Genomic DNA, 55,746 nt, shown 5'->3' on the forward strand with positions numbered 1-55,746 from the left:
TGGCGTGGTTGAACGGATTGATGTGCTGCGAGAGCACCGCGTAGGAGTGGCGCGTGCCTTGCGTCAGTTGCGAGATGACGAGCGATATCCCGATCGAGCTCGCGACGTTGCGCATCAGGGTCAGCATCGAGGTGCCGTCGGTGCGCAGATGATGGGGCAGGGTCAGGAACGCAACGGTGGAAAGCGGCACGAACACCAGGCCAAAGCCAAAGCCCTGGACCACGCTGATGACCACGATCTCGGTCACGCCGGTCTGGTCGGTCCATCCGGTCATGTAGAACAGCGAGAGGCAGGTGATGCTGAGGCCGGAGACGATCAGCGTCCGCGCCTCGACATGGCGCATCAGGCGTCCGACCAGCATCATCGCCACGAACGTGCCGCAGCCGCGGCTGGCCAGCAGCAGCCCGGCGGTGATGATCGGATAGCCGATCACGTTCTGCAGGAACGGCGAGGCCAGCGCCATGGTCGAGAACAGCACCAGGCCCATCACCGCCATGAACACGCAGCCCCCGACGAAATTCCTGTCCTTGAACAGCGCGAACTGGATGAAGGGCCGGTCGGCCGTCAGCGAATGCGCCAGGAAATAGTAGAAGCCGACACCGGCGATGATGAACTCGGCGATGATCTCGTAGGAGTCCAGCCAGCCGAGCTGCTCGCCGCGGTCGAGCGCAAGCTGCAGCGCGCCGATGGCGATTCCCAGCGCGGCGAAGCCGAACCAGTCGAAGCGCAGGTTGATGTCCTTGCGGGTCTCGTCCATGAAGATGACAAGCCCGAGCACGGTGAAGATGCCGAACGGCAGATTGACGAAGAATACCCAGTGCCAGGAGTAGGTTTCGGTCAGCCAGGCGCCCAGCGAGGGGCCCATGATCGGTCCCATCATCACGCCCATGCCCCAGATCGCCATCGCCTTGGCGCGCTCGTGCAGCGCATAGGAGTCCAGCATCACCGCCTGCGACAGCGGCACCAGCGCCGCGCCGAACATGCCCTGCAGCAGGCGGAACAGCACCATCTGGCCGATGTCCTGCGCCAGCCCGCACAGCACCGAGGCGATGGTGAAACCGCCGGCACAGAGGATGAAGATGCGCTTGCGGCCGAAGCGGTTGGCGATCCAGCCGACTGGCGCGGTCATGATCGCGGCGGCGACGATATAGGACGTCAGCACCCAGTTGATCTGGTCCTGCGACGTCGACAGCGTGCCCTGCATGTAGGGCAGGGCGACGTTGGCGATGGTGGTGTCCAGCGCCTGCATGATGGTCGCGGTCATGGCGCAGATCGTCACCATGTTCCGGCGCAGGCCGGGAACGAAAGCCGATGCTGGGCCCGCCGTTGCCATCGCGGCCTATTCGCGTTCCGGGTTGGCCGCCGGCGCGAGGCCGAACAGCGCCGACAGCGACCGCCGGTGATTGGTGTCGATGGTGGCGTAGACGCTCATGCCGGCCTTCAGCTTGCGGACGAACTTGTCGTTGGTGTCGAAATAGATCCGCACCGGCACGCGCTGCACCACCTTGACGAAATTGCCGGACGCGTTCTGCGGCGGCAGGATCGCAAACTGCGCGCCGGTGCCGGGCGACAGCGAACCGACCGTGCCCTTGAACCGGTGGTTGGGAAAGGCGTCGACGTCGAGCGTGACGGATTGCCCGACGGCGACATAGGTAAAATCGGACTCCTTCGGGTTGGCGTCGACCCAGGGGTTCGAGGTGTCGATGATGCTGAAAACCGGGGTGCCGGCGGTGACGAAGCGGCCGAGCTGAATCTGCTCGACCTGGGTGGCGATGCCCGGCATCGGCGCCCGCATCACGGTATGGTCGAGGTTGCGCTCGGCCTGGTCGAGCGCCGCCTTGGCCTGAGCGTAGGGCGGGAACTCTCCGACCGGCAGCTCGGGATTGCCGAGCAGTTGCGCCTGGGCGGTGGCGATCTTCTGCCGCAGCAGCTGGTTCTGGGCGCTGGCGGTGACGAAATTGGCCGAGGCATTGTCGAGATCGAGCTGGGAGCCGACGTTACTCTTCACCAGCGCGCTTTTGCGCTCGACGTCGCGCCGCTTCAGTTCGATGCCCTGCTGCGACAGCTCGCTCATCTGGGCGTAGATCTTGAGGTCGGCGACGAGGTTGTCGTAGCTGACCCTGGCCTGTGCGAGGTTGGCCTTGGCGTGCGCGACGGCAAGGCGGAACGGGACCGGGTCGAATTCGAACAGCGCGTCGCCTTCCCTGACCTGCTGACCCTCCTTCACCACCACCCTCTCGATCTTGCCGGAGATGTCGGGCGTGATCAGGATCTTCTGCGCGCCGACATAGGCGTCATCGGTGGTCACGTAGCGGCCGCCATTGAGATAGAACGTCAATCCGGCGACCGCCGCGACCAGCGGCAGCACGACCAGCAGGAGGAAGCGACGGTAGCGGCGCATCCCGGCCATCAACCGCCGGCGCGGCTCCGCGGCGAGCTTCGGTCGCGAGGTCGGCGACGCCGGATTACCCTTCTGATCGGGCGGGAACCTGAGGACGGGATCAGCCATAGCGCTGCTCCTTTCGCGGAGGCTCGCCGGCCGGATTCTGGATCGCGTTGCGGACGTTTTCCTTGATCAGGTCGAGCTGGTCGAGCAGGCGGCGGGCATCAGCGGGGTTGATGCCGCCAAGCGCAGTGGCCGTCAGCTCGGAGCGCAGTCCCGCCAGCTTGCCCAGCAGCGGACGCGCGGCTTTGCGCAGATAAAGGCGGTTGACACGCCGGTCGGACTCGTCGCCGCGGCGCTCGATCCAGCCATTGCCGCAGAGCTTGTCGATCAGCCGCGTCAGCGTGATCGGCTGCATCTCCATCAGTTCGGCAAGTTCCGACTGCTTCAGGCCCTCGGTGCGCTCGATCTTGGCCAGCACCGCCCATTGCGCGCGGGTGATGCCGTAACGCGCCGCCTGCTTGTCGGCATAGGCGCGCACCAGGCGTTGCACTTCGCCGAGCGTAAACAGCAAGTTCATGTCCACGGTGCCGCGCATGCCCCACGCCTCCATAAGCAAGCGATATTATAAGCTAGCTTATGAATTTCCCCTCGCGCGTTTTGCGGTGACGTGACCCGCTTGCAGGGCATGGCTGGGGCCGCCGGTCCGGGCCGCTTTGGCTTCAGCCGCCACAATGCTACATTGCCTGGCAATGACCCTTTCCAGGCCGACATTCCCCGCGCCCGATCACGATCACGGCCGCTGTACCGCGGACGCGATCGCGCATGCCGAGCGGGTTTGCGCGCGCCGGGCGCAGAAATTCACCCCGATCCGGCGTCAGGTGCTGCAGGCGCTGCTGTCGAGCCACCGGCCGCTCGGCGCCTATGAGGTGATCGACGAACTGGCGAAGTCGATGCCGCGGCCGGCGCCGATCACGGTCTACCGCGCGCTCGATTTCCTGATGGAGAACGGCCTCGTCCACCGCATCGAGAGCCGCAACGCCTTCCTGGCCTGCGCGCATGACCATGACGAAACCTCGATGGTGGCGTTCCTGATCTGCGACCACTGCGGCTCGGTCGGCGAGATACCGGCCGCCCCCGTGGCGAAGAGCCTCAACGCGGCGGCGCGCGCGTCCGGATTCGTGCCGAAACTTTCCGTGGTCGAGATCGCCGGCACCTGCGCCCATTGTCAGGAATGACTCGCTTTACTCCGATGCCTCGCAATGACGGGGTGAGAGCTGGACGACCACAATAACAACGCCGCATTCCAGCCGCGCCCATGAGGAACAATGCCTGAGAAAATCTCTGCTTCCGCCGGGCGCGCGCTGACCCCCGGCGCCATCGCCTTGATGCTGATGCTGTGCCTGAGCTGGGGGTTCAACCAGATCGCGGTGAAGCTCGCGCTGCCCGAAGTTCCCCCGATGCTGCAGGCGCTGATCCGCTCTGCCGGCGCGCTGCCGGTGATGCTGATCGCCGGCTGGCTGCGCGGCGTGAGATTCTTCGAGCGCGACGGCTCGCTCGGCCCCGGACTGCTGGCGGGCACGTTGTTCGGGTTGGAGTTCGTGTTGATCTTCAGCGGACTGGTGTACACCTCGGCTTCGCGCGCCGCGGTCTTCCTCTACACCGCGCCGTTCTTCGTCGCGCTCGGCTCATATCAGTTCCTGGGCGAGCGCCTGAGCCTGCTGCAGTGGGGCGGGCTTGGCCTCAGCTTCGCCGGCGTTGCGCTCGCGATCGGGGTGCCGCAGCCGAATGTCGACGCCACGGTGTTGCTCGGCGATCTCTTGGTTGTCGGCGGCGGCGCACTGTGGGGGGCGACCACGGTGATTGCCAAGGGAACGCGCCTGCGCAACGCCGCGCCGGAGAAGGCGCTGGGCTACCAGGTCGCGGTCTCGATCCCGATCCTTGCCGGCGCCTCCCTGCTGTTTGGTGAGACCATCACCCAAATGCCCGGCGCGCTGTCGATCTCGCTATTGGCTTATCAGGCGTTCTGGGTGGTTGGATGCACCTTTGTGCTGTGGTTCGCACTGGTGAAGACCTATTCGCCGAGCAAGCTGTCGTCGTTCACCTTCATCACGCCGCTGTTCGGCGTCGTCGCCGCCTACTTCATCGTGAACGATACGCTGACCCTCACCTTCGGCGCCGCCGCGCTGCTGGTGATCGCAGGACTCTATCTGGTCAACAAGCCGGACCCGAAGGTCACGCCGGATCCGAACGTGCCGGCGTGATGTTTCCGTTGTCATTCCGGGGCGATGCGAAGCATCGAACCCGGAATCTCGAGATTCCCCAATGCGCAATTGCGCATCTGAGGTCTGCTCCTTCGGAGCATCCCGGAATGACGGCGCGGGTGGAGGGATGGATCGCTTCGCGGAGCTTGTCATCGGGCATTGGATCTCAATGACATCAAGAGAGCGCCTATCCCGTCTCGATCGGCAACGCGGTATCCTTGGCCCATTCGCCCATCGAGCCGTCATAGAGGGTGAGCTTGTCGTAGCCGAGCCGGTAGAGCAGGAACAGGTCGATCGTCGCCGAGATGCCGCCGCCGCAATAGGCGACCACGCGCTTGTCCCTAGTGATGCCCTGCGCCTTGAATTTTGCTTCCGCCTCGCCCAGCGGGATGAACGCCTTGGTTTGCGGATCGAGCAAGGTGGCCGCCGACACGTTGCAACTGCCGGGAACCCGGCCGGGCCGGCCATACCGGCTCGGCTCCAGGCCCCTATGGAATTGCGGGCCGAGCGCGTTGACGACAACGGCGCTGCGGTCGGCGGTGGCGGCAAGCGTTTCGTGCTTGTCGACAAAGAATCCCGATTTTGGCTTCGCTACAAACCTCGCGGGCTTGTATCCCTTCGCGGCTCCGGTTTCGAGTGCGCGGCCCTCCGCCTTCCATTTGTCGAGGCCGCCGTCGAGAACCGACAGGTTCTCGAAGCCGAGTGATTTGAGCATCCACCAGAACCGCGTCGCCCACATCGGGGTGCCGATGCTGTACAGCACCACCTCGCTGTCGGCAGACACGCCATGGCGGCCGAACGCGGCCTCGAGCCTGGCGACCTCGGGCATCATGAAGCGCAGTTCGGTATCGTCCGCGGAAAACTCGCCCTGCAGGTCGAGGAAATCCGCGCCCGGAATATGTCCGGCCTCGAACGTCTGCCGTCCGGGCACGGCGAGATAGGGCACGTCGCTGCCCGCAGGCGCGGGTTCAAGATAAGTGGTGCAGTCGAACAGACGAAGGTTCGGCCGGTCGAGGATGCCGGCGAGTTCCGCCGTTGTGATCAGCCCGTTTCGCTCCGGCATGCCCGCCTCCCATTATTTTGGCTGATGCTAGGGTGCGCGCTCCACAATGAAAAGTCAGGTGAAGATCAGGACATCCCCTTTCAATCCGGCGATTCCTGCCCAATATAGCTGGCGCACCGGGACGAGCCTGATTGGCCGGGCACGCCAACGACCTCGCTAAGTCTTTGAATAGAAGAAACAAAACTCTCAGAGTGACGGGACGCACCGAGCCCTCGCCGTCCCCTTGGTGAATGTCACCAAAACCTGATATTCGAGGCCCCATGAACAAGCACGAAAAACCGCCGCAAGACGACGTCGCCGGCCCGAGCGCCCGGCATCGAACCACCCAGGTCATGGTCGGCAACGTCGCCGTCGGCGGCGGCGCGCCGATCGTGGTGCAGTCGATGACCAACACCGACACCGCAGACATCGAGGGCACGATCGCCCAGGTCGCGGCGCTGTCGCGCGCCGGTTCGGAAATGGTGCGCATCACGGTGGATCGCGAGGAGGCGGCCGCCGCGGTGCCGCACATTCGCGACGGCCTGCGCAAGCTCGGCATCACCACGCCCTTGATCGGCGATTTCCACTATATCGGCCACAAGCTGCTCGCCGACTATCCGGCCTGCGCCGAGGCGCTCGACAAATACCGCATCAATCCCGGCAATGTCGGCTTCAAGAACAAGCGCGACACCCAGTTCGCCGACATCATCGAGATCGCCAACAAGAACGGCAAGCCGGTCCGCATCGGCGCCAATTGGGGCTCGCTCGATCAGGAACTGCTGACCAAGCTGATGGACGAGAACACGGCGTCAGCCAATCCGCGTGACGCCCGCGCGGTGACCCGCGAGGCGATGGTGCAGTCGGCATTGCTGTCGGCGGCCCGCGCCCAGGAACTCGGCATGCCCAAGAACAGGATGATCCTGTCGGCGAAGGTTTCCGCCGTGCAGGATCTGATCGCGGTCTATCAGACGCTCGCCTCCCGTTCGGATTACGCCATCCATCTCGGGCTTACAGAAGCCGGTATGGGCTCGAAGGGCATCGTGGCCTCGTCGGCCGCGCTCGGCATCCTGCTGCAGCAGGGCATCGGCGACACCATCCGGATTTCGCTGACGCCGGAGCCCGGCGGCGACCGCACGCTGGAAGTTCAGGTCGCGCAGGAATTGCTGCAGACCATGGGCTTCCGCACCTTCGTGCCGCTGGTGGCGGCATGCCCCGGCTGCGGCCGCACCACCTCGACCACGTTCCAGGAACTGGCGCGCTCGATCCAGGATTTCATCCGCGAGGAAATGCCCGCCTGGAAGACCAGATATCCCGGCGTCGAGGCGCTGAACGTCGCGGTCATGGGCTGCATCGTCAACGGTCCCGGCGAATCCAAGCACGCCAATATCGGCATCTCGCTGCCCGGCACCGGCGAAGCCCCGGCCGCGCCTGTTTTCGTCGACGGCAAAAAGTTCCGCACCCTGCGCGGGCCGAACATTTCCACGGAATTCAGGGCGCTGGTGATCGATTACATCGACCAGAAATATGGCGCCGGCGCCAAGGCGCCGGTCACGGCGGCGGAGTAGTATTCTTCGTCGTCCCCGCGCACGCGGGGACCCATAACCACAGGGATTTGTGGTTACGCTTGGCTGCAGCCACCGCTTTTCTCCGCCACCAACTCCTGTGGTCATGGGTCCCGGCTCGCGCTTCGCTTGGCCGGGACGACCAAGTGGAGAGATTGCGCTTCGCGCCATCCGGGCTACGATGCTTCCAACAAAAATCGTTGGGAGAACGCCCATGAGTTCGCTGTCCGGCAAGCAAGGCCCGCGCTATCGTCACCTCGCCGGCGAGGCCGAGCCCTATGAGACCATCGGGGTCGAAAAACTCACCCCGATCATCGGCGCGGAAATCTCCGGCGTCGATATCGGCAGGCTCGTCTCGGACGATTCCCGTTCCAACCGCCAGATCGACGAAATCCACCGCGCGCTCGCCGAGAACCTCGTGATCTTCTTCCGCGACCAGCACATCACGCCACAACAGCATCTCGCCTTCGGCCGCAAGTTCGGCGAACTGCACGTCCATCCCGCCGCACCGCACGAGGGCGACGATCCCGCGCTGATGAAGATCTACGCCGACAAGGACTCACCGCGCGCCAATGGCGAGGGCTGGCACAGCGACGTCTCCTGCGACCTTGAGCCGCCGATGGGGTCGATCCTCTACATCAGGCAGTGCCCGCCGCGCGGCGGCGACACGCTGTTCGCCAATATGTACGCGGCCTACGAGGCGCTGTCGGAGCGGATGAAAACCTATCTCGACGGGCTGACCGCGCTGCATGACGGCGAGCAGACCTACCGCGGCCTCTACGCCAATTACGGCGTCGCCGACCGGCCGGACTATCCGCGCGCCGAGCATCCGGTCGTGCGCACCCATCCGGTCACGGGAAAGAAGGCGCTCTACGTCAACCGCGGCTTCACCCGGTTCATATCAGGCATCCCCCGCGACGAGAGCGACGCCATGCTGGCCTATCTGTACCAGCACGCGGAGAATCCCCTGTTCCAGTGCCGTTTCCGCTGGAGCGAAAACGCCATTGCGTTCTGGGACAATCGCTGCGCCCAGCACCGCGCGATGTGGGACTACTGGCCGCACACGCGTGCGGGAACGCGGGTGACGGTGAAGGGCGAACGGCCGGTGTGAGCCCGCCTAAGACTTCCGCGCGATAAGCTCGACCGGTGCGATGCGACCGTTGGTTATGTTCTGGGTCATATTTTGCACCTTGTCCGGAGTGTTCCTGCCCATCAGGACATGAAGCCCAAGCGGCGGGGGACCACCTGCCGCCATGGTTCTGGCACGTAGTTGTTCAAAGAACTGCAGCGCAAAGTCGCGTCGGGTGTGTTCAGTAATCACAGCAAAACCGGCAGCTTCAAGCGCGCTGCGGTACTGTTCAGGTCTTGCCACGGCGCTTGACTCAGGCGTTGTCGCCCATGGCACAGGAAAAGTCAGCTCGCCGTCACCAGTTTTCATGACGTCGTAGATTCCGAAAAGCGAGCCCGGCCGCAACACGCGGCCCACCTCAAGGCAGAGCCCGGCCTTGTCTTCGATATTCATGCCGACATGCAGCATATAGGCGCCGTCAAAAGTGCCATCCGCAAACGGCATCGACAATGCGCTGCCCAGATGCAGCGAAATGCGGTCGGCGAGACCTACCCATTTGCAAATCTCCTGTCCGGTCTCGACGTATTCGGGGGTCAGGTCAATGCCATCGACACGGCAGCGGTACCGGCTAGCAACAAACCGCGCGGGTCCGCCAAGACCACATCCAACATCGAGAATATGCTTTTCGGGGGTGAGATAGAGTTGATCGAGAAAATGTTCGGAGGCCTGGCGGCCGCCGATATGAAACTCATCAACAGGAGCCAGATCATCGATGGTCACTGAATCGGTTGTCTTGCCAAGAGACTCGATCCCGCTGCGGATCGCCGCAGTCAATTTGCCATGCGTGTAGTGGGCAGAAATATCTTGCTGAGTCACCATTCAGGAGTTTCTCGGGCGTAAGGTTGCCCCGCAGGCTAACTCAGCAGCGTTCTGTCGTCTATAGTTCAACGCCGACGTGACAGGGATGCTCCCCGCGAGGCGGGCAACCGAGGTAGCCAACCGTTGACGCCTCGCTCCGCCTGCGCCAAGCTTGCGCAAAAGCAAAATAAGACTCCGAGGACGCCGCATGCTCCGCGCCGAAGACAACAAATTCCTGACCGAGAGCGGGGCCGGCACCGGCATGGGCGATTTGCTGCGCCGGTTCTGGATGCCGGTGCTGCTGTCGAAGGAATTGCCGGAGGCCGACGGGCCGCCGAAAAAGATCGTCGTCATGGGCGAGGAGCTGCTGGCCTTCCGCGACAGCCGCGGCGTGGTCGGCGTCATCGACCAGTACTGCCCGCACCGCGGCGCCAATCTCTGGCTCGGGCGGAACGAGGAGTGCGGAATCCGCTGCGTCTATCACGGCTGGAAGTTCGACACCTCGGGCGCCTGCGTCGACATGCCGACCTCCTATCCCGATCTCAACGCCAAGGACCTGATCCGCATCAAGTCCTATCCGGTGCGCGAATGGGGCGACATGATCTGGGCCTATATGGGCCCGGCCGATCAGGTGCCTGAATTGCCCGATCTGGAAATGGCGCTGGTGCCGGAATCGCACCGCTACGTCACCAAGAAGTGGCAGGACTGCAACTGGGTGCAGGCGCTGGAAGGCTCGATCGACACCGCGCATTTCACCTTCGCGCATCTTTCCTTTGAAAAGGAAGAGAACGAGATCCTCGACATCAAGAAGCATTTCGTCAATCCGCTGACGCGGGTCGCGACCGATCACATGCGATGGATCGCCGAGGATCCGCGGCCCGTCATCAAGGTCAGCCCGCATGAGGCGGGGCTCGTGGTCGCCGGCGGACGGCTCACCGGAACCGACAACATCTATTGGCGCATCGCCCAGTTCCTGATGCCGGTCCACGCCTATGCGCCGAGCTCGATGCCGGGCGAGAACATTTTCGGCCAGAGCTTCATTCCGGTCACCGATACCAGCTGCTGGATCTACACTTACGCCTGGAATCCGGAACGGCCGCTGACGCAGGCCGAGCGCGACGGCTACGACCGCGGCAACGGCGTGATGTCGGAAGTCGACGAGAATTACATTCCACTGCGCAACAAGGCGAACGACTATCTGATCGACCGCAAGCTGCAGAAAACCAGCAGCTACACCGGCATCAAGGGCGTGTCCGAGCAGGACGCCGCCGTACAGGACAGCCAGGGCCTGATCGCCGATCGCACCCGCGAGCATCTCGGCCCGACCGATCTCGGCATCATGCATTTCCGCAAGCTGATGCTGGATGCGGCCCGCGCGCTGCAGCAGGGCGAGGCGCCGGTGCACCTGAAGCATCAGGACCGCTACGCGGTGAGGTCAGGTGCCTGTGTCACCAGCAAGGCCAAGGATCTGACCGCGGTCATGATCGAGCGGTTCGGCGATCCCGCCGGCTTTGCCGGGCGGCCGGGCCGCAGCGTCGCGGCGGAGTGAGCCCGGCGCTCCCGCCTACAATGGCATAGTCCGGTACTCCCGATTGCTCAGGATGGCTTCCTCAAGGTCGAGGTCGCGCTCGATCCGCCGCCGCGTCTCGTCGGTGATCTTGCCGTCGCGCAACAGCGCGTGGATGAACTTCCGCTCCGCTCCGATCAATTCGCGGGTCAGCCGGGTTCCGCTCGCCGAGATTTCGTGCCCCGCCGGATCGAGCGAACCGGGAAGCTGACCGGTGCGGATCTCGTGCCGTTGGCGCAGCAGCTTGACGACTTCGTCGGAGAGTTGGCGGTCATCGGTGATGGCGTCGAGCGACTTCAGGGCCGCATCCAGCGCTTCGCGCCGCGCCGCGATCTCCGCCTCGTGTTCGGCGACGTATTCGTTGCGACCTTCGCCGGCCAGGCCGAGCCAGCGCACCACGGCAGGCAATCCAAGCCCCAGTCCGACCAGCGTGATGAAGATGACGCCGAAGGCGACGAACAGGATCATGTCGCGGTACGGAAAAGCTTCGCCGCCCGGCAGCGTCAACGGCAATGCCAGCGCCGCGGCCAGCGACACCGCGCCGCGTACGCCGGTGAAGGCGACCACGAATGTAATACGCCAGGAAGGCGCCGGATCGCGCTCCCGCACCCGCTTGCTGATCAGCCGCGGCAGATAGGTTGCGGGATAGACCCAGGCAAAGCGCGCGACGATGATGACGACGGCGACCAGTCCGGTAGCGAAAATAATTTCCTGGATCGGAAATGCCTTGGATTTTTCAAACAGCAGCCGTAGCTGGGATCCCGTCAGCAGGAACAACAGGCCTTCGACCAGAAAGATCACAAGGTCCCAGAAGAAGATTCCCTGCAGCCGGGTCGCCGCCGAGATCAGCAGCGGCCCGTTCCAGCCGATATAGAGCCCGCAGGCGACGGTTGCGATCACGCCCGAGCCACCGAGATGCTCGGGAATCCAGAAGGCGAAGTACGGGGTGAGCAGCGACAGCGTGATCTCGATCTGCGGGTCGCGCGTACGATGCCGGGCACGCAGGGAGAGCCAGCCGACGGCTACGCCGAACAGCAATTCGCCGACCACGATGACCGCGAAGGTCCCGGTGGCCTTCGGCAGCGAGAACAGTCCGGTTGAAATTGCCGCCACTGCAAACCGGTAGAGGATCAACGCGGTGGCGTCGTTGACGAGGCCCTCGCCCTCGAGCACCACGAGGATGCGGCGCGGCATGCCCAGCTTCCGGGCGATTGCCAGCGGCGCCACGACATCCGGCGGCGCGACGATGGCCCCCAGCAGGAAGCCCACCCCCCAGGGCAGACCGATCAGATAATGTGTCGCGGTGGCGACCGCAAACGCGGTGAAGATCACGCAGCCGACCGACAGCAGGATGATCGGCCGCAGGTTGAATTTGAATTCGCGCCAGCTCATGGCGACGCTGGCCGAATAGATCAGCGGCGGCAACACCACCAGCAGCACCAGGTCCGGCGGCAATTCCAGGGTCGGCATCCCTGGCACGAAGGCCAGCCCGATGCCGGTCAGCAGCAGCAGGATCGCCGGTGCGAGGTCGATCCGCCGCGCCAGCAGCGTGGCGCCGGCCAGCACCGCCAGCAGGATCAGAAAGATCTGGAACTGGGCTTCCACGGTGTCCCCGTATCGTGTCGGGCCAGTTTGCCCGCGTGAACGGGGCCGTCAATGCCGCATCAGGCTACTCCCGCAGGTCGTAGCGGTAGGATTTCGAGACGATTTTCCAGCCGTCGCTGAGCTTCATCGCCACCAGATAGTCGGTGAAATAGCGCGGCGGCAGCTGGCAGCGCACCTTGATGAAGGCCGTGGATTCGTCGGAGCGGTCGATCGTGACGATGAAATCCTCGCGCGGCTTGCCTTCCGCCTTGGCGGATGGCCGCTTGCGCACCCGATCGAGCCAGTCCGGCACGCTCAGCACCTGCAGCGCGCCCTTTTCCACCCAGCGCAGGTCAGCGGTCGGGTCGAACACCGCGCCGAGCTTGTCGGCGTCACCCTCATACAGGCCATCGAAGTAATTCTTGACCACGGCTTCCACGGTCGATCGGTCATGGCTCACGGCAGGTCCTCCCGGCGAGAAGAGATTGGTTCGATGCAGATTAAGCCACGGACTGCCTGATTGCGCCATGGGCTGCTGGTGATCGATGAGGGGGCGACGAGGCGGCGGCCGGCCGCGTTACGCCGCTTGGGATGCCGGCCGCTCCGCGAGGTACAGATCATGGTTAACCCGGCGTAAATCGTGACCGGGCATGGCTGAACCGGTGCGGCGCCGGTTCTGACCAAGGATCGAGGCCAGGGACAAAGCAACGGTGCGATCAACGGCGACGTGGTTCGTGACCTGCCTCACAAAGCCCGGCCGCGGCTTCTGGTAGTCAGGCTGGTGTGATAGAAAGCGCGAGGCCTGGGAAACGTCATGATGAAATCTGCATCGCTGAGACTGTTCCGATTGGCCCTGGCGGCCGCGGCCTCGCTGCTGGCCTGCGCCCCGGCCTTTGCCGAGAAGCGCGTGGCGCTGGTGCTGGGCAATTCCGCCTACCAGAACGTCGCGCCGCTCGCCAATCCCGGTAACGACAGCGCCAGGATCGCGGCGACGCTGAAGGAGGCCGGCTTCGATATCGTCGATTCCCGCCGCGATCTGCCGGCGGCCGAGACAAGGCGCGCGCTACGCGACTTCGCCGACCAGGCGCGCAATGCCGACATCGCCGTGGTCTATTATGCCGGCCACGGCATCGAGGTCGATGGCGCCAACTACCTGATTCCGGTCGATGCGCGGCTGGAGCGCGACACCGACATCTACGACGAAGCCTTCTCGCTCGACCGCATCCTGCTCGCGATCGAGCCGGCCAAGAAATTGCGCCTGGTGATCCTCGACGCCTGCCGGGACAATCCGTTTGCCAGGACCATGAAGCGGACCGTGGCCACCCGCGCGATCGGGCAAGGCCTCGCCAAGATCGAGCCGACCAGCCCGAACGTCCTGATCGCCTATTCGGCCAAGGCTGGTTCGACCGCCGCCGACGGCGACGGCAAGCACAGCCCGTTCACGGCGGCACTGGCCCAGCACCTGACCAAGCCCGGCCTCGATGTGCGCCGCGCCTTCGGCTTCGTGCGCGACGAAGTGCTGAAGACCACCGGTAACCGGCAGGAGCCCTTTGTGTACGGTTCGCTCGGCGGCGAAGACGTGCCGCTGGTGCCCGCTCCCCGGGCGGTGCCCGCGGTGGCGGCTTCCTCGCCGGCGTTGAGCCCACAGGCCGAAGCCCGCCGCGACTACGAACTGGCGTTGCAGGTCGGCAACAAGAGCGCGCTCAACGCGTTCCTGGTGCAGAACCCCGACGGCTTCTACGCCAGCCTGGCCAAGCTCCAGCTCGACAAGATCCTTGCCGAAGAAGCCCGCATCGCTGCGACCGAGAAGGCGCGGCAGGCCGAACAGGAGCGTGCGCGCCTTGCCGCCGAGGGCGCCCAGAAGGGCCAGCAGGTCAAGGCCGAGGCCGACGCGAAGGCGGCCGAGCAGGCGCGGCTTGCGGCTGAGAAGGCCAAGCAGGTCGCGCAGGACCAGGCGGCTGCGGGCGAACAGAAGCGCGCGGCCGCCGAAAGCGCTGCCGGAGACAAGCCGGTGAACCTTGCCGCCCTCGATGCCGGCCCGCCACAGGCCGACGTCACCAAGTCGGTGCAGGCCGAACTGCGCCGCGTCGGATGTCTCACCGCTGCCGCCGATGGCAGTTGGAACGCGGCCTCGCAGCGTTCGCTGACGCTGTTCAACCGCTACGCCGGAACCAGGCTCGACGCCAAGGTCGCCAGCATCGATGCGCTTGATGCGATCAAGCTGAAGACGTCGCGGGTCTGCCCGGTGGTCTGCGAGCATGGCTTCAAGGCCGATGGCGAGCGCTGCACCAGGATCAGCTGCGCCGCGGGCTCGTTCCTCAACGACGACAATGAATGCGAGAAGCGCCGCGCCGGCAAGCCGGTGGCCAAGCGCGACCGGCCGGAATCACGGCGCGCTAGCGAAGCAATGCGCGTTCCGGAATCAACACAGCGGGTTTATATCACGCGTTCTCAAACACCTGGTGGTCCAGGAATTGGGTCTAACGGCCGGCCGCTCACTGGCCAGGACCGTGCGACGGGTTGTCACTCCTACGGGGCCATCATGTCGGGCGTGTGCCCGTAGCGTAGGGCCGGCGAGCCGGCGTGCTTCCTGCGCGCCGTCTGCCGCCACTTGACGTCAGTTCTTGCGCTCCGCGACGAAGCGCGCGGTCGCCCGCAACACGTCGCCCTTGGCGCCGAACCCCGATAATGCTGAATCCGCCCGCGCCAGCAGGTCGCGCACGCGCTGCCTGGCGCCCTCGACGCCGAGCTGGGTAACGAAAGTGGTCTTGCCGAGTGCGGCGTCCTGGCCGGTCTGCTTGCCCAGCGCAGCGGCGTCGCCTTCGACGTCGAGCAGGTCGTCGGCGATCTGGAAGGCCTCGCCGAGCGCGCGGCCGTAATCGTCGAGCGCCTGATACTGCGCCGGCGTGGACTGCCCGAGGATGGCGCCGGCAATGCAGCCATAGCGCAACAGCGCGCCGGTCTTCATCTGCTGCAGCCGCGCCACGTCGACCGGCTCGCGGTCGCCGAACCGGCCTTCGCCGGCGAGGTCCAGCATCTGGCCGCCGACCATGCCGCCGATGCCCGAAGCGCGCGCCAGCGCGCGCGTCAGCCGCAGGCGCACATTGGCGTCGCTGTGGATCTCGTCACGGGTGACGATGTCGAACGCCAGCGTCAGCAACCCGTCGCCGGCCAGGATGGCGGTGGCGTCGTCGGTCTTCTTGTGCAGCGTGGGCCGGCCGCGACGCAGATCGCTGTTGTCCATCGCCGGCAGGTCGTCATGGATCAAGGAATAGCAATGGATGCATTCAAGGGCGGCACCGACCAGCAGGCCCGCCGCGCGCGGCACACCGAACACGGCCGAGCTTTCGACCACCAGAAAAGGGCGCAGCCGCTTGCCGCCGTTGAGGCTCGAATAACGCATGGCGTCCATCAGCCGCTTCGGCCGGGCGATCTCGTCGGGCAACAGCGTGTCCGACAGCAGCTTCGCCAGCAGCGCCTCGGTATCCTCGGCGGTCTGGTCCAGTCGTTTGGCAAAGTCGGCGGTCGTCATCAACAATGGCTCCGGGTCAATTCGGCCGGACAATCGTTGATGCCGCGGGCTTCGTCAATTCCATGACCGCGTTCACGACGCCCAAAAAGCGCTGGAAAAGCAGCGAAAGATCATGGGAGATGTCATGGGCATAAAGCCTGTTCGCAGGCCTTGATGCCGGCGTGGGCAGAACCGAAAGCCTTCAATTTGCGCATCGTTCGAATCTTGGGACTGATCCTGCTGGCGGTGCTGTTGCTGCCTTATGTCGTGACGCCGTTCTACCGAATCGGCCAACCGGTTTCGGCGTTGATGACCTGGCGCTGGCTCACGGCGGCGCCGGTGTCGCGTCAATGGATCGAGTTCGGAGCGATTTCGCCCTACCTGCCGCGCTCGGTGGTGGCGTCCGAGGACGCCAAATTCTGCAGCCATCGCGGCATCGATTGGGATGCGCTGCAGGAGGCGATGGACGACGCCGAAGACGGCGAAGTCGCCCGCGGCGGTTCGACCATCACCCAGCAGGTGGCCAAGAATCTGTTCCTGTGGCCGGGCCGCAGCGTGGTCCGCAAGGCGCTGGAACTGCCGCTGGCGATGTGGATCGATCTGGTGCTGCCCAAGCAGCGGATCCTGGAGATTTATCTCAACATTGCCGAACTCGGTCCGTCCGGGCAATTCGGGGCGGAAGCGGGATCGCTCCACGCGTTCGGCCGTTCGGCCGCGACGCTTTCCGCGCGCGAAGCCGCCTTGCTCGCAGCGATCCTGCCCAATCCGATCAAGCGCAGTGCCCGCAACCCCAGTCCCGGTGTGCGCCGTCTGGCCGGAACATACCTGGCGCGGGCCAATACGGCGGCCCTGCAACGCTGCTGGCACGAGAATCGACCGTTTTGAGCCATTTATGGCCCGGCAATCCGGCCAAAGCTCTTCCGCTTCGTAGGGATCAAGCGGCACGCTAGATTCTTGATTTGGCGCGTTTTCCTGGCGCGAAACCGGCCTCGCTTGGCGGGAAAACGCTCTAGCTTTACGCCATCCCATCCTCTATATACGCGGCCTTATCGGCATCGCAGCGCGCCTGACGCAGCGTTTCCGTTCCCGGACGATGCCCCCGACAACACCCTTAGAGGACCGTTATGGCCGTTCCCAGAAGAAAAACATCGCCCTCGCGGCGTGGCATGCGCCGATCGGCGGACGCGCTGAAGAAGCCGACCTATGCCGAGGACAAGGATTCCGGCGAACTGCGCCGGCCGCACCACCTCGACCTGAAGACCGGCATGTACAAGGGCCGACAGGTCCTGAAGAAAAAGGAATCCTGACCAGGACGGAAGTGGGGCCCCGCGATCGGCGGCGCCCTGCCTGAGGTTGGCCAACCAGTGGGCCAGCACAGCTCCCGGCGGAGAAGCGATGCTTCGCCCGGAATGTTCCAGTTCACCAACAAGGCGCCGATGCCATGGTCGGTTTTCCGCTGCTTCTGATTCCGCTCGCGATCTACAACATCATCGTCTTCCTGATGCCCGGCGTTTCCTTCACCGATCCGCTGGTGAGGCTGACATTGATGTCAGGCGCGATCTGGACGGTGACGCTGAGCGACGTGCTGCTCACCCTCGCTATCCTGCTGCTGCTCTCCGAAGTCGTCAAAGGCGCGCGCCCCGGCGCCAAATATCTCACCGACCACCTGCTCTCGCTGATCGTGTTTTCGGCGGCGGCAGCGGAGTTCGTGCTGTGGCGGGAGTTCGGCACCTCGACCTTCTTCCTGCTGACGGCGCTGGCGCTGGTGGATTTCTTGTCCGGCCTGGCGCTGCGGACCCGGCGTCGCTCCGTTGCGGCAGCGCCTTTGCCTGTGGCTCAGGGTCCCGGCAAGGTCGTGGCGCCGGCCGACGATCCGCCATTCGAGCCAGCCGCACCCCCGGCGCCGATGCCCGCGCCTTCCGCTCCGATAGCCTCGGTCACCGAACCCGGGCCGCTGGACTACCCCGAGCCGAAATCGGTTCATCCTGCCGCCACGCCCAATCCTGGCTCGCAGGAAGTCGCTTCGCCGGGACTGCAGCCGGGCTCAGGCTCGCCTTCCGCTCCGGATAGACCTCAACGCTAGATCGTTTGCCGCGTTCGGAAGCCGATGCCATAGAGGCGCGTCTGGCTGGCACCGTAGGCGGTCTGAGCATCGGCCGGCGAAGCTCGCCGCAGGTTGCGGGTCTGCGGCGCCTGTTCGGCGGTCGCGATCAGGTGGGCCAGGAAGCATGGGTCGGGCCGCGTCAAGGCTGGTCTCGGCGACCAGGGCGCCGACCGGGTCAGCGGCACCAGTTCGACACAAGCCGGCTCGTCGAGGCTGACGACCTCACCCTGGTGCGTCCGATCTGGTCCATCGAGAACTCGCATTGCACATCCTGACCGGCTGACCTGTCACATTCTGGGACGTTAATTCCCACTGCGACCTGGTCCTCGCAAGGCCCGTGCCGATGCGGTTCGGCCTGCAAAGCGGGGGCGGGACGCCCCCGAAACGTGGTTTCCGGATTGTTTATCAACTTTACCTAGTCTCTGATTCGAATGGGCCCGTATCCTCAGCGTGCGGGAATCACCCGCCGCTGTCCCGAATCGAGGCGACCTGATGTCCGCTGTCCCGCACCTCTCCAGCATCCTGGCTTCGGTCGGGCAGGCAGCCTTTGTCTGGGATCTGGCGACCGACACCATCGCCTGGAGCGACAATGCCGGCTCGATCTTCAGCGATATTCCGCGGGAAACGCTGGCAAGCGGCACCGGGTTTGCCAGCCTGATCGAGCCGAAGCGGTCAATTCGCTCGGACGCACTCAGCCAATCCGCTCCCCCCCGCGGCGGCGAGGGAGCCTTCTACCGCATCGAATATGGCGTGCGGATATCGACCTCCGTGCCCGTGATCTGGATCGAGGAAACCGGTTGCTGGTTTGCCGGAAGCGACGGCAAGCCGGCGCGTGCGCAAGGCATCGTTCGCGTCAACAATGAGCGCCACGCCCGCGACGAGCAACTGATGCGGCTGTCGCGGCACGATCCGCTCACCGGCGAACTCAACCGCACCCATTTGGTCGCGGCGCTGGCGGAAACCATCGAGGCGACCACGCGCGCGCGGTCGGTCTGCGCCTTCATGCTGATCGGAATCGACCATCTGGCGCGCGTCAACGACGCGTTCGGTTTCGACGTCGCGGACGCCGTGATCGCGGAAGTCGGAAAGCGTCTCCGGGCCCGGCTGCGCGGCGGGGACGTGCTCGGACGGTTCTCCGGCAACAAGTTCGGGCTGATACTGCGGAACTGCACCGTCGACGACACCAATGTTGCGGCCGAACGTTTCCTGACCGGCGTTCGCGACGAGGTGATTCCAACCAGTTCCGGGCCCGTCTCGGTCACGGTATCGATCGGCGCGATCAGCATGCCGCGCCACGCCCGCAGCGCCGATGAGGCAGTGAGCCGCGCCCAGGAAACGCTCGATGCCGCCAAGCGCCGCCGTGCGGGTTCGTTCTCGCTGTGGCGCCCGAATGCCGAGCGCGACGCCCAGCGCCGCGTCAACATCCGCGTAACCGACGAAATCGTCACCGCCCTGAACGAGCGGCGGATCGTCACGGCGTTTGAGCCGGTCGTCGATGCGCGCTCGCGGCAGCCGGCATTCTACGAGTGCCTGGTGCGAATGGTGCAGGAGGACGGCGAGGCGCTGCTGGCGCCGGACATCGTGCCGGTCGCCGAACGCCTCGGCTTGATCCGGCTGGTGGATCATCGCGTGCTCGAACTCGCGGTCGCCGAACTCGCGGCCTCGCCGAACGTGCGGCTGAGCCTGAACATTTCGCCCCACACCACGATGGATCCGGACTGGTTGACATCGGTCGAATCGCTGATGCAGTCGTATCCCGGCGTCGGCGAGCGGTTGATCGTCGAAATCACGGAAACGATTGCGATCCAGGATATCGACGAAATCAGGGACTTCATCGGCCGCCTCAAGGGTTTCGGGAGCCGGATCGCGATCGACGATTTCGGCGCCGGCTACACCTCGTTCCGGAACTTGCGCAAACTCGGCGTCGACATCGTCAAGATCGACGGCGCCATCGTGCAGAACATCGCCCGTTCCCAGGACGATCGGGCCTTCGTGCAGACGTTGATCGATCTGGCCCGCCGGCTGCACATCAAGACGGTGGCGGAATGGGTCCAGGACGAGGAAGCCGCCGCGATGCTGCGGGAATGGGGCTGCGACTACATTCAGGGCCGCCTCACAGGGCTCGCCTCGCCGCAGCGGCCGTGGAGCGCGGCGGCGGATACGGTACTGCCGGCGGCGGGCTGACCAGCCGGCATACCCAGGTCAAGATGCCACGCCGTCGGCCGCGGCAACCGCCTCCTTCTGCACCTGACCGTCAACCACGTGAATGCGGCGATGCATCTGTGCTGCGAGATTGAGATCGTGGGTGACCGCGACCACGGTCTTGCCGTCCAGCGCCACCAGGTCGCGGAGAATGCCGAACACCTGCGCGGTGGAAACCGAATCGAGGCTCCCGGTCGGCTCGTCCGCGAGAATGACGGGTGGGTCGTTGGCGAGCGCGCGGGCGACCGCCACCCGCTGCCGCTGCCCGCCTGACAACTGGTCAGGCGTCTTGCGGCGGTGATCGCCCAGTCCAAGCGATCCCAGCAACTCCTCGGCGCGGGCCGTGATCGCGCGCGGCGACAGCCGGCCCTGGGCGCGCATCGGCAACGCGACGTTCTCGGTGATGCTGAATTCCGGGAGCAGAAAGTGAAACTGAAACACGAAGCCGAGCCGGGCGAGCCGCACCTCGGCCCGCTCGTCCTCGGTCATGGCGGTGGTGGAGCGGCCATCGATCAGCACATCGCCGCTGGTCGGCAGGTCAAGCAGTCCCAGCAGATACAGCAGCGAGGACTTGCCCGAGCCGGACGGCCCGGTGATGGCGATGAACTCCCGCGGCATGATCGCGAGGTCGATATCCCGAACCAGCGTCACCGGCACCACCCCGGCGAGGGTCTTGGTCACGCGCCGCGCCTCGATCAGCGGCGCGCTCATGTGGCGCCCCGGATGATGTCGACGGGATGCAGGCGCGCCGCGGCGCGCGCCGGGAAGTAACCTGCAACCAGGCTGGAGAGCAGCGCGACCGCGGTCGCCAGCAGATAGTGCTTCACCGAATAGATCACCGGCAGGTGGTTGTAGTCGGAGAACGGCGTCTTGAATTCAAGCGAGGCAAGGCCGCGGGTCAAGAGATAGCCGAAGATCCATCCGAGCGCGGCCCCGACAAACCCGACCAGCAGCGCCTCAAGGATAAAGATCGCGCGGATGGTCTGGTCGCGGAACCCCAGCGACTTCAGGATCGCGATGTCGCGCGTCTTCTCATGGGTGATGGTGGAGATGATGTTGTAGGTGCCGAAGCTCGCGACCAGCAGGATGGCGCCGACGATGGTGTACATCAGCACATTCCGCAGCGTGATAGCGGAGAGCAGGTCCTCCTGGGCTTCCTGCCACGAGATCGAGCGATAGCCGGTCTGTTCGCCGATGCGCTCGCTGATCAGGCGCGCCCCCATTGGGTCGCGGGTGCGCACGCGGATTTCGTTGACGACGCCGGTCTGCTTTTCCAGCACCTGGGCGGTCTTCAGCAGCACATAGCCCGTGGTTTCGTCCGTCATCCGGAAACCGGAATGGAAGGTGCCGACCACCGTGGCGCTCATATTGACGCCTTCGGCCGAGGTGAGCGTAATGTGGGAATTGACGCGGGCGCCGATCTTGGCGGCCAGCCGGTCGCCGAGCAGAATCGCGTTGGAGGACCGGTAGAGCGAGTGCAGCGATCCCTGCCGCATGTGGTTCGGCAGGTTGGAGACATCGGCCTCGGTACGGGGATCGATGCCGATGATCGATATGGTGATGTTGCGGCCGGCGAACCGCAGCACCGCCTTTGACTGCACCGACGGCGTCAGCGTGCCGGGAACCCAGGTCTGCAGCGAGGCAATCGTGGCCATCGGATTCTTGATGCCGGGCCGCCGCACCTCCGGGGTCAGGCCGTGGAACTCGGCCGCCGCATAGCTGATGTCGGCGGGTTGCCGGTTCGGCTCGCGCAACTCGTCGGTCACGGAAATATGCGGCAGGGCGTCGACCAGGGTGCGAATAAAGTCGTCCTGCGAACCCTCCATCATCGCCGCCATCATGATGGAAAAGCCGACCCCGGTCATGACGCCGGCGATCGCCACGAGGGTCTGGCGCGCGCGGTAGCGGACGTGGGTCCAGGCGATGGTCGCGATCAGCTTCAAGGCGCCTTCGTCTCCACCGGCGCGGTCCGTACCCGGAACCCGTTCTTGATGTTGGCGGTCGCGGGCGAAGCGACCCATTCGCCCTCGCTCACGCCCTGCAGGATCTCCACGAAGCCGGTGCCGCGGATGCCGATCTCGACCTTGCGCAGCCGCGCATGGCCGTCTTCGACAGCGAACAGATTGTTGTTGACCACGGCGTTGGCGGGGACGAGAACGACGTCGGGTTTTTCGCGGCTGACGATGTTGGCCTCGACGCTCATGCCGACCCGCAGCGGCGTATCGTCAGGCAAGCCGATCCTGACGCGGAACGTCTTGGAGACGGGGTCGCCGGCGGGCGTGATCTGCTTGACGGCCCCCGGCAACACCTGGCCGGCAAACGCGTCGGTACGCAGCAATGCCTTCTGGCCGACCTTAACCCGGGGGATGTCCTCCTCATTGACGTCGGCGACCACCCATAGCGGCTTCTCAAGCCCGATGCGGTAGAGGATCGTGCCGGGTTCGACCATGTCCCCGACCTCGCCGTCCTCCTTCAGAACGGTCCCGTCCATCGGCGCCACCAGCTTGTAATACTCAAGCCGCTGCGCCTGGGCCGCAATCTGCGCCCTGACGCGCGCCAGGTCGCTTTCGGATTTCTGGAAGGCCTGGGAGGTCGCAACCCCGCGCGACAGCAATTGCGACTGGCGGTCGAACTCTCGCCGTTGGAACTCCTCCTGTGCATTCAGGTCGTTCAGCGTCGCCAGTGCTTCCTTGTCGTCCAGCCGCGCCAGAATATCGCCGCGCTTGACGGCCTTGCCCTCGCATCGGCAACGCTCGATGATCCGACCGCGAACCAGCGGCGTCGAACGCGACCATGTCTCGGGTTCGACCGATCCGGTTGCGTAAACGATCTCCGCGGCCGCGCCGCGCACCACGCGCGCTACCGTGATGGTCGGGCCCTGCAAGAGCCACCAGGTGAAGGCGAGCGCCGCAGCCGCGAACAGGACTGCGCTCGCCAGCTTCCAGGAAAGCTTGCGGCGATTCCTGGACGGCAGGTCGCTTGCGGCCGCCAGCGGCGGCGCGTTGGTTGAAAGGCGCATGTCCATCAAGGCAATGTTGCAGCGAGGCCGGTCTAGCTGCTTGATTCAGGTCAATCAGGCCAAGCCGGCTTGACGATCCCTTGACAACCTCTTGGCTCGAAATCGCAGAACAATCGACGGCGCGGCGCGCGCTCGCGCTACGCTTCCTTCTTCGGTTCTTTCGACATGCGCTCAAGGCGGTCCTGCATCACCTTCATCTGGCGGCGAAGGTCGTCGATGTTGTCGCCGTCAGCCGCGGGTTCCGGGATCTTCTCCGGTTCGGGTGCGCTGGATCCGGCGCGCGGCGGTACGAACGGCTTGAACATCGCGAAGGTCTGCTGAAACAATTCCATGTTGCGGCGGACGTGTTCTTCGAGCGGCGCAAACGGCGTACCGCTGAAGGTGTTGGTGAGCTGCGTGCGGAATTTTTCCTGCTCGCGCGTCAGCATGTCGATCGACTGCTCCAGATATTTCGGCACCACCATCTGCATGCTGTCGCCGTAGAAGCGGATCAGTTGGCGGAGAAAGGTGGTGGGCAGGAGATTCTGGCCGGCCTTGTTCTCCTGCTCGAAGATGATCTGGGCCAGCACCGAGCGGGTGATGTCGTCCCCGGTCTTGGCGTCATAGACCAGGAAATCTTCACCGTTCTTCACCATCGCCGCGAGATCCTCGAGCGTCACATAGGTGCTGGTGCCGGTATTATAGAGCCGCCGGTTTGCGTATTTCTTGATCGTGGTAGGTTGGTCTGACTTTGCCATGGCTCACACACCGACACCGAGAGCGGGGAACCCGGCGGCAACGCCGACGGGCAGACGAGCAGCGCATCGCAACAAAGTAAGCATTTTCAATCTGGTTCGGCTACCGTTTTGTGCAGCACGGTTAATGCCAAGGCATGGACGCTGCTGCGGAAACCCCGCCTGGTCAATTTGAATGCACCGCCGCAGGATTTCGGCTCCTGGCCGATTGACATGGGTCAATGAGGTTAACAGGATAAGGGGAGAGACAGGCACGCCATCCGGCCGCCCGCCGTCGAAGAACCGCAACCCTAGGAGATGTCCATGTCAGACGATGTCGTCATCGTCAGCGCCGCCCGCACCCCGGTCGGCAGCTTCAACGGCGCGTTCGCCACCACCCCGGCCCACGATCTCGGCGCCATCGCCATCAGGGCTGCGCTGGAGCGGGCGGGCATCGAGCCGGGCCGTGTTTCCGAAGTCATCATGGGCCAGATCCTGACCGCGGCGCAGGGCCAGAACCCGGCACGCCAGGCCTCGATCGCCGCCGGCATTCCCGTGGAAAGCCCGGCGTGGGGCGTCAACCAGCTCTGCGGTTCAGGCCTGCGCACGGTGGCGCTCGGCTATCAGGCGCTGCTCAACGGCGATTCCGAGATCGTCGTCGCCGGCGGCCAGGAATCCATGAGCATGGCGCCGCATGCCCAATATCTGCGCGGCGGCGTCAAGATGGGCGGCCTGGAACTGGTCGACACCATGATCAAGGACGGGCTGTGGGACGCCTTCAACGGCTACCACATGGGCAATACCGCCGAGAACGTCGCGCGGCAGTACCAGATCACCCGTGCGCAGCAGGACGAGTTCGCGGTCGGCTCGCAGAACAAGGCCGAGGCCGCCCAGAAGGCCGGCAAGTTCAAGGACGAGATCGCGCCCGTCACCATCAAGTCCCGCAAGGGCGACATCATTGTCAGCGACGACGAATATCCGCGCCACGGCGCCACCATCGACGCGATGGCCAAGTTGAAGCCGGCCTTCGAGAAGGACGGCACCGTGACCGCCGGCAGCGCCTCAGGCATCAATGACGGCGCCGCCGCCGTGGTGCTGATGACCGCACGGCAGGCCGCCAAGGAAGGCAAGAAGGTGCTCGGCCGTATCGTCTCCTGGGGCCAGGCTGGCGTCGATCCCAAAATCATGGGCACCGGGCCAATCCCGGCTTCCCGCGCCGCGCTGAAGAAGGCCGGCTGGAGCATCGGCGACCTCGACCTGATCGAGGCCAACGAGGCGTTCGCCGCGCAGGCCTGCGCGGTCAACAAGGATCTCGGCTGGGACACTGCCAAGGTCAACGTCAATGGTGGCGCCATCGCGATCGGCCATCCGGTCGGCGCATCAGGCGCGCGCGTGCTGGTGACGCTGCTGCACGAGATGCAGAAGCGCGACGCCAAGAAGGGCCTCGCCACGCTGTGCATCGGCGGCGGCATGGGCATCGCCATGTGCATCGCGCGCGACTGATAATGGGGCAAGCGACCGGTTGAATGATGAAAAGATCAACTGTCAGCCGCGGCTCGAATTGCTGAAGATGGAATGCCCGGTCTCGCGCCGGGCATTTTCATCTCGGCAGAGTTCCGGGCAACGCTCCAGACTCAAATTGAGATTAGTCAACAAGACCGCGACAATTCCGGCGTACAGGGAAACACCATCAGGGAGAACTTGATATGGCGCGTGTGGCATTGGTAACCGGCGGGACGAGAGGCATCGGCGCGGCGATCAGCAAATCGCTGAAGGCGGCGGGCTACAAGGTAGCGGCGAGCTATGCCGGCAACGACGCCGCCGCCGAGAAGTTCAAGTCCGAGACCGGCATCCCCGTCTATAAGTGGGACGTCAGCTCGTTCGACGCCTGCGCCGCCGGCGTCAAGCAGGTCGAGGCCGAGCTTGGGCCGGTCGATATCCTCGTCAACAATGCCGGCATCACCAAGGATGGCGCCTTCCACAAGATGACGCTCGAGCAGTGGAACGCCGTCATCAACACCAATCTCGGCTCGCTGTTCAACATGACGCGCCAGGTGATCGAGGGCATGCGCGCCCGCAAGTTCGGCCGCGTCATCAACATCTCCTCGATCAACGGCCAGAAGGGCCAGTTCGGCCAGGTCAACTACTCGGCGGCGAAGGCCGGCGACATCGGCTTTACCAAGGCGCTGGCGCTGGAAACCGCCAGGGGCGGCATCACCGTCAATGCGATCTGCCCGGGCTACATCAACACCGAAATGGTGCAGGCGGTGCCGAAGGACGTGCTGGAGAAGAGCATCCTGCCGCTGATCCCGGTCAACCGCCTCGGCGAGCCCGAGGAAATCGCCCGCGCCGTGGTGTTTCTGGCAGCCGACGAGGCCGGCGGCATCACCGGCTCGACGATGTCGATCAATGGCGGGCAATATATGGTGTGATGACGCTTCGTCATTGCGAGGAGCGCTAGCGACGAAGCAGTCCATCCGCGCTATTCAAGCAAGAAGATGGATTGCTTCACTTCGTTCGCATTGACGAAACCCATGTCCTCCCGCGCCGCCACCTTGATCGGACTGACCGCGATCCTGATGTGGTCGCTGCTGTCGGTCCTGACGGTTGCGACCGGGAAGATCCCCGCCTTCCAGCTCGCCGCGATGACGTTCGGGATCGGCGCGGCAGTGGCGTTCGCAAGCTTCCTGTTCCGGCCCTCTGCTTTCGGCGCCTTGAGGCAGCCGGGGATCGCCTGGGTCGTCGGCGTCGGCGGGCTGTTCGGTTATCACGCGCTGTATTTCCTCGCGCTGCGCTTTGCGCCTCCGGCCGAAGCCGGCCTGCTGAACTATCTCTGGCCGCTGCTGATCGTCCTGTTCTCGTCGCTGCTGCCGGGGGAACGGCTGGCGCCGCATCACATCATCGGCGCGCTGCTCGGGCTTGTCGGCACCGTGTTGCTGTTCGCCGGCGGCGGGGGCAGCGGGTTTGCCCCGGACCAGATCCCCGGACTGGCGGCGGCTTTCCTTGCTGCGTTCGTGTGGGCGGCCTATTCGGTGATGTCGCGCAAGCTGAAGGCGGTGCCGACCGATGCGGTGGCCGGGTTCTGCCTTGCGACCGCGCTGCTCGCCGCCCTCGTGCATGGCCTGGTCGAGACCACAGTCTGGCCGGACAAGATCGGCCAATGGCTGGCGATCATCGCGCTCGGCGTCGGTCCGGTCGGCGTCGCTTTCTTCGTCTGGGATATCGGCATGAAACGCGGCGACATCCGCGTTCTCGGCGCCGCGTCCTACGCGACGCCGCTGCTGTCGACGGCTTTTCTGATCATGGCCGGCTTTGCGCAACCGGCCGCGACGATTGCGGTCGCCGCGGTCCTGATCGCCGGTGGCGGCCTGATTGCGGCGAAGGACATGGTTTGGCGAAAAAGATTGTAGGATGGGTATCGCTACGCTCCACCCATCCTACGAAGAGGGCTTCCGATCCTTCGGTGCGAACTCGAACGCCGCAAACTGAAATCCGGGTGCAACCGTTCATCCGGCCAGCGTCCAGTCCCCGTTGCTCTCGGCGGCCTCGGGCGGCAGCGCCATCAGGACTTGTTCTTGCGTTCGCGCAACTCGGCGAACACGTCGGCCGCGCTTGCGCCCTTCATGTGCAGCTTGGCGGCGACCGACGGCTCGTCGGCGCGCAGGAAAACGTTGGCCTTCTTCTCCTCGCCGAGCAGCACCGGGATCGTCGGCTTGTTGTCCGCGCGCAGCCGCGCCACTTCGGCGGCGCGCGCCTGCAGCGCCGGATTGTCGGCGTCGACCGTCAGCGCGAACTTGACGTTGGAGGCGGTGTATTCATGGCCGCAGTAGAGTTTGAAGTCGTCCGGCAGCGCGCGCAGCTTCAGAAGCGAATCCCACATCATGGGGTAGGTGCCCTCGAACACCCGGCCGCAGCCGATCGAGAACAGGGTGTCGGCGGCGAACAGCGCCTTGTCGCCGTCGAACACGTAGGAGATGTGGTCGAGGGTGTGGCCCGGCGTTTCCAGCACCCGCGCCAGCAGGCTGCCGACCTTGACGACGTCGCCATTGATGGTCCGCAGGTCGACATTGGCGATGGCGGTGGACTTGTCGTGCGGGGCGACGACGCGGCAGTTGTATTTCTGCTTCAACTCGGCAACGCCGCCGACATGGTCGTGGTGGTGATGGGTGATCAGGATATCCGTCAGCGTCCAGCCTTCGCGTTCCAGCGCCTTGATGACAGGGGCCGCTTCCGGCGCGTCGATCGACGCGGTGGCCCTGGTCGCGGGGTCGTGGATCAAATAGCCGAAATTGTCGCTTAGGCAGGTGAAGGTACGAATTTCCGCGGCCATGATAACTCCGTGACTAATGCTTGCAGCCCCATTGGGCGACCAGAAATATGGCGTTAACGCTCCTGCGGCAATGCCGTTTTCAACGCGCCGCAGCCGAACGCCGTGTGGTAGATTGGGTTTATGACCATCGACGTCATCGATCTCAGGGACTTCTATTCGCGGCGCCTCGGCAGCGTGGCGCGGCAACTGATCAACCGCGGGATCCGGGCGCGATGGCCTGACGCGGCAGGCCAGCGCGTGCTCGGGCTCGGCTACCCGACGCCCTATCTTGGCCTGTTTCGCGAGGATTCCGAGCGCTGCATCGCCTTCATGCCGGCCGCGCAGGGCGTCTTGAAATGGCCGACCGCGCGCCCGGCGCTGGCAAGCCTGATCGACGAATTCTCCATGCCGCTACCGGACGCCGCGGTCGATCGCATTCTCATGGTTCATGCGCTCGAAATGTCGGACGATCCCGAGCAGTTGTTGCGCGAGGTGTGGCGCGTCCTGGCGCCCTCCGGCCGGCTGATCGCGGTGATCCCCAACAGGCGCGGCGTGTGGACGCGCACCGACAACACGCCGTTCGGTCACGGCCGGCCCTATTCGCGCGCGCAGATCACCCAATTGCTGCGGCGTACCTGGTTCACGCCGGCCTCGTGGGGCGAGGCGCTGTTCATGCCGCCGGTCGGAAACAGCTGGTTCCTGCGCTCGGCGGTGGCGTGGGAGCGCATGGGCGCCGCGCTTTCGCTGCCTTTTGCCGGCGTGCATATCGTTGAAGCGACCAAGCAGGTCTATCGCACCATCCCCGCGCACCGCGAACGCACGCGCCTGATTCCCGCGCTGCAGCCGGTGCTGGTGCCGTCATCGAGGCGGGGCTAAATCACCGGGAATGCAGGGCGGGCGCGAGCGCGCGCCGGCCGTTGTTCGCTGGCCAGTTGTGCCGGGGCGTCGGCCGGCACGCTTGGCCTTGCAGAGACGGGCGCTTACTCGTTGCCCGGATTGAAATCGTCGCTCGGTAGCACAGGCGCGCCCAAGCTGTCGGGGCGGGGGCCGTGCGGCCGGCGTCGGCGGCGCGGGAAGCGCTCGCCGCCACCGCCACCTTCATATCCGCCGGGAGCGCCATTCACCTGCGGCTGCGGTCCGGTGATGAAGGACGGCAAGCGGTCGACCCCGCCGGCATCGGCGATGACCGGCTGTGGCTGTGGCTGGGGTTGCGGCTGATACTGCGGCTGCGGACGATGCTCGCGGTCGCGGTGATGTTCGCGAGCTTGCTGGTCGCGTTGATAGGGCTGGTTGTCGCCGCGCGGTTCACGCGGGGCGTTGTCGCGGATCTGGGGCTGCTGCTGCTGTGGAACGAAGCCCGGCTCCTGGCCGAAATGCGAAAAGCTCTCGCCCTCGTCGTCGCCCTCGTCGGCCGCCGGCATCTCGTTGTCGGTGCGCGGCTGCGGCTGATTCTGCCGGAACTGCTCCTGGGCGGCAGCGATCAGACGGAAGTAATGCTCGGCATGCTGATAGTAATTCTCGGCCGCAACCGGATCGCCCGAGGACCGCGCGTCGCGCGCCAGCTGGACGTATTTTTCCGCCACGTGCGACGCGGTGCCGCGGATCTTGATGTCGGGCCCGTTGGATTCGAACACCCGGGTCATCGGGTTCTGACTGCGCCGGTTGTTGTTGCTGCTGTTGCTGCTGCTGTTATTCCGGTTACGCATTCGCTTGTTGTTCTGACCGTTTCTCATGTGTCGCCTTTATTCCAGCCCTGAAGTGATGCAGTTGCCGTCGTAGCCTCACCGGATCGGGCGCGCCGAGGCGCACCGAATCACGATGCCGTCTGGATTCGTGTCGTCGATTTTGCCGTAATCGCGTTCAGCAAAGACGCGTTCCCCAACCGGCGTCGCTCACCGCGCCGGACCATAATCATTCAACGTGCGAAAATCAGCTTAATCGCCTTGCGTGACGGTTTCGCATGTTTGTTTGTTGCGTAAGTCTTCAAGCGTAATGTCAGGCTTTCGCTCGCTTTGCGGTCGGAAGCAGCGTAGCTCTCTCAGCCATCGCGCTCAAACGGACCCGCGTTCAGGAACCTTTCACTCGGGGAGGGCTCTCGCTTTGAGAATTCCGGCCTTCGCCCGTAGCGTCTACGGGGCCAGCAACCCTGGACCGATGTTGTGACCGGAACGTAGTCGCTCCCGGGGCATATTCCAAGTGTTTTTTGCATTTGCATGGGGGCTTTATCAGGGCAATTTCCGCCCCGCCACGGCCCGCCAGATGCCCGCCAGGTCGGGCTTCGCAGTGTCGTGAAGCATTAACCCTGCTTTTGTCATCAATCCTTCAACATCGGCGCGCTGGCCCTGTCCGACCTCGACCACCAATACGCCGCCGGGCGCCAGCAGGCGGACTGCCTCCGGGGCGATCACGCGGTAGGCGTCCAGGCCGTCGCTGCCGCCGTCAAGCGCGCGGTGCGGGTCGTGATCCCGGACCTCGGTTGCAAGACCCGCGATATCCGCCGAACGGACATAGGGTGGGTTCGATACGATCAGATCGAAGCGACCTGCCAGCGCCGCGGCATAGTCGCAGGCGATAAACGAGGCGCGACCGGCCAGCCCGAGCCGGGCGGCGTTGGTTTTCGCCGTCCGCAGCGCCGCCGCGCTGATGTCAGTGCCGATTCCGACGGCCTGCCGCCGTTCAGACAGCAGCGCCAGCAGGATCGCGCCGGTGCCGGTGCCGATGTCGGCGATGCGCAGCGGGCGGTCCGGCGGCCGATCGGCGCGCCGCAATTCCAGGGCGAGTTCGACCACGGCCTCGGTGTCGGGCCGCGGGACGAGTGTTGCCGGGGACAGCCGTAACGGCAATCCCCAGAATTCCTTCTCGCCGAGAATGCGCGCGACCGGTTCGCCGGCAAGACGGCGACGCGCGAAACCCTCGAGGCACGCGGCTTCGTCCGGCGTGAGCTGGCGTTGGGCCGCCGAGATCATGCCGGTCAGGTCGAGCCCAAGCGCCGCTCCGGTCAGCAGCCGCGCGTCAAGCTCGGCGCAATCCGCGGCACCAGATCGCAATCTCGCGGCAAGCAAGCGTCGCGCCGCTTCGACGGTCAGGCCGGCGAGGTCATCGATACGGCGTCCGCTCACGCCGCCGCACCCTGCGCGGCAAGCTGCGCCGCCTGGTGCTCTGTCGTCAGCGCGTCGATCAGTTCGCCCAGCGCTTCGCCGGAGATCACCTGCGGCAGCTTGTAGAGCGTCAGGTTGATGCGGTGGTCGGTGACGCGGCCCTGCGGGAAATTGTAGGTACGGATGCGCTCGGAGCGGTCGCCGGAGCCGACCTTCTCCTTGCGTTCCGCGGAGCGCGCGGCGTCGACGCGCTGGCGTTCGGCGTCGTAGATTCGCGATCGCAGGATGTTCATCGCGGAAGCGCGGTTCTTGTGCTGCGAGCGGCTGTCCTGCATCATCACCACGATGCCGGTCGGGATATGGGTGATGCGAATTGCCGACTCGGTCTTGTTGACGTGCTGGCCGCCGGCGCCCTGCGCGCGCATGGTGTCGATCCGCAGGTCGTCGTTCTTGATGTCGACATCGACCTCCTCGACCTCAGGCAGCACGGCGACGGTGGCGGCGGATGTGTGGATTCGTCCCTGGGTTTCGGTGTCGGGCACGCGCTGCACGCGGTGAACGCCGGATTCGAATTTCAGCTTGGCGAAGGCGCCGCGCCCCTGCACCTCGGCGACGATTTCCTTGTAGCCGCCCATGGTGCCTTCGGAAGCCGAGATCACCTCGACCTTCCAGCCCTGCAGGGCCGCGAACCGCTCATACATCCGGAACAGGTCGCCGGCGAACAGCGAGGCCTCGTCGCCGCCGGTGCCGGCGCGGATTTCCAGCACCACGTTGCGGTCGTCCATGGCGTCCTTGGGCAAAAGCGCCACGCGTATCTCCTGCGTCAGCGCGGCGACGCGCTCCCGCAGCGCCGCCAGTTCGGCTTCGGCCATCGCCCGCATCTCGGGGTCGGCAGCGGAATCCGCCAGCAGCGATTCGGTGTCGGCAACCTCGGCCCGCGCCGCGCGATAGGTCTTCACGGCCTCGATCAGCGGATTGAGTTCGGCCAGTTCGCGGGTGATCTGGACGTATTTCTCGGAGTTCACCTGGCCCAGCAGTTCGGCCTCCAGCGAGGCGTGGTGGGCAAGCAGGATATCGAGTTTGGCTTCGGGTAACATGGCGTGGTTCTCGGGGTGGCGGATCTGGAGAGGCGGTTGTCGGCGCACGGCCTAGCTACAACGACAACCCTTCGGCTTCCGCGAATTCCGTCAACTTCTGCCGGATCGAAACGCTGCCGGCCGGTGCGTCGAGCAGCGGCATCAAGACCGCCTCGGCCTTCCTGGCGTCGAGGTCGAGAATCATGGCCTTGACCGGGCCATGGCCGGTGGCCGACAGCGACAGCGAGCGGTAGCCCAGCGCGATCAGCGCCAGCGCGCCGAGCGGCTTGGAGGCCATCTCGCCGCACAGCGACGCCGGCTTCTTCGCCGCATCGGCCTTGCGCACGATATCGCGCAGCGCCCGCAGGATCGGCGCCGACAGGGTGTCGAAGCGTTCGGAAACCTTGGCGTTGCCGCGATCGACCGCGAACAGGAACTGGAACAGGTCGTTCGACCCGACCGAGACGAAATCGACTCGCTTGAGGAGTTCGTCGAGCTGATACAGCAGCGCCGGCACTTCGATCATGGTGCCGACGGCGATGCGCTCCGGCAGCGCATGGCCGTGCTGGCGCAGATAGGTCAGTTCGCGTTCGACGATGGCCTTGGCCTGGTCGAACTCGGCGACGTCGGAAATCATCGGGAACATGATTCTCAGCGCGCGGCCGCCGCCGGCTCGCAGCAGCGCGCGGATCTGGCCGCGCAGCAAGCCCGGCCGGTCGAGCCCGAGCCGGATCGCGCGCCAACCGAGCGCCGGATTTTCCTCGATCACGGTTTCCATGTACGGCAACGCCTTGTCGCCGCCGATGTCCAGCGTCCGGAACGTGACCGGCTTGGCGCCCGCGGCGTCCAGCACCGTGCGATAGAGCGCGAGCTGGTCGGAGCTGCGCGGCAGGCTTTGACCCACCATGAACTGCAGTTCGGTGCGAAATAGCCCGATGCCGGCGCTGCCGGTGTCGTCGACATGCGGCAGGTCGATGACGAGACCGGCGTTGATCATCAGCTCGATCGGCTGGCCGTCGCGGGTCACGCAGGGCTTGTCGCGCAATGCTGCATATTGCGCCTGCCGCCGCGCGCGGACCCGCACCCGCTCCGCATAGGCCGATTCGATCTCGGCCGAGGGGCGGACATAGATCGAGCCCGAGGTGCCGTCGACGATGATGGCATCGCCGGGATCGGCGATGCCGACCGCGTTCGGCACCTCGCCGACCGCGGGAATGCCGAGGGCGCGCGCCACGATCGAGACGTGGGAGTTGGCGGTGCCTTCCTCCAGCACCAGCCCGCGCAGCCGCTTGCGGTCATAGTCGAGCAGGGCGGCGGGTCCCATCGCGCGCGCGATCAGGATGGCGTTTTCGGGAAGCTGCTCGCGCGACGGCGCGTGATCCTGTCCGACCAGCTGCCGCATCAGGCGGTGGCCGAGATCCTCAAGGTCGTGCAGGCGGTCGCGCAGATAGGGGTCGGTCGAACGCAGCATCCGCGCGCGGGTATCCGACTGCACGCGTTCGACCGCGGCTTCTGCGGTGAGGCCGGTGGCGACCGCCTCATGCAGCTTGTGCGACCAGCCATGGTCGTTGGCGAACATCCGGTAGGCTTCCAGCACCTCGCGATGCTCGCCGCCCTCGGCGACATCGCCGCGCTCCAGCATGCGGTCGAGATCGGCGCGCAGCTTGGCCAGCGCGGTGTCCAGCCGCCTGATTTCGGTCGGCAGGTCCTCGGCGATGTAGTTGGTGATGACGACCCGCGGCTCGTGCAGCACGACATGGCCGAGCGCGATGCCGTCGGAGAGGACCGCGCCGATCTTGTGCTGGGAATGCCCGGCCGCAGGTTCTGCGCCGGGCTGGGCCAGCGCCGCCAGCTCGCCGGAGGCGATCATTTCCGCCAGCACCATGGCGGTGGTCTGCAGCGCCTCGACCTCCTCCTCGACATAGGTGCGCTTGGCGCGGTTCTGCACCACCAGCACGCCCAGCGTGTTGCCGGCGCGCAGCACCGGCACGCCGAGGAACGAATGGTAGATTTCTTCGCCGGTTTCCGGGCGGAACGAAAACGCCGGGTGGCTTTGCGCGTCCGAGAGGTTGAGCGGGCTCGCCTCGCTGGCGACGAGGCCCACGAGGCCTTCATGCGCGTGCAGCACCGTTCGGTGCACGGCTTCGCGGTTCAGGCCCTCGGTGGCGTAGAGTTCGAGCGTATTGTCGACCCGCAGCACGTAGCAGGAGCAGACCTCGGCCACCATGTTGGCCGCGATCAGCACCACGATCTTGTCCAGGCGCTCCTGGGCCGAAACCTTCTCCGCCATGGTTTCGCGGAGCCGTCTCAACAAGACGCGGGGGCCTCCCGACGCGCTCCGCATAGGCAAAGAACCCTCCCCTGGGGAAGCCAGCCGGCCGGGTGGCCGGCGCTGGCGTGAAACGCACGAAAGCCAACAATCTTGTTCAGTCGGCGCCGCCTGCAGGCCGTGATTCCCGGCCGAATCAGGCTTCGGCATAACGGTGGCGCAGTTTGCGGCCGCCTGCCTCTCAGGCCGTATAGCCAATCGAGGCTTGCTTTGCCAAGCAAAACGCCTGCCAGAAGCAATAACGTCTGGCTGGCGGCGATGCTGCGCCAGCGAAGCGGATGATCCGGCGGAGAAACCGCCGTTCAGGCGATCCGACGAGGCATTTTAGAAGATCGTTCTACGTCTGGTCGAGCCCGTAGAGCGTGTGCAGCGTGCGTACCGCAAGTTCGGTATAGGCGGCGTCGATCAGCACCGAAAACTTGATCTCGGAGGTGGTAATGGCGCGAATGTTGATGTTGCGTTCGGACAACGCCTTGAACGCCATCGCTGCGACGCCGGCATGGCTGCGCATGCCGCTGCCGATCACCGAAACCTTCGCCACGTCGGTGGCGCTGTCCAGCCTGATGTAGCCGATCTTGGCCTTCGCGGCGGTAACGGTGTCGCGGGCGCGGGCGTAGTCGGCTGCCGGGACGGTGAAGGTGAGGTCGGTGGTCTTGCCGTCCTCGGAGACGTTCTGCACGATCATGTCGACATTGATGTTGGCATCCGCGAGCGGCCCGAAGATCGCGGCCGCGACCCCGGGCTTGTCGTCAATCTGCCGCACGGAAATCTGGGCTTCGTCCTTGGAGAAGGCGATGCCGGTGACGACGTGGCTTTCCATGATTTGCTCCTCGCTGCAGATCAGCGTTCCCGGCGGGGTGCCGTGCGGGTCGATATCCTCGGGCTTGTCGAAGCTGGAACGAACGAATACCGGAATATTGTGGACCATGCCGAGTTCCACTGACCGCACCTGCAGCACCTTGGCGCCCTGCGAGGCCAGTTCCACCATGTCCTCGAAGGCGATCTTGTCGAGCCGCCGCGCCTTGGGAACCACGCGGGGATCGGTGGTGTAGACGCCATCGACGTCGGTATAGATGTCGCAGCGGTCGGCGCGGATGGCGGCGGCGATCGCCACCGCCGAAGTGTCGGAACCGCCGCGCCCCAGCGTGGTGATTCGGTTGGTCTGCGGGTTGATGCCCTGGAAGCCGGCGATGACCGCTACCTCCTTGCGGTCTGCAAAGCGGTTGACGATCTCGGTGCCGTCGATCTCGAGAATGCGCGCCGAGGCGTGAGCGTCGGAGGTCCGGATCGGGATCTGCCAGCCCTGCCAGGAGCGGGCCTGGATCCCCATCGCCTGCAGCGCGATCGCCAACAGCCCCGACGTCACCTGCTCGCCGGACGCCACGACGGCGTCATATTCGCGGGCATCATGCATCGGCGAGGCGTCGCGGCACCACTCGACGAGTTCGTTGGTCTTGCCGGCCATGGCCGAAACCACCACGGCGACATCGTGCCCGGCATCGACCTCGCGCTTGACGTGGCGCGCGACGTTGCGGATGCGGTCGATATTGGCGACGGACGTGCCGCCGAATTTCATCACGAGGCGGCCCATGACGACGCGTGCATTCCCTGTGAGGATAAGTAGGGTGACCCGCACGGAAACTGGAGCGCGCGGGTCGAAAGCGGCGTATACATAGCGGCGCGGTCCGGGGCAAGCAACCGGCTTCGTTTTCGGTCCGAAAGGGCGTAGATGGCAGTGGTTACGGGTTAATCCAGGGCGGGCGTATGGGGCGTTACATCGAGGAAATCCTGCAGCCCGGCGAGAAGGTGCTGTATTCCACCAACGCCCACTGGATGTTCTATCTGCCGGCGATCGCAGCCTGGATCGTGGCGATCGCGTTTCTGGCGCTGTCGCGGACGATCGTCGGCGACGTCACCGTTCTTTTGAGCCTGGCCCTGGCGGGGCTGTCGGCGCTGTACGCGCTCTACAAGACGTTTACCGCCTGGTTCCACCGCTGGACCACCGAGACCGACGTCACCAACATGCGCGTCGTCCACAAGACCGGGTTCATCACCCGCCAGACCTTCGAGATGAGTCTGGACAAGGTCGAGAGCGTCGATGTCGACCAGAGCATTCCCGGCCGCATTCTCAACTACGGCAATGTGATCGTCCGGGGCGTTGGCGAACACGAGGAAAAGATAGAGAACATTTCCTCGCCGCTTGCCTTTCGCAACGCCATCACCGCCCGACCAGTCGGTAACTGAACATGGCCATGCAGCCAAACCTTTCGGACAATTCCGCCGCGGGCTCGACGGTCGATCCCGCCGAAGTCGCGAAATTCTCGAAACTGTCGGAAGAGTGGTGGGATCCCCGGGGCAAGATGGCCCCGCTCCACAGGATCAATCCGCTGCGGCTCGGCTATATCAGGGACGCCGCCTGCCGCAAGTTCGAGCGCAACGTCAAAAGCCTGAATTGCCTCGCCGGCTTGCGCATCCTCGACATCGGCTGCGGCGCCGGGCTGCTGTGCGAACCTTTCACCCGGCTTGGCGCGCAGGTGATCGGGATCGATCCGTCCGCGACCAATATCGCCGCCGCCAGGCTGCATGCCGAGAAGGGCCACCTGTCGATCGACTACCGCTGCGCCACGGTCGAGCAGATGGATACGCGCGAGCGTTTCGACATCGTGCTGGCGATGGAAGTGGTGGAGCATGTCACCGACGTCGGCGCGTTCCTCGCCCGCTCGGCGGCGATGCTCAAGCCCGGCGGAATCATGGTGGTGTCGACCCTGAACCGCAACTGGAAGAGCTTTGCGCTCGCGATCGTCGGCGCCGAATATGTGCTGCGCTGGCTGCCGCGCGGCACCCATCAATGGGACAAGTTCGTCACCCCCGACGAACTCGCGCGTCACCTCGCCGACAACAGGCTCGTCATCACCGATCAGGCCGGCGTGGTCTACAACCCGCTCGCCGACAAATGGAGCATCTCGTCCGACATGGACGTGAATTACATGGTGGTGGCGGAGCGGGCGTAGTTAATCCCGGCACCTCAGCTACATGACCGGGGTCGTCCCTGCGAACGCAGGGACCCATAACCACATGTGTTTATTGTATGGAAGTCGTCTAACAGCGGAATAAGATAGAGAAGCCGCGGCGTATGGGTCCCTGCGTTCGCAGGGACGACACCGCCTTTTTGTGGCGCACGTGCAATCCTGTCATGACGCCGGTTCTGTTGACCTAACGCATCGCGCCCGCCACGGTGCGGCAGCCTCCGCCCGGTACTCCCCATGCTCACCGTCGCCTCGCTCTGGATTCCCTTCACCATCATCGCCGCGCTCGGCCAGGTCGCGCGCAACGCGATGCAGCGCTCGCTGACGGGGCCGCTTGGGACCTGGGGCGCGACCAATATCCGCTTCCTGTTCGGCTTCCCGTTCTCGCTGGTGTTTTTCGCGGCCGTGATCTTCGCCACCGGCGATGCCGTGCCCTGGCCGCCGGCGGTGTTCTGGCCCTGGCTGCTGCTGGGGGCGCTGAGCCAGATCGCCGCCACCGCCTTGATGTTGCTGGCGATGAATGACCGTTCCTTTGTGGTCACGACCGCCTATATCAAGACCGAGGCGATCCAGGCCGCGATCTTCGGGTTCGTCTTTCTCGGCGACCACCTGACCTTGCTGAAAGTGGTCGCGATCGTGATTGCGACCATCGGCGTGGTCATCACCGCGCTCCGGCCCGGGGCTGTGAAGGGCTTTGCCGAGCTCAAGCCGACGCTCATCGGCCTCGTCGCCGGCGGCGCCTTTGCGCTGTCGGCGATCGGCTTTCGCGGCGCGATCATCACGGTGCCGGGCGTCTCGTTCGTCACCGCCGCCAGCTACACGCTGGTGTTCGGACTGTTCGTGCAGACGCTGGTGCTGACGATCTATTTGCTGCTCCGCGCGCCCGACGTGCTGGCGAAGATCCTGGGGCTATGGAAACCCTCGATGCTCGCCGGCTTCATGGGCGCATTCGCCTCGCAATTCTGGTTCCTGGCGTTCGCGCTGACGGCGGCCGCCAACGTGCGCACGCTGGCGCTGGTCGAGGTCCTGTTCGCGCAGGCGGTGTCCCATTACACGTTCAAGCAGCCGATGTCGGCGCGCGAGCTGTCGGGGATCGTCCTGATCGTGATCGGTGTGGCGATGCTGGTGGCGGTGTGATTGGTGGCCGTGTAAGCCACACCGTCATTCCGGGGCGATGCGAAAGCATCGAACTATGGTGCGCAATTGCGCACCTGAGAATCTCGAGATTCCCCGATGCGCAATTGCGCATCTGAGGTCTGGTCCTTCGGACCATCCCGGAATGACGCTACGCGTCAGTTCCGGTCGTCGGGCAGCACCGGCAGCGGCGAGACCTCGACGCCCTCGTCGATCAGCGCGCGCGCCTCGTCGGCGGAAGCCTCGCCGTAGATCGGCCGATGCTCGATATCGCCGTAATGCATCTTGCGCGCTTCGTTGGGAAAGCGTTCGCCGACATTGTCGGCGTTCTTGACGATGTGATCGCGCAATTCCTTCAGCTTGGCGCGCAGCTCGCGCTCCTGCGCCATCAACAGCGGTGTTGATTCTGACCCAGCCGTATGGGCGGGCGCCGCCGGCGCCGGAACGGCGGCTTCGCGGCCCTTCTGGCTGACGATCTGCGGCGCCATGATCGCCCGCTCGACCTTGGCCGAGCCGCACGCCGGACAGCTCACCAGCTTGCGCTTTTCCTGGCTTTCATAGGCCGCCGAGCTCTGGAACCAGCTCTCGAAGGCATGGCCGTTCTCGCAGCGCAGGTTGTAGCGGATCATGCCGAGCCCCGGACCAGATGCAGATGCTCGGGGCCGGTCTTGGCGTCGGCGATGCCGAAGCGCCGTCCGTGCTGCAGCGACGGCACGGCTTTCCGCGCGGCTTCAACTTTCGAAGGATCGATCTCGGCGAGGAACACGCCGGGTTCGACGCCGCCCTCGGCGAGAATCTCGCCCCAGGGCGCAATGATCAGCGAATGGCCGTAGGTCTCGCGCTTGTTCTCGTGCATGCCGGCCTGGGCGGCGGCGAACACGAAGCAGCCGTTCTCGATGGCGCGGGCGCGCAAGAGCGTGTGCCAATGCGCCTCGCCGGTCTTCTTCGTGAACGCCGACGGCACCGTGAGGAAGGATGCGCCGGCTTCGGCGAGCGCGCGGTAGAGCGCTGGAAACCGCAGGTCGTAGCAGATCGTCAGCCCGATCCGGCCCCACGGCAAATCCGAGATCACGGCGGTTTCGCCCGGCTGATAGTTGGCGGATTCGCGATAGCTCTCGCCGCCGGGCAGGTCGATGTCGAACATGTGGATCTTGTCGTAGCTGGCGAGCAGATTGCCGTCGGGCCCGATCAGGAACGAGCGGTTGACGGCGCGCTCCGGCGAGAAGCGCAGCGCCAGCGAGCCGATGTGGAGGTGGATTTTCAGTTCCGCCGCGAGCGCGCGGTAGGCCTTCAGCGAAAGATCGTCCTCCTCAGCGGCGAGGTGCTCGAACAGCGCCTTGCGGTTCAGCTGCATCATGTTGCTCACCTCGGGGGTGAGCACGTAGTCGGCGCCTTGCGCGGCGGCCTCGCGAATCAATTTCGTGCCTTGCTCGAGACTCGGCTCGGGCAACAGCCCGGTGCGCATCTGCACCATGGCCGCGGTAAAAATGGAGCCTTGGCTCATGAGGAGGCCTTTTCTCCCGCCAGCAAGGCGTCGAGTTTGCCGGCGCGGTCCAGCGCATAAAGCTCGTCGCATCCGCCAATGTGGGTTGCGCCGATGAAAATCTGCGGAAAGGTCGAACCGGCGCCGGCGCGGTCGTACATCTGCTCGCGATAGGCCGGGTCGGCGGCCACGTTCAATTCGGTGAACGCGGCGTTCTTGCGCGTCAGCAAGGATTTGGCGGCGGTGCAATAGCCGCAGCCCGGACGGGTGTAGATTTCGATGGCGGTCATGGCGCGCTCGGTTTGGAAGCCTTTGAATTATATGGGAGCCCGGTGGGTGTCCACAACCCGCGCAAACACCAGCACGTCGACCTGCGCGGCCCTGGCGCGCAGCAGAGCGCGGGCGCAGGCGTCCGTGGTGGCCCCTGAGGTTAACACATCGTCAATCAGGACGACGCGACGGCCGGCGACCTCGGCGCTGCGCTCAGGCGCGACTTTGAACGCGCCCTGGACGTTGCTGGCGCGCTGTGAGCGCGACAGCCCCACCTGTTGCTCGGTCGGGCGGACGCGCCGCAGCGCCTCGGAGGCCAGTTTGACCCCGGTTTGGCGCGAAATCACCCGCGCCAGCGCGCCGGACTGGTTGTAGCGGCGGCTCCAGCCGCGCCGCCAATGCAGGGGAACCGGCACCAGCACGTCGGCGCCTGCGAGCAATTCCTGGCCGGCGCGGGCCATCCAGCGGCCCATCGTCGGCGCGAGGTCGGTACGGTCCTGGTATTTCAGCGAATGAACCAGCGTGCGGGCGACATCGTCATAGCGCACCGCGGCGCGGGCGCGCTGGTAGGCCGGCGGATTGGCGATCGCTTCCATCGACAGCAATTCCGGCCCCGGGTCGTAGACAAAGGGAATGCCGAGCCGCGGGCAGAACGGCGGTGCGATGAACGACAATTTGGCCCAGCATGCCGCGCAGACGCCCTCGCCATCCACAGGCTCGCGGCAAGAAACGCACAGCGTCGGCAGCGCAATGTCGAGCGCCAGCCGCGGAATATGCGCGAATGCCGCCCGGCAGGCGCCGAGCGCGCCGCGCAGATGACGAAAGATCGAGCGTGGTGGCGAGGCCTCGGCGTCCATGTACGTGAAGCTAGCGCCGCACCTCGGCTCGCTCAAGCGCAGGATTGCCAGAGGCAGGGTGGTGGGCGTAACCAACCGGCATGGCTTCGACAGCGAATTCCACGCCTGCCCTGTTCGATCGCGCGCTTTTGCGCGCGCGTCAGGACCGGGCGCGGCGCGGCGCGCCGGCGAACTTTCTGCTTGATCGGGTCATCGAGGACATGATCGATCGGCTGCAGGCAGTAACGCGGGAATTTTCCGCCGCAGCGGATATCTGGACGCCGGGCGTGGCGCTGCAGGAAGCCTTGCGCGCGCGCTGCCAATCGATCCGCCATGTCGATGCCGAGGACCGCGAAGCACTGGCGCTGCCGCCGCAATCGCTCGATCTGGCGGTTTCCGCGCTCGCCTTTCAGTTCGTCAACGATCTGCCAGGCGTGCTGGCGCAGATCCGCCGGGCGCTCAAGCCCGACGGGCTGTTGCTGGCGGCGATGACAGGCGGCGACACGCTGGCCGAGCTCCGGCAATCCTTTGCCGCGGCCGAAGCCGAATGCGAGGGCGGGGCGTCGCCGCGGGTCGCGCCGTTCGCGGATCTGCGCGATATCGGCAGCCTGTTGCAGCGCGCCGGGCTGGCGCTGCCGGTCACCGACGTCGACCGCGTCGTGGTGCGCTACGACAGCGCGTTTTCTCTGATGCGGGATCTGCGGCGCATGGGCGCCACCAATGTCCTGGTCGAGCGACGGCGCACCCCGACCCGCCGCGCCACGCTGTTGCGGATGGCGCAGATTTACGCCGAACGGTTTTCCGATCCCGACGGCCGCCTCCGCGCGACCTTCGACATCATCTGGCTGTCCGGCTGGGCGCCGCATGAAAGCCAGCAGCAGCCGCTCAAGCCGGGCTCGGCGAAGGCGAGCCTGGAGGCGGCGGTGAAGGGGAAGAAGTGACCAGTTGTCATTGCCGGGCTTGACCCGGCAATCCATCCGCTTCGCAAGACTCTTTGAAGAATGATGGATGCCCGGTTCAGGTCCGGGCATGACGCCTGCGGACGTGGCGGCGTTCTACTTTGCATGGGGTTGTTTTCGCGATTTTGCGTCGGGGCCCCTGCGTGGACCGCCGGCCAGCCAAATTCACATCAGCAAATCAATCAGATGCGGGATCAGCGGGATGTCCGCTTCCGGCATCTTGTAGTCGCGCAGCCGGTTGGCGCGGACCCAGGCCAGTTGCTGGCCCTCGCGCGCGATCGCTGTGCCCTCCCAGCGCCGGCAGATGTAGAGCGGCATCAGCAGATGAAAGCCGTCATAGGCGTGGCTGGCAAAGGTCAGCGGCGCCAGGCACGGCTCGCTGACGTCGATGCCGAGTTCCTCATGCAGTTCGCGGATCAGGGTCTGCTCCGGCCGTTCGCCGGGCTCGACCTTGCCGCCGGGGAATTCCCACAGGCCGGCGAGCGCCTTGCCTTCCGGACGCTGCGCGATCAGCACGCGCTTGTCGGCGTCAACCAGCGCGCAGGCCACCACGAGGGTAAGCTTGACCTCAGCCATGCATCCCTGCCGGCGTTCTACCTGTCATTCCGGGGCAATGCGTCAGCATTGAACCCGGAATCTCGAGATTCCGGGCTCGGCGCTTCGCGCCGCCCCGGAATGACATCCAAGTAGCGATCACGACCGGTAGTCGCCGTTGATGGCGACATATTCCTTGGTGAGGTCGCAGGTCAGCACCCGGTCGCGGCCCTTGCCGAGGCCGAGCCCGATTCTGATCTGGATCTTCGGGCTCTTCATCACCTCGGAAACCTCGGCCTCGTTGTAGGACGGGTCGCGCGCGCCGCTCTTGGCGACGCGGATGCCGTTGAACGAGATCGAAAGCCTGTCGCGGTTGGCGGGTTCGCCGGCCTTGCCGACCGCCATCACCACGCGGCCCCAATTGGCGTCCTCGCCGGCGATCGCTGTCTTGACCAGCGGCGAGTTCGCCACTGACATCGCGATCCGGCGCGCCGAGGTCTTGGTGGTCGCGCCCTCGACGATGATCTCGACCAGCTTGCGCGCGCCTTCGCCGTCGCGGGCCACCTGTTCGGCGAGATCGGCCAGCACGTGCCGGAACGCTCGCGTAAAAGCCTTCAGCCTGACATCGCTGGCGCGCGTGATCTTTGGCGCGCCGTGCGCGGCGGCCGCGCCGGTCGCGAACGCCAGCAGCGTGTCCGACGTCGAGGTATCGCTGTCGATCGTGACGGCGTTGAAGGTGTCCTCGACGCCGCTTCTGAGCAGGGACTGCAAAACGGCCGGGGACAGTGGCGCGTCGGTGAACACGAACGACAGCATGGTCGCCATGTCGGGCGCGATCATGCCGGCGCCCTTGGCGATGCCGTTGATGGTGACGTCGGCCTTGCCGAGCCTGACGGTGGCGGTCGCGACCTTCGGGAAGGTGTCGGTGGTCATGATCGCCCGCGCCGCGTTCATCCAGTCGTCCGGCGCAGCACTTGCCGCCAGCGTCGCCAGCACGCCGTCGAACTTGGTGGCGTCGAGCGGCTCGCCGATCACGCCGGTCGACGCCAGATAGACCTCGTTGGGGGTGCAGCCGACCGCCTTGGCGGCGATCGCGGCCGTCAATGTCGTCGCCTGTCTTCCCGATTTTCCGGTAAAGGCGTTGGCGTTGCCGGAATTCACCACCAGCGCGCGGGCAAATCCTGCCTTGGAGGATCCGCCGCCAAGCCGGGCGCGGCACCATTCCACCGGGGCGGACGGGCATTTCGACCGGGTGAAGACCCCGGCGACCGTCGTCCCCTTGTCCATCACCGCGAGCAGCACGTCGGTACGCCCCTTGTAGCGGATGCCGGCGGCGGCGGTCGCCAGCCTGACGCCCGCAATCGCGGGCATCTCGGGGACATCGGTCGGGGCGAGGGGGGAGACGGCAGTGGACATACAGGGCTTCCGGCTTCGAGAGGGGAAGCGCTCTCTATCACCTTCACCGTCCGGGTGGGAGAGGGGTGATGTGTGCATGCCCCTCCCGCGTCGTCCCCGCGAACGCGGGGACCCATAACCACCGGCATACGTTGTTGTTCACGCTGCAGCTTCTTGCGGGCGCCACAACCAACATCGGTGGCTATGGGTCCCGGCGTTCGCCGGGACGACGATAGAGTCGATTTACTTCTTCGCCGGCGCCATCTTGGAATCCGCGGGCTTTGCCGGCTCCGGCTTGGTGTCGCTCTTGGCGGCTTCGGCCGGCTTGTCCATGCGCTCAACCTTGGCGGTTTCGCGCAGCTTCGCGACGTAGTCGGCCTGCGCCTTGCGCGTCACGTAGGTTTCGATCTGGGCCTTGACCTGCTCGAACTCCGGCGCCTTGCGGTTGCGCTTTTCCTCGACCTTGATGATGTGCCAGCCGAATTGCGACTTCACGGGGTCGGAGACCTTGTTGGGCTCCATCGCAAAGGCCACGGTGGAGAATTCCGGCACCATCTGCTCCTTGGTGAAGAAACCGAGATCGCCGCCATCGGAGGCGCCGGGATCCTTGGACTTCTTCTTGGCCAGTTCGGCGAAATCGGCGCCCTTCTTGACTTCTTCCGCGACCGCCTTGGCCTCATCCTCGGTCTCGACCAGGATATGCCGGGCGCGAACTTCCATTTCGCCGGTGATCTGCTTGGAAGCCTCCTCATAGACTTTCTTCATCGCCTCGTCGGTGGTCGCGGCCTTGCCTTCGGTGGCCAAGAGGCTGTCCATCAGGAGCCGGCTGCGGGTAAACGCCAGGCGCTTCTTGAAGTCCTCGGCGTTCTCGACCTTCTTGTCCTCGGCGGCCTTGGCGACGATCTTGAGGTCGATGAGGAACGACAGCACGCTCTCCTTCTTGGTCGCCGGGTCCATCTGGGCGAGGCTGGGGCCGAGTTCCTCCTCGGCGAGTGCTACGTCGCTCTGGCGGATCTCCGCGCCGTTGACCTTGGCGAGCACGGGGTTGTCCTGGGCGCGAACCGGCAGACCGGCGGCCAGAACCGCGGCCAGGCAGCCGACCGCGGCCAGGGAAGCCCGCGAGATGGCCGTACCGAAGCGCAGATTCGTTTCCGGGGACGGGGAGGTCATGCAAAATCCTTGTCTTGAAGAAGGGGAACGCCAAAGGCGCCGGGACACTCGCCCAATCACCGGGCCTTGGCAACGCGAAAAGTCTGTCAAAATGATGATTTCCTTGACCTATAACGCCACGTTGACAAGGCCGTGGGCCAGCCATATCTCTGCCGGATCGTTCAGCGGCAACCACGCTTATTTTGCTGCGGTTTTTTGCCGTTGAACCCTGGATCGCTTAATTCCCACTCATCAGGTCGACGACCCGGAAACCGGGTGTTGGCCGTCACGCGTCACGGTGAGTTGATAGGTAATTTGGGCGGACCACGTCACGGCTTGCAACGCAAGTCACCGCAAAGGCAGGATTTGGCATGATCGGCGCGCTCGCCCGCAAGTTTTTCGGCTCCTCCAACGACCGGCGGGTGAAGGGATACCAGTCCCGCGTCAACGCCATCAATGCGCTTGAGCCCGAGCTTGCGGCGCTGTCGGACGCAGCGCTGAAAGCCCGCACCGGCGAGTTCCGTGAGCAGCTCGCCGCCGGCAAGACCCTCGACGACATCCTGGTTCCGGCCTTCGCCACGGTGCGCGAAGCCGCCAAGCGCACCCTAGGCCAGCGCCATTTCGACGTCCAGCTGATCGGCGGCATGGTGCTGCACGAGGGCGATATCGCCGAGATGAAGACCGGCGAAGGCAAGACGCTGGTGGCGACGCTGGCGGTCTATCTCAATGCGCTGGCCGGCAAGGGCGTCCATGTCGTCACCGTCAACGACTATCTTGCCCGCCGCGACTCCGAATGGATGGGCCAGATCTACAATTTCCTCGGCCTGACCGTCGGCGTGATCGTCCATGGCCTCGACGATTCCGAGCGCCAGCAGGCCTATTCGCGCGACATCACCTACGGCACCAACAATGAATACGGCTTCGACTATCTGCGCGACAACATGAAGTACCGGCTGGAGGACATGGTCCAGCGCGGCCATTCCTACGCCATCGTCGACGAGGTCGACTCGATCCTGATCGACGAGGCGCGCACGCCCCTGATCATCTCCGGCCCGCTCGACGACCGCTCGGATTTCTACAACACCATCGACACCTTCTTCCCCCAGCTCGACAAGAAGGACTACGACGTCGACGAAAAGCAGCGCACGGTCACGCTGACCGAAGCCGGCATGGAGAAGCTCGAGAATCTGCTGCGCGACGCCGGCCAGCTCAAGGGCGAATCGCTCTACGACGTCGAGAACGTCTCTGTCGTTCACCACGTCAACCAGGCGCTGCGGGCGCATACGCTGTTCAACCGCGACAAGGACTACATCGTTCGCGACGGCGAGGTCATCATCATCGACGAGTTCACCGGCCGCATGATGCAGGGCCGCCGCTATTCCGAAGGCCTGCACCAGGCGCTGGAAGCCAAGGAGCATGTCCAGGTCCAGCCGGAGAACCAGACGCTGGCCTCGATCACGTTCCAGAACTACTTCCGGATGTATGAAAAGCTCGCCGGCATGACCGGCACGGCGCTGACCGAAGCCGACGAACTGTTCGACATCTACAAGCTCGAGGTGGTGGAAATCCCGACCAATGTGGCGGTCGCTCGGCTCGACGAGGACGACGAGGTCTACCGCACCCAGACCGAGAAATACGCCGCCATCCTGGCCGAGATCGAACGCGCCAACAAGCGGCTGCAGCCGGTGCTGGTCGGCACCGCCTCGATCGAAAAGTCGGAAGTGCTGGCCGAAGTCCTGAAGAAGAACGGCTACAAGCAGATTGATTTCGGCGCCGAATCCGGCATGGAGAAGCTCTACGCCGCGGCGCGCGCGGGCAAGCCGGCAAAATTGTTCGCGGTGCTGAACGCGCGCTTCCACGAACAGGAAGCCTATATCGTCGCCGAAGCCGGCGTCCCCGGCGCGATCACGATCGCCACCAACATGGCCGGCCGCGGCACCGACATCAAGCTCGGCGGCTCGCTGGACATGCGGATCCAGCAGGAAACCGCCGGTATCACCGACGAGGCAGAGAAGGCCGCCAAGATCGAACGCATCAAGGCCGACATCGAGCGCTTCCGTGAAATCGTGCTGAGAGCCGAGGACGTGGTCGAAGTCGAGCCCGCCAAGGGCAGCAAGCCGGCGAAGACCGTCACCAAGCCGGGCGGGCTCTACATCATCGGCTCGGAGCGGCACGAGTCCCGACGCATCGACAACCAGCTGCGCGGCCGTTCCGGCCGCCAAGGCGACCCCGGCCGCTCGAAATTCTTCCTGTCGCTGGAAGATGACCTGATGCGGATCTTCGGCTCCGACCGGCTCGACTCCATGCTGCAGCGGCTTGGCCTGAAAGAGGGCGAGGCCATCATCCATCCCTGGATCAACAAGGCGCTGGAGAAGGCGCAGCAGAAAGTCGAAGCCCGCAACTTCGACATCCGCAAGAACCTGCTCAAGTTCGATAACGTGCAGAACGACCAGCGCAAGGTGATCTTTGACCAGCGCATCGACCTGATGAAGGACGAAAGCGTCGCCGAGACGGTCGCCGACATGCGCCACGCCTTTGTCGATGATCTGGTGGCCAAGCACGTGCCCGAGCACGCCTATGCCGAGCAATGGGACGTCAGTGGCCTCCGGGACGAGTTGAAGCGCGTGCTCGACGTCGATCTGCCGGTCGACGAATGGGCCAAGGAAGAAGGCATCGCCGAAGAGGAGTTGCTGGCGCGGATCGAGAAGCATGTCGATGAACGGATGGCGGCCAAGGTCGGGCAATGGGGCCCCGACGTCATGCGTTATGTCGAAAAGACGATCCTGCTGCAGACGCTGGACCATCTCTGGCGCGAGCATCTGGTCATGCTCGACCACCTCCGCCAGGTGATCGGCCTGCGCGGCTACGGCCAGCGCGACCCCCTGCAGGAATATAAGTCGGAGGCGTTCGCCCTGTTCGAGGCGATGATCGCGAATCTGCGCGAGGCCGTGACGGCGCAGCTGATGCGCGTCGAGATCGTGCCGCCGGAAGATCAGCAGCCGGCGCTGCCGCCGATGGAGGCGCACAAGCTCGATCCCAACACCGGCGAAGACGAGATGGCGTTCGCCGCCGCCTCGCTGGCGCCCCAGGCCGCGGCCGCCGACCGCGATCCACGAAACCCCTCAAGCTGGGGCAAGGTCGGCCGCAACGAGGATTGCCCCTGCGGCTCCGGCAAGAAATACAAGCACTGCCACGGCAAGTACGCTTGATCTTTTGTTACCCTCCCGTCAGGCGGGAGGGAGAGTTTGACTTGGCGGAATGTCCGGCCTGACGGCCCGCAACTGTCGCGAAGGCATCTTGCCGGCGGCAAGCCTCGCGAAGTCTGCATCCCGGTCAACAGGTTGTTAGGAAGTTGCGGGCAAGGTGGCGGCGGCGCGTTGCGCGAGCCGGTCAGGACGCACTTGGAAGGCTCTCTTCAGAGAAACCATTCGAGGACAGCGTCGTGCAAGCCGTCACCAGCATTCCTGGCCGCTATTATCTGGCGATATTTGCGCTCGCCGCGGTAACGCTCTCCTACCAGATCCTGATCACGCGATTCTTCAGCGTGATGCTGTATTATCATTTTGCGTTCGCCGCCATCTCGCTGGCCATGCTGGGGCTGACGCGCGGGGCGATGGAGGTCTATGGCAAGCCCGAACGCTACGCCCCGGAACGGGTCGGCGTGGAGTTCGCCCGCCACGCGTCCTGGTTCGCGATTGGCAGCGTCGGCGCCATGCTCGTCTTTCTGTGCGTGCCGCTCGTGGTGCCGGCGGAGTACGTGCTGCTGGCCCTGGCGCTGGCAGCGCTGGCCTTCATCAGCCCCTTCACGGAAGGCGGGGTTTGCATCACGCTGTTGCTGACGCGCCTGCCCTATAGTGGTGGGTGGCTTTATGCGTCCGATCTGCTGGGGGCCGCGGTCGGATGCCTCGGCGTCATCTTCGTCCTGCTCGTGATCGATCCGGTGAGCGCCGCACTCTGGATCGGCGGCATCGCCGCCGGCGCCGGCTGGATGGTGGTGCGCGACAGTGGCGACGCGAGAGCCTTGCGTCTGAGCCGCACCGTCGCGCTGTCGCTGGCGGTCGTGGCCGCCGTGCATACCAGCCTCGCCCTGACCGGCAAGAGCCATCTCGGCGTGTTCTGGGCCAAAGGGGACAAGCAGACGGATACGTTGTTCGAACGCTGGAACACCTATTCGCGCATCAGGGTAAAGCCTTTCGGAGAAACCCAGCCGTTCGGATGGGGGCTTGCCCGTACGCCGAGCGTCAAGATCGACCAACATTATCTCGACATCGATGCGGACGCAGGGACGCCCATCACCAGGTTTGACGGCGATCTCAGCAAGCTCGCCTACCTCAAGGACGACGTGATCAACGCTGCATACCTGGTGCAACAAGTGGACGACGTTGCCGTCGTCGGGGTGGGTGGCGGCCGCGATATTCTCTCCGGCCTGTTCTTTGGCGCCAAGCGCATACGCGGAATCGAGATCAACCCCGCGATCTTCGAGGTCCTCACCGACAAATTCGCCGAGTTCTCCGGCCATCTTGATCGCCAGCCCGGCGTCTCCATGGTCAATGCCGAAGCCAGAAGCTATATCAACCATTCACCCGATCGATACGACCTCGTTCAGATCTCGCTGATCGACACCTGGGCGGCGACCGCGGCCGGCGGCCTGACGCTGACGGAAAATCGCCTTTACACGGTGGAGGCGTGGGATGATTTCTATCGGGCGCTCAAGCCGGGCGGAATGCTCTCGGTTTCGCGCTGGTACGATCCGAAGATTCATCGCGGCGAGTTCTATCGCCTTGTGGCGATCGCAGCGAGCGCGCTTCAGCGCAGAGGGGTGCCCGCAGCGGAACTGTCGCAGCACGTCATTGCCCTGAACGTCGACAACATTGTGACGGTCATTACCCGTCCGGATGCATTCACCGTCGGGCAGTGGCAAGCCGCGCGCGACAAGATCCAGGCGCAGGGCTTCAAGATCATGCTCGGGCCCGGTCTCAGCTTTGACGCGGTTACCTCGGTGCTACTATCCGGCAAGGCGGACGCGGCCTACTTCGATTCGCTGCCGGAGAACATCGCTCCCTCGACGGACGACAATCCGTTCTTTTTCTTCACATCGCGCCTCGGCGATCTCGCGAGCATCGAGTCAAAGGCCGCGCTGCGCAACAATGCGGCGATCACGGTGACGGGCGTGCTCATCATCATAGCGCTCTGCGCCTGCGGCTACTACATCGTCTTGCCGTTCTTTCGTCTGGCAAGGCAGCTGCCGCTGCCAACGCTGACGCCGCCGGTTGGTTATTTCAGTGCCATCGGGATGGGCTTCATGCTCATCGAGATATCGCAGATGCAGCGTCTCATGGTGTTCCTCGGACATCCCGCCTATGGGCTGAGCGTCGTGCTTTTCACGATTCTGCTGTTTGGCGGCATCGGCAGCGCCACGGTTGGCGCCGGGGATCCCCGGCCGCGCGCTCTATTCGTGAGGGTTGCGGCGCTCCTGACGACGTTGGTGGCGGCGGGGCTGCTTACTCCCTTTGTCACCACATGGGCGCGGTCGGAGGCGACCGACATGCGCATTCTGGTTTCGGTCCTGCTGCTGGCGCCCCCGGCGTTCTGCATGGGAATGATGTTTCCCCTCGGGCTATCGGTCTGGCGCCGCCATGCGAATCTCCTGCCGTTCTTCTGGAGCACCAACGGGATCACGTCGATGCTTGCCTCGGTCCTCGGCATGGCGCTCTCGATCCAGTTCGGGATCGCCAAGACCTATGCGCTCGGAGTGTGCTTCTATGTCGTGTGCGCCATCATTGTTCTCGCAAGCCGCCAGGCGAAGCCGTTGGTCATGCCCACGGCGAAGCCGGTGGTGGGACCGGGGCTCGGCACCTCGGGATAGAGCGGCCCCAGGCTCTCAAGCAGTTGAATGCCGGCACGGCGGAATGCGCCCGCGCTTTCGCGAGGCGCGCCTGTGCGGACGGCGGACGTCGGCTGTTCAGCAATCGTGAAGGCGGCGTCGCGTCCGCTACCTGATCGCCCCGAAGCGACTCTCGAACGAATTCGACGGCACGATCGGCGCCGACCCCGCGACCTGATTGTCCTTGGCGGCGGGCGGGGCAACCGGGGTCTCGGTCAATGACGGCTTCAGGGGTGGCCGGCCGGTGGCTTGCTGGGCGTCTGGCTTCGGAGTTGTCGCCTTGGGCGCGGTCGCTTCCGGACGCGGCGGCTCGCTGCGCCTGGTCTCGATCACCTTTGGCTTGGCGGGCGGCGTGCTGGCGGTGGCTTCGGCGGCGCTACCGCCGAGGCCGACCTTGCGGGCGAGGCTGGAAAAGAAGCCGTCATTCTGGGCGGTCGGCGCCGCGGTGGCGACCCGCGTCGGCGGTGCGGCAGGGGCGGCAGCCGGCGCTGCGACCAGCCTCGGCTGCTCCGGCGGGCCCATCAGCAGATTCTCGGAAGGCGCTTTGTCTGAGGGCGGCTTGGGCGGATTGACGTGGGAGGGAACGGTGCCGGGCGCGCGCGCCAACAGCGACAAGGTCGAGCCATCGCCGGCTTCCGAAAGGCCGGTATGGCCCTCGGGCACGCGCGCGGCGAACACCCGGTGCATGCCGCCGTCGATGCCGGTGTTGATCCGGGCGACCGGCGTTCCCTTCGCGATCAGCCTGGCGGTCTCGGCCACGTCGGTCGCCTGCTTCTCGCGAACCGCCTCGGCGACCTCGTCGGGGATCGCGTAAGCCGGGCACTTGGCAGAGGCCTCAAACACCGGATCGCGCGTGGCGTTCGGCGGCTTGATCGCATCGAACACGTATTTCTTTTCGCAGAAATCGACTTTCGGCTCCTGCTTCGTCACCTCGAAATGATCGTTGCCTTGCTTGATCATTTTCCAGAACGGCATGTTCGGGTTGTTGCGATGCTTCGCCATGTTTACCGGCGTCATCTTGAACGGATAGGCCTGCAGCTGAAACGATTTCTGGCCGCCGAAAAACGACTCGCGGCCGAGCGAATAGATTTCCGCGATCTGCTCGTCGGTCATCGCGTAGCAGCCGCGCGAGGAGCAATCGCCATGCACCATCAGCTGCGAGCCGGTACGGCCATGCGCCTTGTCGAACGCGTTCGGATAGCCGGTGTTGAAAGAGAGATAGTAGGCCGATTGCGGATTCATCTGCGCCGGCGAAATCGAGTAGAAGCCTTCCGGCGCCTGGCGGTCGCCCTCGCGGATCTTCGGTCCGAGATCGCCCGACCAGCGGCAGATCGGATAGGTCTTCAGCAGCGCGAAACGGCCGGAGCGATCCTGCTTCCAGATCTCAAGCTCGGCCTCCTGCTTGAACAGCCGCACCAAAATCGGCGATTGCAGGTCCATGTCCTTTGCCGCCATGTCGGCGATCAATTTTGGCGGAACGGGCTGGTTGGCCTTGGCGTTGTTGGCCAGCGAGATCTGGTCGCTGTTGCAGCCGGCCAGCACCACACCGGCTGCGAGGGCAGCCGAAGCGGTCAGCGCGCGAACCAGCGAGCGGTTAATCAAAGGCTAAGCTCCACACCCACCGGGCATTTTCGCACCCCAACTCATAGCGTCATGCCCTGAAGCCGTTAGTTAAAACTGTACCCTTTGGGCCCCCGACCCGCAACCGGAACGCGATCGGCCGGCGGCGCCCTTGGCGGGCATGGTCAACAGAGCATAAAGAACGCTGTTAGGGCCCAATTGGGGCCGAATTCGACGGCTTTTTCGAAAAAAGACCCCGTGGATGGGCATCGCGTCCGGGGCGGTCTCGCCACGGCGGAAGGACACGGGCGATCACCCGAGCTTGCGGCCGATATCGAGGAATTTCTGCCGCCGCTGCCGGCGGACGCCGTCCGCATCCAGGTTGCGCAGGTCGTTGAAGGCCTGGGCGATGGCCTCGCCGGTGGCCGATATCATGGCGGCGGGATCGCGGTGGGCGCCGCCGGAGGGCTCCTTGAGGATCTGGTCGATGACGCCGAACCGCAGCATGTCCTGCGCCGTGATCTTCATGCTGGTGGCGGCTTCCTGGGCCTTGGTGCCGTCGCGCCACAGGATCGAGGACGCCGCCTCCGGCGAGATCACGCTGTAGATGGCATGCTCGAACATCAGGACGCGGTTGGCAGTGGTGATCGCAATCGCGCCGCCCGACATGCCTTCGCCGGTGATGATCGCGACATTGGGCACGCCCAGCGAAAGGCAGGCGTCGGTGGATCGCGCGATCGCTTCCGCCTGGCCGCGCTCCTCGGCGCCGATGCCGGGATAGGCGCCGGCCGAATCGACGATCGACAGCACGGGAATGCCGAACCGGTCGGCCATTTCCATCAGCCGGACCGCCTTGCGGTAACCTTCGGGGCGCGCCATCCCGAAATTATGTTTGATGCGGCCTTCGGTCGAGGCGCCCTTTTCCTGGCCGATGACGCAGATGCTCTCGCCGCCGAAACGGCCGAAGCCGCCGACCAGCGCTTCATCCTCGCCGAACTTGCGATCGCCCGCCATCGGCGTGAACTCAGGTATCAGCGCGTTGACGAAATCGGTGAAGTGCGGCCGCTGCGGATGGCGCGCCACCAGCGTCTTCTGCCACGGCGTCAGGTTGGCGTAGAGGTCGGTCAGCGCCTGCGCGGCCTTGTCCTCGATTCGCGCGATCTCATCGCCGATGTCGCTGCCGGACGCCGCCAGCGCGCGCAGTTCATCGACCTTGGCTTCCAGTTCGGCGACGGGTTTTTCGAAGTCGAGATAGCTGCGCATCTGATCCGGCATCAAGACAATATAAGGAATAACGCGCCCAGGAACGAAGCGGTTTCGATTCAGTCCAGGAAAGCACGCATCTTCAAAGATTTAGCGTGCATTTCGGTCCGGATGATCCGGGCTTGCCGAAAACGCGCCAAACCAGGCTGCGGGCGGGACACAAGGCTGTTTCAGGGGAGAAGCCGCGGAAGTCAAGGCGCGCTGTCACGTTTACGGATGCCGTAGTGGATGCCGCGCTCACTTCTCCGCCAGCGGATGCAGGTCGCGCACCAGACTCTTCAGCCGCTCCTCGACCACATGGGTATAGATTTGCGTGGTCGAGATGTCGGTATGACCAAGCAGCGTCTGCACGATGCGCAGGTCGGCGCCGTTGTGCAGCAGGTGGCTGGCGAAGGCGTGGCGCAGGACGTGCGGCGACACCAGCCGGGGCGCGAGGCCCGATGCCGCCGCCAGTTCCTTCAGGTCGCGGGCGAAGTGCTGCCGCGTCAGGTGGCCGCTTTCGCCGAACGAGGGAAACAGCCATGGCGAGCTTGCTGCGTTTTTCTGCTTTTCGGGCTTCAGCGCTTCCATCGCCGAAAGGTAATCCGCCATGGCCTGCCGCGACGCCTCGTTCAGCGGCACCAGCCGTTCCTTGTTGCCCTTGCCGCGCACCACGATCATGCGGATGTCGCGGCGCGAGGCCGACAGCGGCAGCGCCACCAATTCGGAGACGCGCAAGCCGGTGGCGTAGAGCACTTCCAGCAGGCAATGCAGCCGTAGTGCGCGCAGGCGCTGCTGCGGCGAAGCATTCGCTGCCTGCGTCAGCTCCTTGGCGCGGGTCAGCATTCTGTCGACGTCCGCGATCGACAACACCTTCGGCAGGCCACGGCCGCGCTTCGGGCCGGACAGGATCGCCGCCGGATCGTCGTTGCGGATGCGCTCGTTCAGGAGAAAGCGGAACAGGTGCCGCATCGCCGAAAGCCGCCGCGCCACGCTCGATGATTTGAAGCCGCGCGTATCGAGGTCGGCGAGGTAGTCCCGCAGCACGTCGGTGCCGGCGCGGGTCAGGCTTTGCCCGGCGCGGCCGAGAAAATCGGAGAGGTCCGTAAGGTCGTGGCGATAGGCGTCGAGCGTATTGTCGCCCGCCCCCTGTTCGGCCGCGAGCATGTCGAGGAACAGGTGGATCAGCTTTTCATCCGAGGCCGCCTTGCCGGAACGCATGCCGTCTCCATCTCCGCCGCGGAAGCAAGGCCGCCGCTTTCCCCCGACTTCACCACACCCGACCTGACGATAGCGGCTATTTCTTGAGGAACCTGTCTGCGGGGATGGTGACGGTCATCTCGCGTGGCTTCGGGGTAACGAAATTCGCGAGCGCGAAAATCGCGCCATAGATCAGCCCGGCGATGACGCCGACGACCGTCAGAAAGCGGAGCAAACTGGGCATGGGGAGGCTCAGGGCGGCGAATTAACCAATGGAATCATCCACCATGTTCGCATCCCCGTGGCAAGAGTCTCTGGCATCGGCATTGATGCGGGTAGTATAGGTGACGCCAAGCGGAAATGTCCCGTAAGCCCACAGGGTTG

General features: G+C 65.0%; 50 protein-coding genes (1 of these 50 only partly in view). 20 read left to right on the forward strand and 30 right to left on the reverse strand.

The window, feature by feature from the left end:
- The 3 genes in view from Q0D31_RS07840 to Q0D31_RS07850 are tightly spaced (at most 6 nt apart) and all read right to left on the reverse strand, a layout consistent with a single transcriptional unit that may run on beyond the window.
- A protein-coding gene (locus Q0D31_RS07840) for an MDR family MFS transporter (protein ID WP_291847940.1) crosses the window boundary here: on the reverse strand, window positions 1-1,333 show its 5' portion. It extends 227 nt beyond the left edge of the window; only the first 1,333 of its 1,560 coding nucleotides appear in the window; its start codon is at window positions 1,331-1,333; its stop codon lies beyond the left edge, outside the window.
- A 6-nt stretch (window positions 1,334-1,339) separates the two neighbouring features.
- The gene (locus Q0D31_RS07845) at window positions 1,340-2,509 is read right to left on the reverse strand and encodes an HlyD family secretion protein (protein WP_291847944.1); all 1,170 of its coding nucleotides are present in this window, start codon (window positions 2,507-2,509) and stop codon (window positions 1,340-1,342) included.
- A complete protein-coding gene (locus Q0D31_RS07850) occupies window positions 2,502-2,981 on the reverse strand; it encodes a MarR family transcriptional regulator (RefSeq protein ID WP_291847949.1) in 480 nt (159 codons plus the stop codon). The genes Q0D31_RS07845 and Q0D31_RS07850 overlap by 8 nt, the downstream gene beginning before the upstream one ends.
- 154 nt (window positions 2,982-3,135) lie before the next feature.
- On the opposite strand from Q0D31_RS07850, the gene Q0D31_RS07855 reads away from it, so the two are divergent.
- Window positions 3,136-3,621 carry a transcriptional repressor gene (locus tag Q0D31_RS07855; RefSeq protein ID WP_291847952.1) on the forward strand — a complete coding sequence of 162 codons (486 nt, stop codon included), beginning with the start codon at window positions 3,136-3,138 and terminating at the stop codon, window positions 3,619-3,621.
- Window positions 3,622-3,711: 90 nt separating this feature from the next.
- Window positions 3,712-4,647 carry a DMT family transporter gene (locus Q0D31_RS07860; protein ID WP_291847955.1) on the forward strand — a complete coding sequence of 312 codons (936 nt, stop codon included), beginning with the start codon at window positions 3,712-3,714 and terminating at the stop codon, window positions 4,645-4,647.
- 187 nt (window positions 4,648-4,834) lie between these two features.
- Here Q0D31_RS07860 and Q0D31_RS07865 read toward each other — a convergent pair whose 3' ends face one another.
- The gene (locus tag Q0D31_RS07865) at window positions 4,835-5,710 is read right to left on the reverse strand and encodes a sulfurtransferase (RefSeq protein ID WP_291847958.1); all 876 of its coding nucleotides are present in this window, start codon (window positions 5,708-5,710) and stop codon (window positions 4,835-4,837) included.
- A gap of 260 nt (window positions 5,711-5,970) precedes the next feature.
- Here Q0D31_RS07865 and ispG point away from each other — a divergent pair, with 260 nt between their 5' ends.
- Both ispG and Q0D31_RS07875 read left to right on the forward strand, forming a co-directional pair.
- Entirely contained in the window at window positions 5,971-7,254 is a 1,284-nt protein-coding gene (gene ispG, locus Q0D31_RS07870; protein WP_291847962.1) for a flavodoxin-dependent (E)-4-hydroxy-3-methylbut-2-enyl-diphosphate synthase, read from the forward strand.
- 211 nt (window positions 7,255-7,465) lie between these two features.
- Window positions 7,466-8,362 (forward strand): TauD/TfdA family dioxygenase, encoded by an 897-nt coding sequence (locus Q0D31_RS07875; RefSeq protein ID WP_291847965.1) that lies wholly within the window; start codon window positions 7,466-7,468, stop codon window positions 8,360-8,362.
- Between the two features lie 6 nt (window positions 8,363-8,368).
- Here the strand turns inward: Q0D31_RS07875 and Q0D31_RS07880 are convergent, their stop codons facing one another.
- Window positions 8,369-9,199 carry a methyltransferase domain-containing protein gene (locus Q0D31_RS07880; RefSeq protein ID WP_291847967.1) on the reverse strand — a complete coding sequence of 277 codons (831 nt, stop codon included), beginning with the start codon at window positions 9,197-9,199 and terminating at the stop codon, window positions 8,369-8,371.
- Window positions 9,200-9,386: 187 nt separating this feature from the next.
- Between Q0D31_RS07880 and Q0D31_RS07885 the strand changes: the two genes are divergently transcribed.
- Window positions 9,387-10,727, forward strand: a complete 1,341-nt coding sequence (locus Q0D31_RS07885) for a Rieske 2Fe-2S domain-containing protein (protein WP_291847969.1) — start codon at window positions 9,387-9,389, stop codon at window positions 10,725-10,727.
- A 15-nt stretch (window positions 10,728-10,742) separates the two neighbouring features.
- On the opposite strand, the gene Q0D31_RS07890 is transcribed toward Q0D31_RS07885, so the two are convergent.
- Both Q0D31_RS07890 and Q0D31_RS07895 read right to left on the reverse strand, forming a co-directional pair.
- Window positions 10,743-12,350, reverse strand: a complete 1,608-nt coding sequence (locus Q0D31_RS07890) for a Na+/H+ antiporter (RefSeq protein ID WP_291847972.1) — start codon at window positions 12,348-12,350, stop codon at window positions 10,743-10,745.
- 64 nt (window positions 12,351-12,414) lie between these two features.
- Complete coding sequence (locus tag Q0D31_RS07895; protein WP_291847976.1) at window positions 12,415-12,789, reverse strand: nuclear transport factor 2 family protein; 375 nt, start codon at window positions 12,787-12,789, stop codon at window positions 12,415-12,417.
- A gap of 357 nt (window positions 12,790-13,146) precedes the next feature.
- On the opposite strand from Q0D31_RS07895, the gene Q0D31_RS07900 reads away from it, so the two are divergent.
- On the forward strand, window positions 13,147-14,892 hold the full coding sequence (locus Q0D31_RS07900; protein ID WP_291848173.1) for a caspase family protein: 1,746 nt from the start codon (window positions 13,147-13,149) through the stop codon (window positions 14,890-14,892).
- A gap of 54 nt (window positions 14,893-14,946) precedes the next feature.
- On the opposite strand, the gene Q0D31_RS07905 is transcribed toward Q0D31_RS07900, so the two are convergent.
- A complete protein-coding gene (locus tag Q0D31_RS07905) occupies window positions 14,947-15,861 on the reverse strand; it encodes a polyprenyl synthetase family protein (protein ID WP_291847979.1) in 915 nt (304 codons plus the stop codon).
- A 153-nt stretch (window positions 15,862-16,014) separates the two neighbouring features.
- On the opposite strand from Q0D31_RS07905, the gene mtgA reads away from it, so the two are divergent.
- The 3 genes from mtgA to Q0D31_RS07920 all read left to right on the forward strand — a co-directional run bounded on the left by mtgA (window position 16,015) and on the right by Q0D31_RS07920 (window position 17,923).
- Window positions 16,015-16,725, forward strand: coding sequence for a monofunctional biosynthetic peptidoglycan transglycosylase (mtgA, locus tag Q0D31_RS07910; protein WP_291847982.1), 711 nt, complete (start codon window positions 16,015-16,017; stop codon window positions 16,723-16,725).
- A 239-nt stretch (window positions 16,726-16,964) separates the two neighbouring features.
- Window positions 16,965-17,147: a 50S ribosomal protein L32 gene (rpmF, locus tag Q0D31_RS07915; protein WP_028347701.1), complete on the forward strand. Its 183-nt coding sequence runs from the start codon at window positions 16,965-16,967 to the stop codon at window positions 17,145-17,147.
- A 134-nt stretch (window positions 17,148-17,281) separates the two neighbouring features.
- Window positions 17,282-17,923, forward strand: coding sequence for a hypothetical protein (locus Q0D31_RS07920; protein ID WP_291847993.1), 642 nt, complete (start codon window positions 17,282-17,284; stop codon window positions 17,921-17,923).
- Here Q0D31_RS07920 and Q0D31_RS07925 read toward each other — a convergent pair.
- On the reverse strand, window positions 17,920-18,207 hold the full coding sequence (locus tag Q0D31_RS07925; protein WP_291847995.1) for a hypothetical protein: 288 nt from the start codon (window positions 18,205-18,207) through the stop codon (window positions 17,920-17,922). The genes Q0D31_RS07920 and Q0D31_RS07925 overlap by 4 nt on opposite strands.
- Before the next feature lie 229 nt (window positions 18,208-18,436).
- Here Q0D31_RS07925 and Q0D31_RS07930 point away from each other — a divergent pair, with 229 nt between their 5' ends.
- Window positions 18,437-20,128 (forward strand): bifunctional diguanylate cyclase/phosphodiesterase, encoded by a 1,692-nt coding sequence (locus Q0D31_RS07930; protein ID WP_291847998.1) that lies wholly within the window; start codon window positions 18,437-18,439, stop codon window positions 20,126-20,128.
- A gap of 18 nt (window positions 20,129-20,146) precedes the next feature.
- Here the strand turns inward: Q0D31_RS07930 and Q0D31_RS07935 are convergent, their stop codons facing one another.
- The 4 genes from Q0D31_RS07935 to phaR all read right to left on the reverse strand — a co-directional run bounded on the left by Q0D31_RS07935 (window position 20,147) and on the right by phaR (window position 23,902).
- Complete coding sequence (locus tag Q0D31_RS07935; RefSeq protein WP_291848001.1) at window positions 20,147-20,857, reverse strand: ABC transporter ATP-binding protein; 711 nt, start codon at window positions 20,855-20,857, stop codon at window positions 20,147-20,149.
- Entirely contained in the window at window positions 20,854-22,089 is a 1,236-nt protein-coding gene (locus Q0D31_RS07940) for an ABC transporter permease (protein ID WP_291848003.1), read from the reverse strand. The genes Q0D31_RS07935 and Q0D31_RS07940 overlap by 4 nt, the downstream gene beginning before the upstream one ends.
- Window positions 22,086-23,171 (reverse strand): efflux RND transporter periplasmic adaptor subunit, encoded by a 1,086-nt coding sequence (locus Q0D31_RS07945; RefSeq protein WP_291848004.1) that lies wholly within the window; start codon window positions 23,169-23,171, stop codon window positions 22,086-22,088. Before Q0D31_RS07945 ends, Q0D31_RS07940 begins: the two co-directional genes overlap by 4 nt.
- A gap of 131 nt (window positions 23,172-23,302) precedes the next feature.
- Window positions 23,303-23,902 carry a polyhydroxyalkanoate synthesis repressor PhaR gene (gene phaR, locus Q0D31_RS07950; protein ID WP_291848006.1) on the reverse strand — a complete coding sequence of 200 codons (600 nt, stop codon included), beginning with the start codon at window positions 23,900-23,902 and terminating at the stop codon, window positions 23,303-23,305.
- A 300-nt stretch (window positions 23,903-24,202) separates the two neighbouring features.
- Between phaR and Q0D31_RS07955 the strand changes: the two genes are divergently transcribed.
- The 3 genes from Q0D31_RS07955 (at window position 24,203) to Q0D31_RS07965 (ending at window position 27,288) form a co-directional block, all read left to right on the forward strand.
- Window positions 24,203-25,381, forward strand: a complete 1,179-nt coding sequence (locus Q0D31_RS07955) for an acetyl-CoA C-acetyltransferase (protein ID WP_291848008.1) — start codon at window positions 24,203-24,205, stop codon at window positions 25,379-25,381.
- Between the two features lie 203 nt (window positions 25,382-25,584).
- Complete coding sequence (gene phbB / locus Q0D31_RS07960; RefSeq protein WP_291848010.1) at window positions 25,585-26,310, forward strand: acetoacetyl-CoA reductase; 726 nt, start codon at window positions 25,585-25,587, stop codon at window positions 26,308-26,310.
- A 102-nt stretch (window positions 26,311-26,412) separates the two neighbouring features.
- Window positions 26,413-27,288 (forward strand): DMT family transporter, encoded by an 876-nt coding sequence (locus Q0D31_RS07965; RefSeq protein WP_291848012.1) that lies wholly within the window; start codon window positions 26,413-26,415, stop codon window positions 27,286-27,288.
- 152 nt (window positions 27,289-27,440) lie between these two features.
- On the opposite strand, the gene gloB is transcribed toward Q0D31_RS07965, so the two are convergent.
- Window positions 27,441-28,208: a hydroxyacylglutathione hydrolase gene (gene gloB, locus Q0D31_RS07975; protein WP_291848014.1), complete on the reverse strand. Its 768-nt coding sequence runs from the start codon at window positions 28,206-28,208 to the stop codon at window positions 27,441-27,443.
- A 120-nt stretch (window positions 28,209-28,328) separates the two neighbouring features.
- Between gloB and Q0D31_RS07980 the strand changes: the two genes are divergently transcribed.
- Entirely contained in the window at window positions 28,329-29,063 is a 735-nt protein-coding gene (locus Q0D31_RS07980) for a methyltransferase domain-containing protein (protein WP_291848016.1), read from the forward strand.
- A gap of 104 nt (window positions 29,064-29,167) precedes the next feature.
- On the opposite strand, the gene Q0D31_RS07985 is transcribed toward Q0D31_RS07980, so the two are convergent.
- The 5 genes from Q0D31_RS07985 to Q0D31_RS08005 form a co-directional block, all read right to left on the reverse strand.
- Complete coding sequence (locus tag Q0D31_RS07985) at window positions 29,168-29,920, reverse strand: DUF4167 domain-containing protein (RefSeq protein ID WP_291848018.1); 753 nt, start codon at window positions 29,918-29,920, stop codon at window positions 29,168-29,170.
- Between the two features lie 492 nt (window positions 29,921-30,412).
- The gene (gene prmC / locus Q0D31_RS07990; RefSeq protein WP_291848020.1) at window positions 30,413-31,306 is read right to left on the reverse strand and encodes a peptide chain release factor N(5)-glutamine methyltransferase; all 894 of its coding nucleotides are present in this window, start codon (window positions 31,304-31,306) and stop codon (window positions 30,413-30,415) included.
- Entirely contained in the window at window positions 31,303-32,382 is a 1,080-nt protein-coding gene (prfA, locus tag Q0D31_RS07995; protein WP_291848022.1) for a peptide chain release factor 1, read from the reverse strand. The genes prmC and prfA overlap by 4 nt, the downstream gene beginning before the upstream one ends.
- A gap of 55 nt (window positions 32,383-32,437) precedes the next feature.
- A complete protein-coding gene (gene ptsP / locus Q0D31_RS08000; protein WP_291848176.1) occupies window positions 32,438-34,705 on the reverse strand; it encodes a phosphoenolpyruvate--protein phosphotransferase in 2,268 nt (755 codons plus the stop codon).
- Window positions 34,706-35,027: 322 nt separating this feature from the next.
- Window positions 35,028-36,281, reverse strand: a complete 1,254-nt coding sequence (locus tag Q0D31_RS08005) for an aspartate kinase (RefSeq protein ID WP_291848025.1) — start codon at window positions 36,279-36,281, stop codon at window positions 35,028-35,030.
- A gap of 173 nt (window positions 36,282-36,454) precedes the next feature.
- Between Q0D31_RS08005 and Q0D31_RS08010 the strand changes: the two genes are divergently transcribed.
- The 3 genes from Q0D31_RS08010 to Q0D31_RS08020 all read left to right on the forward strand — a co-directional run bounded on the left by Q0D31_RS08010 (window position 36,455) and on the right by Q0D31_RS08020 (window position 38,853).
- Window positions 36,455-36,934, forward strand: a complete 480-nt coding sequence (locus Q0D31_RS08010) for a PH domain-containing protein (RefSeq protein WP_291848028.1) — start codon at window positions 36,455-36,457, stop codon at window positions 36,932-36,934.
- Window positions 36,935-36,936: 2 nt separating this feature from the next.
- The gene (gene ubiG / locus Q0D31_RS08015; protein WP_291848031.1) at window positions 36,937-37,701 is read left to right on the forward strand and encodes a bifunctional 2-polyprenyl-6-hydroxyphenol methylase/3-demethylubiquinol 3-O-methyltransferase UbiG; all 765 of its coding nucleotides are present in this window, start codon (window positions 36,937-36,939) and stop codon (window positions 37,699-37,701) included.
- 252 nt (window positions 37,702-37,953) lie between these two features.
- A complete protein-coding gene (locus tag Q0D31_RS08020; RefSeq protein ID WP_291848034.1) occupies window positions 37,954-38,853 on the forward strand; it encodes an EamA family transporter in 900 nt (299 codons plus the stop codon).
- Between the two features lie 155 nt (window positions 38,854-39,008).
- Here Q0D31_RS08020 and Q0D31_RS08025 read toward each other — a convergent pair whose 3' ends face one another.
- Genes Q0D31_RS08025 through Q0D31_RS08040 form a run of 4 tightly spaced genes read right to left on the reverse strand, consistent with a single transcriptional unit; the run spans window position 39,009 to window position 41,460 of the window.
- Window positions 39,009-39,479, reverse strand: coding sequence for a DUF1178 family protein (locus Q0D31_RS08025; protein ID WP_291848037.1), 471 nt, complete (start codon window positions 39,477-39,479; stop codon window positions 39,009-39,011).
- Entirely contained in the window at window positions 39,476-40,354 is an 879-nt protein-coding gene (locus Q0D31_RS08030) for a carbon-nitrogen hydrolase family protein (protein ID WP_291848039.1), read from the reverse strand. Before Q0D31_RS08030 ends, Q0D31_RS08025 begins: the two co-directional genes overlap by 4 nt.
- Window positions 40,351-40,623: a glutaredoxin 3 gene (grxC, locus tag Q0D31_RS08035; protein ID WP_291848043.1), complete on the reverse strand. Its 273-nt coding sequence runs from the start codon at window positions 40,621-40,623 to the stop codon at window positions 40,351-40,353. The genes Q0D31_RS08030 and grxC overlap by 4 nt, the downstream gene beginning before the upstream one ends.
- Window positions 40,624-40,650: 27 nt before the next feature.
- On the reverse strand, window positions 40,651-41,460 hold the full coding sequence (locus Q0D31_RS08040; RefSeq protein ID WP_291848179.1) for a ComF family protein: 810 nt from the start codon (window positions 41,458-41,460) through the stop codon (window positions 40,651-40,653).
- A gap of 80 nt (window positions 41,461-41,540) precedes the next feature.
- Between Q0D31_RS08040 and Q0D31_RS08045 the strand changes: the two genes are divergently transcribed.
- Window positions 41,541-42,380, forward strand: a complete 840-nt coding sequence (locus Q0D31_RS08045; protein ID WP_291848045.1) for a methyltransferase domain-containing protein — start codon at window positions 41,541-41,543, stop codon at window positions 42,378-42,380.
- A gap of 183 nt (window positions 42,381-42,563) precedes the next feature.
- On the opposite strand, the gene Q0D31_RS08050 is transcribed toward Q0D31_RS08045, so the two are convergent.
- The 3 genes from Q0D31_RS08050 to Q0D31_RS08060 form a co-directional block, all read right to left on the reverse strand.
- Complete coding sequence (locus Q0D31_RS08050; RefSeq protein WP_291848048.1) at window positions 42,564-42,974, reverse strand: (deoxy)nucleoside triphosphate pyrophosphohydrolase; 411 nt, start codon at window positions 42,972-42,974, stop codon at window positions 42,564-42,566.
- A 117-nt stretch (window positions 42,975-43,091) separates the two neighbouring features.
- Complete coding sequence (argJ, locus tag Q0D31_RS08055) at window positions 43,092-44,348, reverse strand: bifunctional glutamate N-acetyltransferase/amino-acid acetyltransferase ArgJ (RefSeq protein ID WP_291848051.1); 1,257 nt, start codon at window positions 44,346-44,348, stop codon at window positions 43,092-43,094.
- A gap of 222 nt (window positions 44,349-44,570) precedes the next feature.
- A complete protein-coding gene (locus Q0D31_RS08060) occupies window positions 44,571-45,497 on the reverse strand; it encodes a peptidylprolyl isomerase (protein WP_291848054.1) in 927 nt (308 codons plus the stop codon).
- 350 nt (window positions 45,498-45,847) lie between these two features.
- Here Q0D31_RS08060 and secA point away from each other — a divergent pair, with 350 nt between their 5' ends.
- Together secA and Q0D31_RS08070 are read left to right on the forward strand one after the other, a co-directional pair.
- Window positions 45,848-48,685, forward strand: a complete 2,838-nt coding sequence (gene secA / locus Q0D31_RS08065; protein ID WP_291848057.1) for a preprotein translocase subunit SecA — start codon at window positions 45,848-45,850, stop codon at window positions 48,683-48,685.
- A 233-nt stretch (window positions 48,686-48,918) separates the two neighbouring features.
- On the forward strand, window positions 48,919-51,342 hold the full coding sequence (locus tag Q0D31_RS08070; protein ID WP_291848060.1) for a hypothetical protein: 2,424 nt from the start codon (window positions 48,919-48,921) through the stop codon (window positions 51,340-51,342).
- Window positions 51,343-51,468: 126 nt separating this feature from the next.
- Here Q0D31_RS08070 and Q0D31_RS08075 read toward each other — a convergent pair whose 3' ends face one another.
- The 4 genes from Q0D31_RS08075 to Q0D31_RS08090 all read right to left on the reverse strand — a co-directional run bounded on the left by Q0D31_RS08075 (window position 51,469) and on the right by Q0D31_RS08090 (window position 55,606).
- The gene (locus Q0D31_RS08075) at window positions 51,469-52,962 is read right to left on the reverse strand and encodes a L,D-transpeptidase family protein (protein ID WP_291848065.1); all 1,494 of its coding nucleotides are present in this window, start codon (window positions 52,960-52,962) and stop codon (window positions 51,469-51,471) included.
- Window positions 52,963-53,232: 270 nt separating this feature from the next.
- On the reverse strand, window positions 53,233-54,195 hold the full coding sequence (locus Q0D31_RS08080) for an acetyl-CoA carboxylase carboxyltransferase subunit alpha (protein WP_291848066.1): 963 nt from the start codon (window positions 54,193-54,195) through the stop codon (window positions 53,233-53,235).
- 225 nt (window positions 54,196-54,420) lie between these two features.
- Window positions 54,421-55,383, reverse strand: a complete 963-nt coding sequence (gene xerD / locus Q0D31_RS08085) for a site-specific tyrosine recombinase XerD (protein WP_291848070.1) — start codon at window positions 55,381-55,383, stop codon at window positions 54,421-54,423.
- A 76-nt stretch (window positions 55,384-55,459) separates the two neighbouring features.
- Complete coding sequence (locus Q0D31_RS08090; RefSeq protein WP_291848073.1) at window positions 55,460-55,606, reverse strand: histidine kinase; 147 nt, start codon at window positions 55,604-55,606, stop codon at window positions 55,460-55,462.
- Window positions 55,607-55,746: the final 140 nt, after the last annotated feature.

The sequence above is a fragment of the Bradyrhizobium sp. genome (assembly GCF_022844465.1).
Classification (GTDB): Bacteria; Pseudomonadota; Alphaproteobacteria; order Rhizobiales; family Xanthobacteraceae; genus Bradyrhizobium.

Bases quoted from the DNA above. Each gene is read 5' to 3' on its own strand.
- Q0D31_RS07845 (WP_291847944.1), bottom strand. From the start codon at position 2,509: ATGGCTGATCCCGTCCTCAGGTTCCCGCCCGATCAGAAGGGTAATCCG.
- Q0D31_RS07850 (WP_291847949.1), bottom strand. From the start codon at position 2,981: ATGCGCGGCACCGTGGACATGAACTTGCTGTTTACGCTCGGCGAAGTG.
- Q0D31_RS07855 (WP_291847952.1), top strand. From the start codon at position 3,136: ATGACCCTTTCCAGGCCGACATTCCCCGCGCCCGATCACGATCACGGC.
- Q0D31_RS07860 (WP_291847955.1), top strand. From the start codon at position 3,712: ATGCCTGAGAAAATCTCTGCTTCCGCCGGGCGCGCGCTGACCCCCGGC.
- Q0D31_RS07865 (WP_291847958.1), bottom strand. From the start codon at position 5,710: ATGCCGGAGCGAAACGGGCTGATCACAACGGCGGAACTCGCCGGCATC.
- ispG (WP_291847962.1), top strand. From the start codon at position 5,971: ATGAACAAGCACGAAAAACCGCCGCAAGACGACGTCGCCGGCCCGAGC.
- Q0D31_RS07875 (WP_291847965.1), top strand. From the start codon at position 7,466: ATGAGTTCGCTGTCCGGCAAGCAAGGCCCGCGCTATCGTCACCTCGCC.
- Q0D31_RS07880 (WP_291847967.1), bottom strand. From the start codon at position 9,199: ATGGTGACTCAGCAAGATATTTCTGCCCACTACACGCATGGCAAATTG.
- Q0D31_RS07885 (WP_291847969.1), top strand. From the start codon at position 9,387: ATGCTCCGCGCCGAAGACAACAAATTCCTGACCGAGAGCGGGGCCGGC.
- Q0D31_RS07900 (WP_291848173.1), top strand. From the start codon at position 13,147: ATGAAATCTGCATCGCTGAGACTGTTCCGATTGGCCCTGGCGGCCGCG.
- Q0D31_RS07905 (WP_291847979.1), bottom strand. From the start codon at position 15,861: ATGACGACCGCCGACTTTGCCAAACGACTGGACCAGACCGCCGAGGAT.
- mtgA (WP_291847982.1), top strand. From the start codon at position 16,015: ATGCCGGCGTGGGCAGAACCGAAAGCCTTCAATTTGCGCATCGTTCGA.
- rpmF (WP_028347701.1), top strand. From the start codon at position 16,965: ATGGCCGTTCCCAGAAGAAAAACATCGCCCTCGCGGCGTGGCATGCGC.
- Q0D31_RS07920 (WP_291847993.1), top strand. From the start codon at position 17,282: ATGGTCGGTTTTCCGCTGCTTCTGATTCCGCTCGCGATCTACAACATC.
- Q0D31_RS07925 (WP_291847995.1), bottom strand. From the start codon at position 18,207: ATGCGAGTTCTCGATGGACCAGATCGGACGCACCAGGGTGAGGTCGTC.
- Q0D31_RS07930 (WP_291847998.1), top strand. From the start codon at position 18,437: ATGTCCGCTGTCCCGCACCTCTCCAGCATCCTGGCTTCGGTCGGGCAG.
- Q0D31_RS07935 (WP_291848001.1), bottom strand. From the start codon at position 20,857: ATGAGCGCGCCGCTGATCGAGGCGCGGCGCGTGACCAAGACCCTCGCC.
- Q0D31_RS07945 (WP_291848004.1), bottom strand. From the start codon at position 23,171: ATGGACATGCGCCTTTCAACCAACGCGCCGCCGCTGGCGGCCGCAAGC.
- phaR (WP_291848006.1), bottom strand. From the start codon at position 23,902: ATGGCAAAGTCAGACCAACCTACCACGATCAAGAAATACGCAAACCGG.
- Q0D31_RS07955 (WP_291848008.1), top strand. From the start codon at position 24,203: ATGTCAGACGATGTCGTCATCGTCAGCGCCGCCCGCACCCCGGTCGGC.
- phbB (WP_291848010.1), top strand. From the start codon at position 25,585: ATGGCGCGTGTGGCATTGGTAACCGGCGGGACGAGAGGCATCGGCGCG.
- Q0D31_RS07965 (WP_291848012.1), top strand. From the start codon at position 26,413: ATGTCCTCCCGCGCCGCCACCTTGATCGGACTGACCGCGATCCTGATG.
- gloB (WP_291848014.1), bottom strand. From the start codon at position 28,208: ATGGCCGCGGAAATTCGTACCTTCACCTGCCTAAGCGACAATTTCGGC.
- Q0D31_RS07980 (WP_291848016.1), top strand. From the start codon at position 28,329: ATGACCATCGACGTCATCGATCTCAGGGACTTCTATTCGCGGCGCCTC.
- Q0D31_RS07985 (WP_291848018.1), bottom strand. From the start codon at position 29,920: ATGAGAAACGGTCAGAACAACAAGCGAATGCGTAACCGGAATAACAGC.
- prfA (WP_291848022.1), bottom strand. From the start codon at position 32,382: ATGTTACCCGAAGCCAAACTCGATATCCTGCTTGCCCACCACGCCTCG.
- ptsP (WP_291848176.1), bottom strand. From the start codon at position 34,705: ATGCGGAGCGCGTCGGGAGGCCCCCGCGTCTTGTTGAGACGGCTCCGC.
- Q0D31_RS08005 (WP_291848025.1), bottom strand. From the start codon at position 36,281: ATGGGCCGCCTCGTGATGAAATTCGGCGGCACGTCCGTCGCCAATATC.
- Q0D31_RS08010 (WP_291848028.1), top strand. From the start codon at position 36,455: ATGGGGCGTTACATCGAGGAAATCCTGCAGCCCGGCGAGAAGGTGCTG.
- ubiG (WP_291848031.1), top strand. From the start codon at position 36,937: ATGGCCATGCAGCCAAACCTTTCGGACAATTCCGCCGCGGGCTCGACG.
- Q0D31_RS08020 (WP_291848034.1), top strand. From the start codon at position 37,954: ATGCTCACCGTCGCCTCGCTCTGGATTCCCTTCACCATCATCGCCGCG.
- Q0D31_RS08025 (WP_291848037.1), bottom strand. From the start codon at position 39,479: ATGATCCGCTACAACCTGCGCTGCGAGAACGGCCATGCCTTCGAGAGC.
- Q0D31_RS08030 (WP_291848039.1), bottom strand. From the start codon at position 40,354: ATGAGCCAAGGCTCCATTTTTACCGCGGCCATGGTGCAGATGCGCACC.
- grxC (WP_291848043.1), bottom strand. From the start codon at position 40,623: ATGACCGCCATCGAAATCTACACCCGTCCGGGCTGCGGCTATTGCACC.
- Q0D31_RS08040 (WP_291848179.1), bottom strand. From the start codon at position 41,460: ATGGACGCCGAGGCCTCGCCACCACGCTCGATCTTTCGTCATCTGCGC.
- Q0D31_RS08045 (WP_291848045.1), top strand. From the start codon at position 41,541: ATGGCTTCGACAGCGAATTCCACGCCTGCCCTGTTCGATCGCGCGCTT.
- Q0D31_RS08050 (WP_291848048.1), bottom strand. From the start codon at position 42,974: ATGGCTGAGGTCAAGCTTACCCTCGTGGTGGCCTGCGCGCTGGTTGAC.
- argJ (WP_291848051.1), bottom strand. From the start codon at position 44,348: ATGTCCACTGCCGTCTCCCCCCTCGCCCCGACCGATGTCCCCGAGATG.
- Q0D31_RS08060 (WP_291848054.1), bottom strand. From the start codon at position 45,497: ATGACCTCCCCGTCCCCGGAAACGAATCTGCGCTTCGGTACGGCCATC.
- secA (WP_291848057.1), top strand. From the start codon at position 45,848: ATGATCGGCGCGCTCGCCCGCAAGTTTTTCGGCTCCTCCAACGACCGG.
- Q0D31_RS08080 (WP_291848066.1), bottom strand. From the start codon at position 54,195: ATGCCGGATCAGATGCGCAGCTATCTCGACTTCGAAAAACCCGTCGCC.
- xerD (WP_291848070.1), bottom strand. From the start codon at position 55,383: ATGCGTTCCGGCAAGGCGGCCTCGGATGAAAAGCTGATCCACCTGTTC.
- Q0D31_RS08090 (WP_291848073.1), bottom strand. From the start codon at position 55,606: ATGCCCAGTTTGCTCCGCTTTCTGACGGTCGTCGGCGTCATCGCCGGG.